Source organism: Lactobacillus sp. PSON, assembly GCF_052615405.1.
On sequence record NZ_JBQXFW010000002.1, the window covers coordinates 57,672 to 115,342 of the forward strand.

The window sequence follows — 57,671 nt, forward strand, 5'->3', positions numbered from 1 at the left end:
CTTGATGAATATACAAGTATGTTAACTAATTTAAGCCATGATGAAGATTATCCAACCTATGCTACCAACTTGGTATATATGGCTAAAGTTAAGTACAACAAATTTATCAAGCGAGAAATTCTTTATTCAATTTTAGATAAACGTCCAAAACGTGCTAAAGCATACTGGTTTGTAACTGTAAATGTTACTAATGAACCCTTCACTGCAGAATATGCAGTTAATACTTATGGCACTAAGAACGTAATTAACATTCAGCTTTATCTAGGATTCAAGAAACAAACTAGTGTGAATGTATATATTCGTCAAATTGTTCATGACTTAATTGCTGATGGAACAATTGAACCACAACCACAAGAATATACAACAACTCCTGGACGAGATGTTGGAGACTTCTCATTTGTTATTGTTAACGATGTAATTAGTCCTCAAACTCAACTAGTTGGTTATGAAAAATGGTTAGTCGAAGCACGTGTATGGCTTCAAAACTTATCCTCTAACCCTGCTTCATGGTTTGGTTTAGAGTATGCAGATACAGTTGTTGAGCGTGTACCACTTATTTTAGGACGACCAAATCCTTCCTACATTAAGCGAGTTGCACCTAAAGACTTTTCAAATATGAAGAAAAATAAGTAATATAAAAAAGCAGGCTATACAGTCTGCTTTTTTATATTACCCAGGAAATAATTTTCATAAAAGCAAAAAAGCAAGTCCACAAAGGACTTGCTTTTAACTCAAGGCACATATACATGTGAGGACAGTGTCTGTTCACATCAGGCTTATCCAACATCAGCACTTCCCGTGCTTGCCATTTAAGGTAGATGTCCTCTATCTCAAAAATTTTACGCATCTCGCGTTTGTTTTCTCGACTCGTCATAGATATTATAACTTATTACGACGTTTTCTGTAAAACATTTTACTCCGATAAAACATTTCAATAATCATTGATGAAAGTAGTATCCCAAGTGCAATTGCACAAGTAACAATTCCTACACGCAAAATTGCAGTTTCTGCTTCCATAGTTTCACCATTTACCAATGCCCTTACTGCTTGATAGGCTGGAACACCAGGTACCAAGGGAACTAAAGCTGGAATATTAAAAACTGTCACTGGACATTTTTTCATTCTGGCAAACATTAATCCTAAAATACCAATTACAAATGCCCCCATTAAATTTGATAGCATTCTACCCATTCCTGCCCGTGCCATAAACCAGTAGACCATCCAGCCTACGATTCCGCTTATTCCTGATAAATTTAAAGCACGATGTGGCACATTAATAGTTAAAGCAAATCCAACAGAAGCAATATAAGAAAAAGCAATATTTATAAAAACTTCTAACCAAAATTGCATACTTAAACTCCTAAAAACTTAATAACAATACCAACTCCGCCTCCAAGAGCGAGCGCTGTTAATGTCGCTTCAAGCATTCGTACCATTCCCGATAATAAATCACCCATAAATAAATCTCTTAAAGCATTTGTAAAAGCAAGCCCCGGCACTAATGTCATTAGCGCTCCAATTAAGATATTATCAACAACCATGTTCGGGAAGAAGTGCACAATTCCAATTGCAATTAAACTCATTACCATCGCTGCAACCAATTCTGATAAAAAACGTATTTTGGTAAATCGCTTAAAAAATACATATGCTAGATAGCCTAGCGCTCCAACGGCAGCTGCTGCTGGAAAATCAATCCAGTCATAATCATCCATAAATAATACAAGTAAAGTTGCGCTAAGTGCAGCTGCTCCAATAACTTGCATCCACAAGGGAAAAGTTGGCAAGTCGGTTTGCAAAGCTAGAACTCTGGCCTTTAATTTTTTTAAACTAATTTTTTTTGCAGCAAACTTTCTTGATAATTCATTTACTCTGTCTACAAGCTCTAAATTTATGTTGCGGTCGCGAATTTGCTTCATTTGAGATAATTTTCCACCATCTAAACTCATAAAAACACCTGTAGGTGTCGCAAATACCCTTGGATCCGTAACTCCAGCATTATGAGCAATTCGCAGCATTGTATCTTCAACTCGATACATTTCACTGCCGCCTTCAATCATTAATCTACCCGCTGTTAGACAAATATCAAGCACTTCTTGATAAAACTCTGCATTCTTTGTTTCAGCCATTATTTTACCTATGTGTTAATTCAACTTTTCTAAATCAATTGTCTTGTCAATCCAATCCCCACGGAAGAAATCACGCTCGTGACTTACAATAATTACTCCACCTGGGAAATTGACAATTGCCTTTCTAAGAGCATCTTTTGTGTCATTATCCAAGTGGTTAGTTGGTTCATCCAAGAATAAAAGATTAGCTGGTTCAAATTGCATTTTTGCAAGTTTGACCTTTTCTTGCTCTCCACCAGATAATTCCTTTAATGGACTCATTGCTTGTTGAGCAGTTAGACCCATTTTAGCTAAAGCTTGTCTTAATTCCTTTGGCTTTTTACGTTCAAATTCTTCTTGTAAATACTGCAAAGGCGTCATGTTTCCATTTGGCCAAGCAAGATCTTGCTTAAAATAAGCTAGCTTAGCAGTAACTGATAATTCATAATTACCATAAATTGGCTTCAATTTACCAAGCAAAGTTTTAAGCAAGGTAGTTTTTCCAATCCCATTAAAACCAGTTATCGCAACTTTTTCATTTCCACCTACTGAAAAATTAAACGCAGTCTTAACTAAAGCCTTATCATAACCAATAACTAAGTCTTGTGTTTGAAGTAATAAATTAGATGCTGTAGCTACATATGGAAAGTCAAACTTAGCACGACGATTATTCTTAGGTGGAGTCAAAACATCCATTCTATCTAATTGCTTTTGACGAGATTTAGCACTTTTTGCTCGAGTACCTGCTTTATTCTTACGAATATATGCTTCAGTTTTAGCTATTTTGCGCTGCTGATTAGCGTAAGCTTTAAGATAAGTTTCACGATTAGCAGCTTTTTGACGCATAGCTTGCTTTAATGTTCCGGTATAGCGAGTAATGGTTCCAAAATCAATATCAATAATACAGTTAGTAATTTGACCTAAGAAGTCATAATCGTGACTTACAACGATAAAAGCTCCTTCAAAATTATTTAAATATTCCACTAGCCAATCAATATGACTTACATCTAAATAATTAGTAGGCTCATCTAACACTAAGACATCTGGATTTTGTAATAAAAGTTTAGCTAAAATAATCTTTGATCTTTGACCTCCTGAAAGCTTTGAAACATCATGATCAAATCCTAATTCTGCTAAACCAAGACCTGAAGCAACACGTTCAATTTCAGTATCTAAATCATAGAAATTATTTTCTTCAAGATATGTTTGAACCTTGCCTGCTTTTTCTAATAATTGTTCATCACCTTGCTCAGCATAATCTGTATAAAGCTGATTCAATTCCTTTTCCTTTTGATATAATTTATCAAATGCAGTCCTTAAAAAGCCACGAATCGTTACACCTGGGGCAAGTTTTGCATATTGATCCAAATATCCAACACTAACTTTATTTTGCCACTTTACTTGTCCTTCATCAGGTAAAATTTCTCCAGTCAAAATCTTAATAAGAGTAGATTTACCTACTCCATTTTGACCAGTTACACCCATATGATCTTCTTTATTTAAAACAAAACTAGCATCTTCATATAAAGTCTTATCAATAAAACTCTGACTTAAATCCTTAACCGTTAATAAACTCATTTTTCTACTTACCTAATTACCTTCCTCATGCTTTTTTTCATAATTTTGCAACTCATTCAAAATCCTAGGCCAATACCGTTTCGGTAAAATTAATTGCAGTTTATCATGATAAATCGGAAAATCACTCGCCCTTAAGCCTGTAATTTTAGCTAAATCTTGATCACTTAATTTATATTTATAAACAATTCGTTTGATTTCCATACTTGCATGTCCACGAAACCAAGAAATTATAAAGAAAACTAATGCAAAAATTCCAGCCAACAAAATAGAAATTTGCAAGTTAAGATCAAAACTTCGCATACAAATAAAAAATACTGCAATATAAGCAATAATTGCAGAAATTATGCCATAAATCACTGGAAAGATTTGTTCTTTTTTCATGATTTTCCTCCTGGAACTAAAACACTTACTTATCATCTTAACTTGCATTTATAAAATATAAAAGTCAAAAATAGACAACAATAATCAAAAAATAAAATTGTTGTCTATTTTTTATATTTTTAAGTTAAATTTTACCGATAAAAGTCAAATCTTCCAACAGCTAAAGTTTCTTTAATGCCGCCTGTTTCCATCAAGGATTTATCAATGATAATTTTCTTTAATGCACTGGCCAAATATCCTTTATAAGACATTCCAAGTGCTTTTCCAACTGCTTGATCTTCACCAACAGTTGCTACTTCACCCAAAGACTTATAAGTATAAGCTGTTGGACGAGAATGACCTAAAACTCTAGCTGCAATATCTTTAGCTGTGTAATTAGCCATTGAAAGAGCCATCTGACCTGTATTTGGATATGGCCACTTTTTACCAGGAACCATTACGCTTGAAGAATCTCCTAAAACATAAATATCTTCATTTTCAGGAGCCGTTAAATGCTCTCCTACCATTACACGATTTCTTCGATTTTTAAAACCAGAAGCTTCAATAACTGGACTGCCACCAAAGCCCATTAACCAAATAATTGTTCCTGCTTTAAATTCTTTTGGATCATCCTCTTTTTTGTCATCAGCCATTTTATAGTAAACAGTATCAGTAGTAACTTTTTGAATATAAGCTGGATATAAAACATTAATATTACGCTTATTCATTACATTTAGTTCATATTTTACTAACTTATCACTAAACATTGGCAATAAACGAGGAGATCCATCAAACATCTGAATCTTGATTTGACTTGGATCAACACCAGCAAGTTTAGCGTAGCGTGGACGAGCTTCAGAAATAGCTCCAGAAACTTCAACAGCTTGAAAACCTGCTCCACAAATAATAATGTTTAAATCCTTTGGATCTTGTTTTTCTTTATAACGTTTCATTTGCATTTCAATATGCTTATCAATTGCTTGAGCAGTAGGAACATTATACATCGGTAGCCCATTTTCTTTGGCTCCCTCAATTCCAAGACTATCTTGAGTAAAGCCCAATCCAACAACACAGTAATCATAGTCAATTGGAGCAGAATTTTTCAATTCTACTTTTTTATTTTTAATGTCAATTTTAGTTACATCATCTACTACTAATTCAGTAACAGCTGGATCAAGTACATCACTTAATTCATAAGACATCCCTGTATATGGACCATTACCTGAAGCTACTTCATAAAGCCGCATAGCTTCATAGTGATATGGCACATCATTAACTAAAATAATCTTAGCCTCACCTTTAATTTTCTTTTGAAGAGCAATTACTGTCTTCAAGCCTGCATATCCAGCTCCTAAAACTACTATTTTTTTCATGATTATCCTCCCATCATTTTAGATTTATCAATAAACCAATAAAATACGTTAGTAAATAAGTCATTGAACCTATCAAAAGTATTTTTACTCCTGTAATAAAGGTCTCTGTCTTTACTTGTTTACCAATTAATATCTTGTTCTGACGCCAGACGAACGGTACAATAATAATTGTTAACCACACAAACTTTGGTGCTAGTCCAAGAAATGGCAATAATATAATAATTAAAAAGGCTAGAATATTTTTAAGACTAAAAAATACTAAACCAGCTTTTTTACCAATGAAATGAATAATCGTTTTTCGATGATTATCCTCATCTTCTTGGGCATCGCATAAGTTATTAGCGAGCATCAAATTTGAAATCCATAATTCATCAGCTAATGCCACCAAGAATATTTTGCCTATTGTATCAAAATTCCAAATAAAAATTTGATATGTATTTAGATACACACTAAGCAAAACAATCATAAAGCCCATTGTAAAACCTGAAAATAGTTCTCCCAGTGGCAAGTTAGATATTGGATAAGGACCTGATGAATATAAAAAACCTATGGCAAAACAGAAAATTCCCATCCATAATACTGGCAATCCTGCTTTTACAACAAGCCATAATCCCATCAAGGCTGATAAAGCACTGAATCCAATCATCAGCCATAAAACAAGATTAGGTGAAATATTTTCACGACCAATAATATTAGTATTTTCTTGATAATCTTTACTATCTGCATGGTAGTAATCGTTATAGTTATCAAGCATGTCAACAACCATATTGAATAAAAACATCGCAACAAAAAATACTAAAGAGATGGTCCAGTTTAAATGATTAAAATAATATGCGCTAAAACACATCCCTAATAAAAAAGGTGCAACACTAGCAGTTTTAGCTTTGATTTCAACTAATTCTAAAAATACACTTAGTGACAATCACTCCACATCCTTCCAAAGTAAATTAATTAAAATTAATTATTTTCAATTTAATTATGTATCATAAGGAAATTTTTTTAAATGAATAATACAAAACAACACCGTAAATATCCCTTAATTGCTAAAGAACTTGACTTAGTTAATAATTGCATTGATAAAACCATTCAAACAAAACATACAGCTTTACAAAGCGCTCTAATCACAATGGCAAATAATGGCGGTAAATACCTACGACCTAGTCTATTAATCTTATCTGCTAAAGCTACAAAAGGAGAAGTAACTGACAAAGTTATCAAATTAGCTTCCGCAATTGAAGTTTTGCACATGGCAACTTTAATTCATGATGATATTATTGACGATTCAAATAAGCGACGTGGAGAAATTAGTATTCAATCTAAGTTTGGTAAAGATACCGCAGTTTATGCAGGAGACTTACTTTTTACTAATTTCTTTGACTTAATGCTTCAAACCACCGACGAACATGAATACCTAGTCGAAAATGCCAAAACCATGCGTGCTGTTTTAAATGGTGAATTAGGGCAAATGAAAGAACGTTTTAACATACATCAAAGCTTAAATGACTATATTGAAGATGTTAAAGGCAAAACCGCAGCCCTTTTTAGGTTAGCTGCCAAAGAAGGTGCATATTTTGGTGGACAAACGCAATATGCTCAAACTATGGCAGACTTTGGTGAAAATTTAGGAATTGCTTTTCAAATAATTGATGACATTTTGGATTACACTGGCAGTAAAAAGCTAAACAAACCAATGCTAGAAGATTTAACTACGGGGGTATACTCTCTACCATTATTACTTGCTTTAAAAAATGAAAATTGTTACCAAAAACTTGCACCAATTTTAAATAAGAAATATCAGATGTCCAAAAAAGACATCGAACAAATTCAAGAAATAATTCTAAATTCTTCAGCAATTCAACAAAGCCGTCAGTTAGCTTTGCAATATTCACAAAATGCCTTAAACTCATTAGAACAATTACCTAAAAATCCTGCTACCAAGTTATTAACTAAAATAACTAAAGAATTGCTCAATCGTAATATGTAGTCGATCAAATACCTTGATCGGCTTTTTTTAATTGACGATATCGACTACTTGTCTGCCATAATTCTTTAGGGCTGCCTTGCATTTCAATTTTTCCATCTTCTAGAAAAATCACCTGATTCATCCTATCAATTCCTTGCAAATGGTGCGTTATCCAAATCAAAGTTTTTCCTTTAAGTTCTTTCATAAAGGTATTGATAACTTCTTGTTCCGTAATTGGATCAAGTCCAACAGTTGGCTCATCTAGTAGGACAATTGGATTATCTTTAAGTAAAATCCTTGCCAAGGCCAATCTATGCCGTTCTCCCCCTGAAAAACGCAGCCCTGCTTCATCTACTTCTGTATCAAGTCCATCTGGTAAGTTATCAACCATCTTATCTAGTCCAACTCGACGCAAAACTTGCCAAAGTTCTGTATCTGTAGCTTCTTCATTTCCTAAACGCAAATTATTAGCAATTGTAGTGTTAAAAAGGTAAGGGGTTTGATTAATAACACTAAAGTAATTTGAAATTTGATCACCAAATTCATTAACTTTAATTCCGTTTAATTTAATTGAACCTTCTTGAGGAACAAAATCACCCCGCAAAAGTGATGCAAGTGTTGACTTTCCAGCACCACTTCTACCTAAAATTGCGATTTTTTCTTGATACTTTATCTTTAAGCTAATTCCATTTAATACAGATTGACTAGTTTTAGGATAAGTATAGTGAACATTTTGTAAAGTGATTTCGTATGGAGCTGAGATATTTATTTCTGCTGCTTTTTGATGTTTAGGCATAGGTAAATTATTTAATCTATCTAATGAATCTTTATAAATGTTTGTCTCTTGAGCAGCTACAGGAAGTTGAGCAAAAGCATCTACCATTGGAAATACTGCTAAAACAAACGCTGCAATCCAATTAGTGGCTGGGGTTTTTGCTCCGCCAAATTTTTGCCAGCCCCAAAGAATTAAACTTAAAACAATCAATAAAAACAAAATTTGAAAGCAAAAATCACGCAAACGACCAAATTTATTCATTTTTTGACGAACTTCACGCAATTTCTGAGCATTAGTTTTATGTAAGCTTAAATATTCTTGTCCACGTCCTGAAAGCACCCAGTCAGTAACTCCCATTACATCATCAGTTAAATCAGTATAAAGCTTATCTTGCAGATTCTTTTCATAAGCTTGACGGGCTCCATTTACTACAACTGTCCAAATTGGAATAGCAAAAATCATCAGTCCAAATACCAGTAACATCCAGAGCCCCATCAAGGGAGACAAGATTCCTAAAGCAATTACAATAATTGCATATAGTCCCCATGCAACCATCATTGGAAAAATTGATCGCAAATAAAGATTTTGAATATGACTAATATCATCTGATAATAAACCTAAAATATCACCAAGTTGATATTTACTATTAAAAATAACTGCATCTTGTTCTAGTGAATCATAGAGTTTTTGCCGCAGTTTTGAAGTCATTTTAAAAACCCAATTATGACTAACTAAACGTTCAAAATATCTTACAGTTGGTCTGGCAATTCCAAAGGCCCTAGTTAAAACAATAGGAACATATACCAATAAAATATTTTCTGGCATCGTAGCACTTTTACTTATTAAAAAGCCAGCACAAAACATTAGCCCTGCTCCACAAACATAAGTTACGATTCCTAATAAAATTGCCCAAAACAGTGTTACCCGATAACGTTTTAGAAATGGCTTAATCCAGCGATCTTGTTTTAAAGCTCTAAAAATCGGAAGTTTATTCAACATCTTCATCGCCTCGCATTTCCTTGGTTAATTGAGCAAAATAACCTTTTTCTTTAACTAAATCATCAAACTTGCCCTGTTCTACTAACTCGCCATGATTCATTACAAGGATATAATCCATTTGCTTAAGCCAGTGCAAGCGGTGTGTAGCAAACAAAACTAACCGATTTTCCATCAATGGCAGCATCTGCTTCTTTAAATCAACTTCAGTTTCAATATCTAAGTGAGCAGTTGGTTCATCAAAAATCAAAACTTTACGTTTTTGATCTAAGAAAGCACGCGCTAAAGCAATTCTTTGCGCTTGTCCACCAGAAAGGACTCTTTTTCCTTGTCCAATAACAGTATCTAAGCCATCTGGCAATTCTTTAAGTAAGTTTTCAAGTCCTACAGCCTTAATTGCCTGTTTAATTTCATCATCAGTTGCCTTTGGTGTGTAAAAGGCAATATTTTGACGTAGTGTTTGAGTAAAAACGTATGGATTCTGCGGAATATAAAGCAATTGTTTATGCCAATCAGGAATGTTCATGGTTTTTGATGAATGTCCTTGAATTGTGACTTCTCCACTAGTTGGCGTTAAAAATCCGCTGAGCAAATTTATTAAAGTACTCTTACCTGAGCCACTCATTCCAACAATTCCAATTTTTTCATAACCATGTATTTTCAAAGAAATAGGGCCAATTTCTGAACCTTTTGGATAATTAAAAAGTAAGTTATCTACTTCTAAATTATCATTATCTTGCCATTCATGAATTTCTATTCTTTCTTCTAACTCTGGCTTCTCTTCAAGTAATTCACAAATTTTATGATAAGCATTCTTACCATTCAAAGTAGCATGAAAGTCTCCAGCAAAATTTCTAATTGGTAAAAAGTATTCTGGAGCCAAAATTAAAATTCCTAAAGCTGGAAATAAACTTACTTTTCCATTCAAAAGATCAAACCCTAAATAAACTGCAACTACTGCAATTGAAAGAGTTGTAAAAAAATCAAGTGCAAACGTTGAAAGCATTGCAACACGTAAAACTGCCATGGTTTTTTTACGAAAGTTTTCACTTAAGGTAAAGATACTCTTAGAATATCGTCTACTTAAACCGAGATATTTCAAAGTATCTATTCCACGCAAAGAATCAATAAAATTATTTGATAAAACTTGAAAATTACCAAACTGCTTGATTGCTTTTTCTTGAGCTGCATATCCTAAAATGATCATAAACAAAACAATTAAGGGATACATCACAAGTAAAATAAGCGCAGACTGCCAATTTAAAAACAACATTGCAATAAAAGTTAAAACAGGCACGATCATCATCGTTAAAACTTTACTGAAAGTAAGTTTTATATATTGTCTAACTTCATCAATTCCATCTAAAGCCATAGTAATAAGACTACCTGTACCTTGTTTTTGCACAAGTAAGCGTCCTTCTTGAAAAATTTTATTGAGAAGTTTTTCTCTTAACTTTTCTACTACTACGCTAGAGTAATGGTCTAAGATCTTATCTCTTAACCAATTAATTAACTGTCTCATTATAAAACAGCCTGCAAAAGCTATTAATAAGACTATGTTTAAACTTTTACCAGCCCAAAGAAGTGTCAAAACTGCACTAAGTGAATACGCCTGTCCTATTATGAAAAAGGCTTGCAGAACTTCAAGCACTGCAAGTCTTTTTACAATCGAACTAGCACCAGCAAGCTTAAAAAGCTGTCGATCAATCATTTACTAACCTCGCCAATTCTTGGCATTTCAATACGCTTACGGAAAATCCAATAAGCCCAAATTGTATAAGCCAAAATACATGGTACTAATATTACTGTCGCAATCGTCATTACAACTAATGTATAGTTAGATGAAGATGCTGTTTGAATCATCAAGTCAAAATTACTGCTAATTGATGAAATCATTACTCTTGGGAATAATCCACAGAAGATAAGTGCTACTAATGATACTAAAGTTAATCCACTAAAGGTAAATGCAGCCCCTTGAGCATTTCTGAAAGTTGAAACATGTGCTGCAACTGAAAATCCAACAATTAACGCTAAGCAAATCCAAGTAAGAATTGGATGAACTTGCAAAAAATCAGTTTGGAAAATTAAAAGTAGTGCAAAAATAACTTCACCAACATAAAGTGCCCAATATAAAGCATGAGCATAATTTTGAGCACGTGCACTCATCACACCCTTAGTCTTTAAAGTAATGTAATTAAGACCATGAAGATATGTTAATAACGTTAATGCAATTCCACCAATAATTGAGAACCAATTAAAGTAGTCAAAGAATTGTGCTGACATATTACCTGCAGCATCAATTGGCATCCCCTTAATCATTGAAATAAACATTACACCAAGGAAAAACGGAGCCATAAAGCTACCAAGTGCAAGCATGTTATCCCAAAATGGTTTTTTATAGTTTGGACTTTGTTTACGAAATTCAAATGAAACTCCACGAATAATAAGTCCTACTAAAATTAAAAGTAAAATTAAATAATATCCTGAAAATAAAGTCGCATACCAAAATGGAAACGATGCAAACATTGCTCCACCTGCAGTAATTAACCAAACTTCGTTTCCGTCCCAGACAGGACCAATTGTCTCAATAATTTGAGTACGTTCTTTTTCATTATGAGCAAGTGTAACAACTGCCATTCCTACTCCATAATCAAAGCCATCTAAGAAAAAGAAACCAGAGAATAAAACGCCGATTAAAATAAACCATAGAATTTGAAGAAACGACACTTAAAAGGCCTCCTTTGCAAATGGATCAGTATTCTTGCTATCTTCTGCCATCCATAATTCTTCTGGATCATTATGCAAGTAGCGTACGATTAACGCAATTAAGATAATTGCTAGACTTAAGAATAAGCAGAAGTAAACAATGTTTGATGTAAGAAGGGATGCCACAGAGACATTTGGTGATACACTTTGTGCTGTTGTGAAAATTCCATAAACAGTCCATGGCTGACGACCTAGTTCTGTAATAAGCCATCCACAGGTATTCATAATAAATGGTGCAAAAGTCAAAATTGCAATAATCCATAAACACCAACGATGTTTATATAAACTTTCATGGCCCTTTCTAGTCATAATAAGCCCAACAATTGAAACTAAAGCAAGCAATGTACCGAAGCCAGCCATAAATCTAAATGACCAAAATAATGTATTCACTGGAACATAATAGTCCATTTTTTGACCATCAACTTTAGTACCATATTGTTTCTTCATTTCTTTGTTAAGTTCTTCCATTCCTTTAACTGATCCAGTAGTCTTATGGTAAGAAAGAATACTCAACATATCAGGAATATCAATATTGCCTTTAACTTCATGAGTCTTAGGATCAACAAACGCTATCACGCTCCATGGGGCACGTTTTCCTGTTGTCTTCATTACAGCTTCAGTAGCTGCAAACTTCATTGGTTGTTCATGAACTAAATATCTCATTTGAAGATCACCCATTGTAATGGCACCAAGTGAGAAAATAAGCATTAAAAGCAGACCAAGTCGCATTGTCTTTTTATAAATTGCTCTATTAACTTCTGACAACTTACGTTTTTTAAGTAATTGAAATGCTGCAAGTCCACTAAAAATAGTTGCCCCTGTTAAAAGAGCCCCCATAATTACGTGACCATATTCAAACATTAATTGCTTATTTGCAAGGAGCGCTCCAAAGTTAACCATTACAGCACGACCATTCTTAATAGTGAAACCTACCGGGTGCTGCATAAATGAATTAGCAGTTAAAATCCAGAGAGCTGAAGTCATAGTACCAAATACTACCATCCAGATAAAGAAGAGGTGTAATCCTTTACCAACTTTATTCCAAGTAAAGACCCAAAGGCCAATAAAGGTTGATTCAATAAAGAATGATAATAGAGCTTCAAAGGCAAGCGGAGCTCCAAAAATATCTCCCATAAATCTCGAATAGTCTGACCAATTCATCCCAAATTGAAATTCTTGAATAAGTCCAGTAACAACTCCCACTGCAAAGCTAAGAAGAAAGATATTTCCCCAGAACTTTGTCATTTTTTTATACAGGCTATTACCTGTACTTACATACATCGACTCCATGATAGCAACTATAAACACTGTACCAATAGAAAAAGGTACAAAAAAGAAGTGAAAAATAGTTGTCATCGCAAACTGGAATCGCGCTAAACTAACAATATTCATGTTCACGCCTCCATCAAAACTAACAGGATATTGCTCCTTTCATAGATAACATTTATTATTTATCTTAAGTGTATATCTATATAATAAATCTTTCAAGCATTCAGTAATGCGCTTACATAGCTGTTATTTTTGAGTTATGTTATCACTTACACCCTTTATTGTAACATTCTTGTTAAAATAAAATATTTTTTTATGAATTTATTTTTTATGTAATTTTATTAAAGCAAAAAAGCATTCTATAATGAATGCTTTTTTAACTATTTAAAATCTTTAAATATATTCCACTTTGAATTTTTATTATTTGATGATGAAGAAGTTGATGAAGATGAAGTCGATGATTGTCTTTCACCAGTAAATGATGAAGATGAGGTAGTAGACTTATCAGTTTCAGGCGTATCAGAATCTTCGTTAAAAATCTGATAATTAGTAAAGGCGTTTGGATTAGTCCAATCAATCTTATTACGCTCTTCATTTAATTCATTTTGACGAGTTTCTTCGTTACTCAAAGTTTCTTTTTCTAAGTTTAAATTAGTTCGAATTTTATCAGATGTTTTCTGAAGTTCTTTTGTAGACGCAACTTGAATAGAAGAACCATTGATCCATGCATCATGCCCCTGAATGTATCCACTATCTAAGTTTTTCATACAATTACGATAATTCATTGCTAAGGCAAACATATCATTAAAAGTCAGATTAGTTTTTACATATTTATTGAAAATAGTTACAAGCTCGCGATAATTAGAAATTGTATTAACACTCATAGCTTTTTGTGCAACAGCTTCAATTACTTGTCTTTGACGCAATTGTCTACCGTAATCACCACGTGGGTCTTCTTTTCTCATACGGACATAAGCAACTGCATGGCGTCCATTTAAGTGTTGTTTACCCTTATGAAAATCACACCAATCATAACTAAATGAAAATGGTACTTGAACGTCCACGCCACCTACAGCATTTACTAAGCTCTTTAAAGCTTTCATATTAACTTCTAAATAATAATTGATTGGAACATTCAGCATCGTTGAAACAGTCTTCATAGCAGCTTTACTGCCACCTACTTCGTAAGCTGAATTAACTCGGAACATAAAATATTTATTTCCTGGCTCTCCCAATACATCTACTAAAGTATCACGTGGGATAGAAGTCATTGTCGCTTTATTTTTAGCAGGGTTTGCAGTTGCTAAAATCATGGTATCTGAATTTCCTTGCTCGTGGCGTCCTTCAAGTCCTTGATCAACTCCAAGGACCAATACTGAAATAGGCTGCTTAGCAGCAATTTTTCCACTAGTAGCACTATTGCTACCACTAGCGCTATCAATTGCATTATGCACAGTAAAATACATATGTGCGCCCCATGCAATCCCACAAGACACCATAAATAAAGCAATTACACCAACTAAGCGAGCAAATGTATTTCCATTTTTGTAAGAACTTTCTTTAGCTGCAAAAGCTCGATTGCGGTGCAAATTTAACGATGAATGATTTTTGCGATAATTTTCTCTTTGGCTCGAATTAGGATCCATTCTTTACATCTTTTCCCTTCAAAAGTTGTTTAAGTTCATTTGTATCACTTTTTAATTGACAAAAAAATATTATTGTCAATATTTAATAATAACTTATTTTTTGCTATTTGACTTATACAGATTTAAGATAATAGATATTCAAAAAAGAAAGGAACCATATTATCATGGCATTACCAACTAGAAATGAAGTCCCTGAAGAACTCAAATGGGATTTAAGCCGCATTTTCAAAACTGACGCAGATTGGGAAAAAGCTTATCAATCTGCTAAAACTGACGTTCAAAAGTTAACTAACCTAAAAAGTAAATTTACAGATTCTGCTAAAAATCTTTATGAAGGTATTAAAATAATTCTTACAGTTAAACAAAATATTGAAAAAATTTATGTTTATGCAACGATGTCTAGTGACGTTGACACAGCTAATTCACATTATTTAGCTTATGTTAGCCGTGCCCAAACTTTAGCTAATAACTTTGAAACAACTACTTCATTTATTAATCCAGCAATTTTAGCAGTTTCTGATGAAAAACTTACCTCATATTTCAAAACTGAACCTAAATTACATGAATTTGATCATTTTTTTGACCAAATCTTAAAAAATCGTCCCCATACTTTACCTGCTGAACAAGAAAAGTTAGTCTCAAATGCAGCCGATGCAATGAGTTCTTCTGAAAACACTTTTAATGTTCTTACTAATTCTGATATGGAATATGGATATGTTCAAGATGAAGACGGGGAAATGGTAAAGCTTTCTGACGGACTTTATTCTTTATTAATTCAATCTCAAAATAGACAAGTTCGGAAAATAGCTTTTGATGTACTTTATGCAAGTTATGGACAATTTGAAAACTCTTTGGCATCAACTCTTTCAGGAGTTGTAAAAAAACATAATTATGATGCCTTAGTTCATAACTATGATAGTGCACGAGATGCTTCACTTAGTAAAAATGGTGTCCCTAGTGTTGTATATGACACTTTATTAAAAGAAGTGAATAAAAACCTAAATCTTCTCCATCGCTATGTTGCTTTACGTAAAAAGATATTAGGACTTAAAGACTTACAAATGTGGGACATGTATGTTCCCTTAACTGGTCAGCCACTACTTGAAGTTAAGTTTGAAGATGCCAAAAAAATGGCTAAAGAGGCTTTAGCACCTCTTGGACAGGATTATCTCAGTCACGTTGACTATATATTTAACAATCGAATAATAGATAGCGTAGAAAGCCAAAATAAAGTCACTGGAGCTTATTCAGGTGGATCTTATGATACAGACCCATATGAACTTTTAAATTGGGAAAATACTCTTGATTCACTCTACACTCTAGTTCATGAAACTGGGCACTCTGTTCACTCCTGGTACACTCGAAATTCACAGCCATATGTTTATGGTGATTATCCAATTTTTGTAGCAGAAATTGCTTCAACAACCAATGAAAACATTCTAACTGAATATTTTTTAGATAATATTCAGGAACCACAAGCTAGAGCCTTTATATTAAATCATTATCTAGATTCATTTAAAGGAACACTTTTTAGACAGACACAATTTGCGGAATTTGAACAATTTATTCATGAAGCTGATGCAAAGGGTGAACCTTTAACTAGTGATATTCTTGACAAGTTCTACGGAGAATTAAATCAGCGTTATTATGGAGACAGCGTAACTGCTGGTGGCGATATTGCCAAAGAATGGTCACGAATTCCACATTTTTATTACAACTTTTATGTTTATCAATATGCAACTGGCTTTGCGGCAGCAACAGCTCTTAGTAATAAAATTGTGCATGGCAGTCAACAAGATCTCGACAACTACATCAACTTCCTAAAGGCTGGATCTAGTGACTATCCTGTTGAAATCATGAAAAAAGCTGGCGTGGATATGACTAAAGCTGATTATTTAAAAGATGCATTTAAGACTTTTGAAAAACGTCTTGATGAATTTGAAGATTTAGTTGAAAAGATATAAATTTATGCCCCGGGAAATATTTCTCGAGGCATTTTTTATACTTCATTAATTAAATAGGTTTACAGTTAAGGTGATAGATTCTTAAAAGAAGGGGGGATCTTTATAATGGCTGAAGCTATTAATAAAGCTTTGTTAAGAACAGGGTATAATCTTCACATTGAATTTGAAAAGATAATTGCAGAAATTGAAAAAAATCAACAGCAATGGGCAGAAATAATTGAGCAGCATTTTGATAAATGTCAATATTTGATAAAAGAATATCATAAAGTTGCTTTTGAAATAACTACTCATACTAAACAAAACGGTATTCCCGACTATCTTAAAAATTCAAGCAGCGAAATGTTAGAGATTATGGATAACTTTAATGATGAAATCCTCGATTATGATAATTTTTTAGATAATATTCATCATCCTAAAAATCTTATTATTTTGATACATCAAGTTAATAAAACTAACAATCTGCTAAGAAAACTTAAAAATAAAATCCATTAAGTCATATTTTTTAAACTTTTTTGAAAATTATGCAAATTTTATTTGACTACTTAGCCAACTACAGATATAACATATTAAGGAAAGTAATTTCTCACATCAAAAAACCGTTCCTGCGTTAGGAACGGTTTATTTTTTAGCTAAATTAGTGTTCAGATGCACCACTAGTTGCATCGGCTTGAGAACCTGTTTTGATTTGATTTTCACTAGTTTTTGGATAAGGCTTCATTCTATTAAAAGAAGTATTTGAATCTAAATTATCAGCTGAATAACGGAAATGATCAATTTTAGCATGTTTTATATCTTCAATAGTTTTACAGCCGGTTAATTGCATGTCAATCTTGAGTTCCTTATTAAGCTGCTCAATTGCACTTTCAACACCTTTTGCACCACCTAAAGCTAATGCATAAAGATATGGTCTACCGAAGCCAACCATATCGGCACCAAGTGCTAAAGCCTTAAAAACATGTGAACCCCGTCGTACTCCGCCGTCAAACACAATTGGAACTCGATGATCAACTGCTTTAGCAATACTTGGCAAAACATCAATAGTAGCAGGAGCACCATCAACTTCACGACCACCATGATTTGTTACATAAATACCATCTGCACCTGCACCAATTGCTTTAAAAGCATCTTCAGCACATTCAACACCCTTTACAATAACTGGTAAGCCAGTTGCTTCCTTAATTCTTCTTACATCTTCTGGGCCAATTTTTTGAGCACTAGCAGCATACATTTGAGCTACACTTTGTCCTTTTCCTTTTGCTCCCATATATTCTTGGAAAAATGCTAATGGAACTGGATAAGTAAAATGAGTTCTAATATTTGCTTCACGATAACCTGATACTAATGCATCAACTGTTAAAAATATGCCCTTATAACCAGCCTTTTTAATTTCATCAAAAACCATTTCATTAAATTTCCAATCCTTACTTAAATATAATTGGAAAAATCTAGGAGCATTTGGAGCTGCTTTTGCAATATCAGCTACACTCTTATTTGCATATGTACTTGATGAAAAAAGTGCTCCTGCAGCAGCTGCACCTTTTTGAGTAGCAACTTCTGCGTCCATATGAGCAATTCCATGACAAGCAATAGGTGAAATCATAACTGGGGTCTTTAATTTCATCCCCATAAATTCCGTATCTAAAACAGGATCTTGCATATCAGTTAATGCCCGTGGAACAATTTGATAATGATTAAATGCAGTGGTGTTATTGCGCCAAGTCCATTCATTTTCTGCACCTGATGCAATATAATAATATGCTCCTTCTGGCATTACTTTTTTAACATCTTGTTCTAACTGATCCAAATTAACCATATGTAAGTATTGATCTTTATCGCTTTGCGGAAAACCTTCATAATAGTGTGTCATACAAGTTCCTCCCATTTTTTATAAACCTATGTATCACTTCTATTATACTAGTAACCGTTTACATTTGTTAATATAAAAACTTATAGAAAAAACCAGGTCAATTGACCTGGTTAAAATTATAATTTATGTCTAATAATATGAACAAAGTAAGTAGTGAGATAGATAACTACTTCAATCAATGAAATGAAGAATGTTACTGGCCAATTAGTTATAAAGCCTAAATATAACCCCAGCCACACACCAAACAAAGCAATTCCTACTGACCATGCAATCATTGCAGGGATAGTTTTACCAATATAGCGTGCAGTAGAAGATGGTAAAGTTAATAAAATAAACACTAACAATGATCCAACAATTTGAGAACCAATTGAAACTGACATAGCAAGTGCTACTAAGAATACTACTCCAATAATACCAGTTTTAATTCCATGAGCTAAAGCACCCACATGGTCAAAAGAATCAAAGTTAAGTTGATTTTGAACAATAAATATCAATAATAAAACAATAATTGATAAAATTACCAACTGAATTACACCATGTTTATCTACACCAATAATACTACCAAATAAAATACTAGTGGCGTAACGACTATTAGAATTAGAAATCGCTAAAAATAATACCCCTAATCCAATAAATAAAGCTGAAATAGCACTAATTGAACTTTCTTTTTGATCACTATGCATAGAAAGTTCACCTACTCCAATTGAGCCAAGTAAAGTAAAAAATAGCATTCCCCATAAAGGTGCCATATTTAAAAATACCGCAAAAGCTGCCCCAGCAAATCCTATTTCAGATAACGTATGAGCTAAAAAACTAAAGTTTCTAGCAACAACATATACTCCTACTACCCCACATGTGATAGCGATAAAGGTGCTGGCCAAGAAGGCATAACGCATAAATTCAAATTGAAACATTATTCGTAATCCCCCTCAAACTGACTCATTTTTCCTTGTTTTATACTACCATGATTTAAATAAAGATATTCCTTCATATATTTTCGTGCAAGTGGTACATCATGTGTTACAAATAATACCGTAATATTATGTTCCTCATTCAGGTGTTGAATTAAGCTCATTAACTCTTCTTTAGCAGCTGGATCCAAACTAGCCGTAGCTTCATCCAAGATAATCATATTAGGTTCATCAAACAAAGCTTGTGCTAAGTATGCGCGTTGTTTTTGACCACCAGAAGCTTCACCCATTCGAGTATTTTGAATACTTAATAAGTTAGTTTCTTCTAATTCTTGATTAATTCTTGCTCTAATTTTTCTTGTTTTAAAAAGAGGTGCATTTAAACCTACAAAAGCCTTTATCGACAATGGATATTCTGCATCAATATTTCTAAATTGCGGTACATAGCCCAGCTTAATTCCATTTTCAAATTTAAAACTTCCGCTAGTTGGAACCAACAACTTCATCAAAATATTAATTAAAGTAGTCTTCCCTGTTCCATTAGGACCCAGAAGAGCTGTCATTGACCCTTCTTTTAAGTTAAAACTTAAATCTTTAAAAATAGTCTTAGTATCGAATCTCATCGTGAGGTCTTTAACCTCTAAGACATTTTTCACTTCAAATCACCCTTTTTTCTTTACATATCATTTTTTAGAAATATTCGCTAAATTATTATAATTTTGTCTCATCCAATCAAGATAAGTAGTATTATCTGGAATAGTTTCTCGAACGTTTAATACAGGAATATCATTTTTCTTCGCAAGCTTTACAAAAGTATTAACCGTAGAACTACTTGCTTGAGTATTATTTACAAAGAAAGCAATTTTCTTATTATTAATTTCATTAGTCATTTGGTTAATAGTCTTCGGACTTGGATCAGTACCATTTTCAACTGCTTCTTCAAATGACTTATCTCCTATTCTATATCCAGCTTCCTTAAGAGCATAATCAAAAACCGGCTCACTTACAAAGACTGGCTTACTATCTTTACCATCAATTGATTTAGCGGTTTTCTTAATTTGATTAATTTTTGCTAGATACTTATCACCATTTTTCTTAAAGTAAGAAGCATGTTTTTTATCTAACTTTGATAAACGTTTAACTAAATAATCTACATACTTAGTTGGCATAGATAGATTATACCAAATATGTGGATTGTCACCCTTTTTCAAGTTCATTAAATCTTCACCAACAGAAACTGGCTTCTTAGATACGGAACTAGCAAGTTTGTTCATCCAATCGTCATAACCTAAGCCATTTTCTACAATAATATTAGCATTGGCTACTTTTTTTGCATCAGCTGTAGTTGGTTCAAAGTCATGAGGGTCAACACTAGACTTAGTAATAATAGCTTGTGCAGTACCATATTTTCCGACAACATTCTTTGCAATATCTGAATAAACATTAGTAGTTGTCACGATATTAATTTTTCCATTATTTGCTTTCTGATTTTGACCACAAGCTGAAAGTACTATGGTAGCAAAACCAGCCACAGTTATAAAAGACAATAATTTTTTAAATTTCATTTTTAATTCTCCATATTTCTTTTCCAATTTAGAATCGTTTTAATTTAGAAAAAGCCTTTATTTTTCTAAATTAACTTTAGAATATCGTTCTAATTTAGAATTGTCAACTCATTTTCTAAATTACTTGCAATTCTCTTTTTAACTTAGATTCATTCAAAAATGAATACAAAAAAACGTCACCCTAAGGTGACGCAAAACATAACAGAGTATCTTGATTTAAGTAGAGATCATCAAGATATGTATATTATAATACGTTTTCTTCTAAAATTATAGTCATTTGAAGCATAACGTACATTATTTTATTATTATTTAGCTTTTCTTAAATTCTATTCGTTTGGATCTTCACTAACTGGTTTCTTCCAGAAACTCATAATAAGACCAGCAACGATTGAACCCACAATTGTAGCTACAAAGTAAAGTAAAATGTGGTTAGCAAGTGGTGATACCCAAAGACCGCCGTGAGGAGCTGGAACTTGAATGTGCCAAAGACCTACTAAAAGTCCACCAACAGCTGAACCAATTACACATGATGGAATAACACGACCAGGGTCAGCAGCAGCAAATGGAATTGCACCTTCAGTAATAAATGAGAATCCTAAAATCCAGTTTGATACACCAGCACGTCTTTCTTCTTTAGTGTAACGATTCTTAAAGAAAGTAGTACCAATAGCAGTAGCAAATGGAGGAACCATACCACCAACCATAACAGCAGCCATCATAACAGCAGCAGTTGCTGAATGAGGATCATTAGCAAAAGCACCAGAAGCAAAGACATAAGCAGCTTTGTTGAAAGGACCACCCATATCAATTGCCATCATTCCAGCTAAAATCATTGTCAAGATTACAAGATTACCTGTACCCATGTGGTTTAAGAAGTTAGTAATTGCTAAGTTAATACCACTAAAGATTGGGTTAATGATGTAATACATGATTGCTGCAATAATAAGCAATCCTAAAATTGGGTAAAGAAGCATTGGCTTCATACCTTCTAAGTTCTTTGGAAGTTTACTAAAGAGCTTCTTAAGACCTACCATCAAGTAACCAGCAATGAAACCTGAAGCAAGACCACCTAAAAATCCTGCTGGAGATTTCGCATTTGCCATTACATTAGCAGTATATGCACCACCATAAGCACCAGTATAAACAGTAGCCATAAATCCACCAACAAAACCTGGCATCAAGGCTGGCAAATCACCAATTGATTCTGCGATATATGCTGAAAGAACAGGTACCATGAAGGCAAAAGCCATATTACCGGCATTGTTCAAGAAGATAAAGGCAGGAGATTTGGCACCCCCAGCGTAGTTTTCTACGATGAAGGAGATAGCCATCAAAATACCACCACCAATAACGAATGGAAGCATGTGGCTAATACCGCTCATTAAATTCTTATAAATACTTGCCCATACACCAGGCTTAGCTTCAGTGCTAGTTGATGAGTCTGAATTTGAACCACCTTCAGCATGATAAATTGGAGCTTTATCATCCATAATTATATCAATTAATTCATCAGGTTTATTAATACCATCAACAACTGGGTGGTTAGTTAATTCCTTACCATCAAAACGTGGCATATCGACCTTTTTATCAGAAGCAATAATAACACCTTTAGCACGTTTGATTTCTTCAGGGGTAAGTTTATCCTTAACACCTTCGGAACCATTAGTTTCAATGCGAACATCAATTCCGCGCTTTTCACCAGCTTTAATTAAAGCTTCTTGAGCCATATAAGTGTGGGCAATACCGTTGATACATGCAGTAACACCAACAATTAAAGGCTTTTCATCTTCTTTTGAAGAGTTAGCAGCCTTCTTAGCTTCTTCGGCCTTTTTCTTTTCAGCAGCTGCTTTATCTTCAGCATCCTTTTTAGCTTCAGCATCTTCAAAAAGTTTAATAACTTCTTCTGGAGTTTGAGCTTTCTTTAATGCTTCAACAAGTTCTGGATGAACTAAAAGTCCTGAAAGCTTAGCTAAAGCTTGTAAGTGAGTGTTATCAGCCCCATCTGGAGCAGTAATCATAAAGAACAAATGAACTGGTTGACCATCTAAGGAGTCATAGTCAATTCCTTCTTTACTTTTTGCAAATAATACACGTGCTTTGTTGATATATTTGTTACGTGCGTGAGGCATAGCGATTCCGCCACCGATACCCGTAGTTGATTCATTTTCACGAGCCCAAATAGACTTGATAAATTCTTCTTCGTTATTAACTACATCGGTAGCAACTTCAAGGTCAGCCATTTCTTTAATAGCATCTTCTTTATTAGTAGCCTTGAGGTCCATAATCATGGAATCGGTGCTTAGTATGTCCTTGATTCTCATTTATCTAAACCTTTCTTCTCTTTTATATTGATTATTTCCTAGGAAATTTGTTCTACTTTAATTTGTGGAAGAACTGCTTCAATTTGGCTCTTAACAGCAATATCTTTAGTAAATGCAGTTGCTGCACCACAAGCCATACCCATTCTGAAACTTTCTTCTGGGTTTTGTGTCTTAAAGTAAGTACCAACAAAACCAGCAATCATTGAATCTCCTGCACCAACTGAGTTAATTGCAGTTCCTACAGCAGCTTTTGCATGATATACATGATCTTGAGTTAACAAGTAACCACCGTCACCAGCCATAGAAATCATAACGTTTTGAGCACCCATCTTGAGAAGCTTTTGTGCATATTCAAGCATTACATCACTTGAATCAAATGTAGTATTGAACAAATCAGCTAATTCATGGTGATTTGGCTTAATTACTAATGGCTTGTATTCCAAAGTATCAAGTAAAGCTTGACCAGTAGTATCAACAACAAATTCTGCACCTGCTTCTTTAATAGTAGGCAAAAGTTGTTGATAAAAATCTGTTGGCAAACCAGGAGTAAGAGAACCACTCATTACAACAATATCACCTTTTTTAAGATCACTTAAACGTGACTTAAATGCAGTAATTTCTTGATCAGTAATTTGTGGACCAGCTGCGTTAATTTCAGTTTCTTTTTGAGCATGAATCTTTACATTAACGCGAGTTACATCTGAAATAGTAACAAAATCGCTAACAATTCTCTTTTGGTTTAATTGACGAATCAATTCTTTTCCAGTAAAGCCACCAACAAATCCCCATGCAGTATTATCAATATCTAATTGATTAAGGATTTGAGAAACGTTGATTCCCTTACCTCCTGCTAAAAATGAATAATTATTAGTTCTGTTAACTTCCCCAGCATTAACTTTTTCAAGTTGCATAACATAGTCAAGTGCCGGATTAACAGTGACAGTATAAATCATCTTATGCCTCCTCTATTTTTATATCGGCTGGTAACGCCGCTTTTTCACTTTGATTAAGTTTATTCGTAATGAGCACCGCATCTTTTACATTGCCAAAAACAGCAAAGTTCTGTTCACCTATCTTTGACTTATCTGCCAAAACATAGGCGTGTTCAGCTTGAGCAATTTCACTGCGCTTTACTGCTGCCTCTTCCGGATCTGGTGTAGATAATTTGCCATCTGCATCTATTCCATTGGTTCCAATAAAGCTCGCCGTAAAATTCATACTCTTGATCTGGTCTTGAGCGCTATGTCCCACACTGGCATGCGTATCATCCTTAATCTTACCGCCAACTAAAATTGTATTAATACCATGATTTAAACTACACAAGGCTGTCTCAACGCCGTTAGTTACAATTGTTAAATCAGCTACATCTGCTAAGAATGGTACCATTTCATAAGTAGTTGTACCGGCATCAATAAAGATGTCATCACCACTATGAACAAAGTGCTTTGCCGCAAATCGTGCTACTTTTAGCTTATCTTCATGATTCAAACTAAAGCGTACATGTTGTGACACATCACGAGAGAATGACTTAACTGATCGAGCACCGCCATGAACTCGCTTGAGCATGCCTTGCTTTTCCATTTGAATCAAGTCACGTCTAATGGTTGATTCAGATGTATCAGTTAATTTGCAAAGCTCCGAAACTTTACACAGACCGTTTTGATTAATGTAATCTTCAATACGGGCTTGACGTTCTTCGGTCAGCATATTTTTCACCTCGACTATCATTGTAGACGGTTTCACTTTTAAAATCAATCATTTTTCTTCAAATATCTTCATTTTTGTTCAAAATAATTCACTTTACTTCAAAAAAGCGCAAAAAAATTCGCTAGAGCAAAACTACTCAAGCGAATTTTTAAAACATATTTACAGAATTATTTTCTTAATAATTCTTCCATTTCGGCATCAGTGAACTTATCACCAAATTCTTTCTTCATCTTAGCAACTAATTCGTCCCTTTTAAGATTAAGCTTTTCAAGTTCTTTCATTTTAGTAATAAATTCTTGCCGCTTTTCATTACTTCTATCTCTTCTTTTTTCAATGTAGTCTTTAACTTCAGACATAACAATCCTTCTTTCTACTCACGACTCTACATTAAGTATCACGCGTTTAGTAAAGAAGAACAAATATTTAGCCTTAAAAATTAAATAAATCTGACATCTTTGTAGGTAAGTTATTATTCTTTGCAAAGTATTTCTTAAAGCCGTCGCTAAAAGCTAAATGATCAACATTTCTGTATTTATAAGTATCATGAATAGCCCAAAAAGCAGTAACTGCAATATTTACACCAAGAACAATCAAAACACCAATGATAATGTATAAAATATAAAGCATTTTTACTCCTCCATGACCTGTTATGTTTTTTTACTCTATCAGCTGTATTATCTATATAATACAGTAATATAGAGCTAGTATTTTGTCAACTGTTTTTCATTGTAACAAACAATTTCTACTTACAGTCAAAACGCTCATATTTTGCCATTTTTGCTTCTTATTTGGTAAGTTTATCCCAAATTGCGCCTAAAACTTCTGCGCCACACTCAATCACTACTTGCAAAATAATACCAATCCATTCATCCATTGTTACATTTTCCTTCCAATCCAAAATAGTCCCAATATAAAAATTAATTGTAGTCCAAAAACTATAATTATGTTTTTTATATCTTGATCTGTGATTTTCCAAGATGAAAAATCGAAATCAACTTTTTCAAATCCTCTTCTAAGCATCATGAATCCACTTAGTACGCAATTTAACATTTTATCCTCTCCTTTTTTCATTATTTTACTTAAAAAATGGCCAAAAAAGTAAAAGTGGACTGAAGTTGCTTACTTTTGGACTGATTTTGCATATTTCCTAGGAAATAATTATTCACGACTTTTTCTGTATTCTAAAATTGCCGCATTAATTAAGCAGACTATTGCTAAGAAAGTTGCAATAGCACTGATTGCTAAATACAATTTCTTTTGCTTTGCCATAATTTATCCTTAAAAAACTAATGTCATTCCTAACGATCCTAAAATAGCTATAACTATACTTCTCCAAGTTATAGGTTCTCCACCTAAAAAACGCGACCATAAGAAATTCAGCATTAATATTACTAAAAATGCAACTAAAAATTCTATGAATTTACCTTTGATTGAAAAATTGTCGCTTTTCTTCCAATTAGAAATACTAAATACTATCAATGGTACGAAGAACAAACTAAATCCAAACGACATTCCCAGATTAATTAATACTTTCTTAGTATCTGAAAAATACGCCAGTTCTGCACCACCAACTAGCCATAAAAACAAACTCAACACAACTATAGAAATTACCATTGTAATTAGATAAATCTTGATACTAAACTTTTTATTTTCCATATTTTTCCCTTTAAGCTCGCTATTACAAAAAAATCTTGGGGCAATCTCACCTCAAGATCATTAATCTAAAAGATTCCTACACACACAAGAATAATGCCTGCTAGAATCATTATTCCTCCACTAATGTAGCCTGCCCATAAAGCAAAACCCCAGAACTGATTATCAGTTGTCTTGCCTCGAGTAGTATTTAACTTCAAATAACTTTGAGTTCGCTTAAAAGCATAAACTCCTCCAACTGCAATAATAATACCAATAATTAAATAAATAATATGTTCCATGATGAATACCTCGTTTATTTCATTCAAAAAATATAGGAACTTATTTAGTTTTTCACAATTATTATACTAAATATTTGATCAGAATTATCAAAGTGGACTGATTTTGCTTACTTTTGGACTGATTTTGCATCTTTTAAAGAATGGAACAACAGTATTTCTAAAATCACAGCAATTACTGTAATAACTATGTTAATTAATCTAAAATCATGCCTATAATTTAAGCAAATAATTACAACATAAAACCAATATAAAGTCCACATTTCTTTAGATGTATTATTAGCTACATATTTTCTTATTTTTGAATTGATTGTTATCATTATTGATAAAGAAATTGGCAATACCATTAGAATTAATAAATATATTCCAATCGCACTATTTAATTTTTGTAATCTTTGACTTGTGCAATATACAATTATCCAAATTAATATTCCTAAACTATTTATCCAAGAATATTCTTTAATTTCTTGTTGTTTAAGCTTCATTTTTATACCTAACAGAATATTTAACAAAGACCTCAAAACCAAATTAATTAGTTTTGAGGTCCTTAATTAAAAGTCACTATTAAAGAGGAATGACCTAAATATAAATTATCCAAAAATTTATTTTTCTAATATTATAACAATATTTTACTTTCTTTTGAAATTAAACATAAATAATCCAATTTCTACTATTAAAAATATTATTGTTACAATAATATTTTTAATATCAAACTTTTGACCATAATCAAATGAAATATAAATTACATAAGCGAAATATACTAATATAGACCAATTAGTCATATATTTAGCTAATTTATTTCTTAATTTTAAATTGCTCATCCCTAAGGCAACTAAGATAAATGGTACAACTGTAAGAATTATCAAGTATATACCAATCTCACTATTTAGTTTTTGTAATCCATCTAACGAAATGCAAGAAAGCGTCCATATCAAAATTGAAATACTATCTATCCATAACCATTTTATGATATTTCGTTTTGTTGAAGTCATTTTGTTTAAACCTTTCTTTTGAGCATTTTTCTCTAATCAAATTCCTTATTTATTTTTTTGATTTCAATAATTACAGAAATTATCATTCCTACACTTAATAAAGCAATAGCACCTAACCGAAACTGTGAGATGTTATCCATACCAATTAATGGGATTAAAATTATTCCATATACTGCAACCAATGTTCCAACTATTTTAGTAATCTTTTTTTCATTATTAAGCATAACCCTAAAACTTCCTTTTATAATAAATAAAAAATATGTAAGTAATATAAAAAATATCTACTCTACATATTTTTTACTCAACATAATATTTTTATCCAAAAGCTCTTGCTAAACCATAGCCAGCCGCAAAGCCACCACCTAAACCACCAACTATTCCTACTCCAATCAGTATGGGAGCAATTCCACCGTGTATACCTAATAATTCGTTTTCCGATAATTTTACAAATTTAGTTGTATTAACTGTTTCCATATTAATCTCCTTATTTAATGATTGACATAATTTAATCCTACAGCTATTCCACTAAGAAAGCCTATAATAAATAATACTGTAAACAAGATCCAGTACCTATATTTATAAAATGAATCCATTTTACTTTCCTTTCTTTTTACTGTCATTTATACGATTCACTTTATTCAAACCTACAGCTATTCCACCTGAAAATCCAGCTGCTGCAGCTCCGCCCCAAATTGCCCAAACAGCCACAGGAATAAAACCACCAGTGACTCTTTTTAAGTCATTTTCTGATAATTCTGCAACATCAACTGTTTCAAACTTATTCATAATTTGAATCCTCCTATTTTTACATCTCTTATTTACAAGATTAATAATACCAACTTACTTACCTTAATAGTAAAAGTGGACCAAAGTTGCTCATTTTTGTACTGATTTTACATTGAAGTGCAGAATCAGTATATTTACAAAAAAACTAATACAATCAAAAATGACTGTATTAGCTTAAAGTTCATCTTTTATTTATTAATTTATCTTTTAAATATTCAAAATAAGTTACTTTACTTGTAATAATAGTTGCTTCACCCTGCATCCCATATCGCAAATTTTCTACATTTTTAGTTCTTACACTACCTACAACTTTATACATATTATGCTTCTTCACTACAGTAGGATAAACAGCCACCGTTTCAATCTTTCCACTTAATCTTGTAGTGCCACCTTGTGCTGCAATATTTACTTGTACATCCTGTCCTTTTTTAATTAAAGGAACAGTACTTTCTGGAAAATACATAACAACTTGCAAATTTTTGTTTACCTTAATTTTTGGAATTAAATACCTTCCATTACTATCTAAATGTGCAATATTATCTTCTTGAAGTTTAATTATATTGCCAGAAGTTAACTTAACTTTACTATTCTTTTTAACAATTTGTCCTTCATAATATTGAGATTTAGTTTTTATTACCTTTCTAGGTTCAATCGAGCCTATAGCTGTTACAGTATTTTGCTTAATTGCAAAAAAAGACCCAATGAATACGATGAAAACCAAAATAGCCACTGGCAAAATAATAATCGTTGATAAACTTTTGAACTTAGTAGAATAAAATTTATTACTTTCATACTCTTGTCTTTTCATTTTTACTCCTAGTTCTTAACCAACTCATAATAAAAGCCATGTTTTTCTATCAACTCATCATGGGTTCCTTTTTCAACAATTTCACCATGATTAATTACAATAATATTATTAGTCTTTTCTGCAATTGCTAATCTATGAGCAATAAAAATTATTGTCTTATCAAGTTTCATTAAATTATCAACTACTTTTTTCTCAGTAATTGTGTCTAATCCACTAGTTACTTCATCAAAGATTAATACTTGTGCTGGAGACAACAATGCACGAGCAATCGTTAGTCGCTGCTTTTGACCACCTGAAAGAATCTTGGCATTTTCATCCATCTTAGTATCAAAATTAAGCGGTAGATTCATAATTTCTTGTTCAATTTCTGCTAATTGACAAGCTCTAAATATATCTTCATCTGTAATATTTTCTCTGCTACCTAATAATAAATTCTCTTTAATAGTTCCAGAAAAAATGTATGGACTTTGCGGTACATAATTCACATATGAACGCAAAGTGTGCTTATCAATATCTGTAGTCTTGATATTATTTAATGTCACTTCTCCAGCAGTCGGAGAAAAGAAATCTACTAATAACTTAACCATTGTAGATTTTCCAGAACCACTCATACCAACAATTGCTAATTTATCATTTGATTTAATGGTTAAGTTGATATTAGTAAGGATGTTTTGTCCATATCCATAACAATAATTAACATGGTTATATTTAATTAAGCCATCTAACTTCTTAATATCAGTAATACCTGACTTTTTAAACTCACTCTCAACTAAATAAACTTCATTAAGACGATTTTGGGCAACATTCGCTGATTGAAGCTTAGGCTGTAAGTTAATAATATTTTGTAAGGGATCAATAAAGTAAGCTAGTAATGCATTAAAAGTCATTAGTTGTCCGATACTTAACTGATCATTCATTACAATCTTTGCACCAAGCCAAAGAATTACTACATTAAGAGAAAGTTGAATAAATGTTTTAAGAGCTGTCTGTAAGCTTTCAGTTTTACTATATTTAAACGATTTTTTTAAATAATCAACAAATTGACTATCAATCCTGCGATAACGGACTTCTTCGCTATTAAGCGCCTTAATAGTCTCAATACCTTGGATATCTTCAATTACAGATGAACTAACTACACTGTTACTCTCCATCTGCTCATTATTTAATTTATCGAATTTCTTAGTGAAACCTAAAATTACAATTGCATAAAAAGGTAATGCAATAAGTGTAATAACAAATAAAGTAACGTTTTGAATTGCAAGCACTATTCCCATTACAATCACAATTGAAAGATCAAGAAACAAAGAAATAACGGTGCTAGCCAATGCATCAATAATTCTACTTGCATCAGAAAATCTAGAAGTAATTTCACCAGTCTTACGCGTTACAAAAAATTCCATTGGCAATTCAAAAATATGTTGAATATAACGCAAGTTAAGATCAATACTTAATCTTTGACCTAAAATATTTAAAAGCAAATCTTGTCCATAAGAGAAAATCGAATTAAAAATATATGCAATTAATAAACCAATCGCCAAAATAGATAGAGTTTGATAAGTTCCACTAGGAATATAAGTATCGATTATTCCCTGTAAAAAATATGAACTAGAAATACTAATAATGGTCATTAAAATAGCGGCTAAGATGATATTCATCATTAGTCGCTTTTGTTTGAACATATAAGGAAATAAGGACAGTAGATTATTTTTCTTTTCTTTAATCGGCTTAAAATCTTCATTAGGTTGCATTAATAGTGCAATGCCAGTCCATTCTTGCTCAAAAGTAGCTCGTGTCATTTTTACTACTCTTCTATCAGGATCTGGATCAGCAATTGTAATATAATTCTTATCGCTTTTAAGAACTACGTAATAGTGCAGCAACTCACCTTGCTTTAACACATGAGCAATAAAAGGATAGTGAATATTATCAAGGTCAAACAGCGACATATCTGCCTTAATAGCATCCGTTTTAAGATTAAAGTGCTCTGCAGTCTTCACAAGTCCAAGAGCAGTTGTTCCATCTAAATTGGTCTGAGCAAAATATCGCAGATGTGCAAGAGACATCCGAGAATGATACTGCTTAAGAATCATTGCTAAGCACGCTACTCCACAATCAGCTTCATCTACTTGAGGGATATAGATTGATTTATATTTGAACAGCATAAATATTTCCTATTTTTCTAACTTCTTCTTCAAACTCTTAACAACCTTAGAATATGTTCTAGTGTAATTAATCGTTTCTTCATCTGAAACTATGATTGTTCTTTTAAGAGTATTTATTTCTTTGATGTTTTCAGGATTAATTAAACAAGATTGAGATACTTTAACTAAGAATGGATTTTCAGCTTCAATTTTGCTAACATTTCCACGAAATTCAGCTTCACCATGTTTATGAACCATTACAACTTTGTGCTGAATTCCACTATTCATAACATAGATAACCTCTGATTGAGGAAGTCGTTGGGTTCTGCGTCTAATTTGATAAATAAAATATTTACCCTCATTCTTTTTAGCTATTTCTAAATTTTTAAGTGCATTAATAATGGTTTCATTTAAACGAGGTAAGACATTCTCAGAATCTGCTTTATTAATATAATCAATTGCCCCAATTCGCTTACGATAAGTTAATGGAGCATACTTATCATATGCAGTTACGAATATAATTTGTGCATCGGGATTATTTTTGCGAATTTTTTCAGCAATATCTACACCATTTTGATTTTGATTAAGTTCAATATCTAAGAAAAAAATAGCACGAGATACATCCACAACTTCGGTATAACCAATAAGCCTCAAAGAATCAGTAAAGACTTCAATTTCAGTATCTAGTTGTTCATATTTTTGATTATCATCTTTAATATTTTGAAGAGTGATATTTACTTGGTCTGCTAATTGATTAGCTAAGTGTTCATTATCATCACAAATAATTATCTTCGTCATAATTCTCATCCTCTTCTATTACCATATAAAAATCAAAATACCCATCTTCAATACTGTATGAAATATCCATTGCAGGATATTTTTGTTTTATCTGTTCAATATTGGCTAAGCCCACACCTTCATGATCTTTCTTAGTTGTATATCCGCGCTTCTTCATTTGGGCTAAACTTACATCATCAGTTAAAATTTTATTTCTAATTTCAAATTCTAACTTAACATCTTCTGATGTATTCATCATTATCTGAATATCCGTATCATTTTTATTAGAAGTAACTAAAATCTTCTCGTTTTCTTCAATTGCATTGTCAATCGCTATTCCTAATATACGAATTAAGTCTAGTCTTTCAATATCTTCTGATAAAGATGGAATATCTTTTCGACATTCGAAATTATATTTAATACCATCGTTTGCCATTTTAGATATTTTTGCAATTAAAAGACTCTTAACATATTCATCTTTTACATGATTAACATCTTTATATTTTAACAAGGCATTCTCATCTAGATTTTTTTCTGAATATCTATCTAATTCAGCAATTGCTTCATCGTAATTGCCCATCTTAACACTGTAATTCACAGCTGTTAGCATATTTTTGTAATCATGTCGAAATCTACGCAAACTATCTTCTTCTTTTTCTAAAGCTTCAGCATATTCCTTTTGTTGAAGTAGTTCCTCTTGTAATTTTTCTTGTTGCTGTTTGTTTAGAATATTTTTTTGTAACCTTATTAATAAATAAAAAAAACCTATTCCAAATATAGTTTGAATTATTAACATAATTGATAAAAATACAGATACGGGTAAATAATTTTGGTTAGTACTGTAAATTATTCCTATTCCTACACCTGTAAAGTACAAATATGTCATTAACCAAATGAAAATATTAGAGCTCTGATTTTGAAGTTGTTTTCTAAAAAAAATATTATATTTATTTATTAAAAAAAACTCTATAAAATATGTAATAACTAGTAATAAAATATCTACTTGTAATTGCTTATCGAAAGATAATTCTGAAAATAATCCAAATATAATTGAAGAAGTTATATCAGATATTAAATTTATGTTATATATAATTATCAAAGATCCTAATAGCATTTTAATATTCATGTATTTATAAAACATTATATAGAATACTGCTAAAGTAAAAATATTAGATATTATAATAGAGAAATAACCGTTCATAATACCATTTAGGTAAATGCTAATTAGTAATACTAATCCCAAAAAGAAATATTCTGTTTTCTTTTTTAAATTTATTTTAGTAATTTTAAAGAAATAAATATAATTTAATATAACTGAACATACTGTAGAAATCAAAAACAACAATTTCATACGATTTATTTAAAAAAATCTTTCCATGTCATTTTTCTCCTATTAGTATAACGCCAATTTGCTTTTAGAATTCCTCTACCACCTACAACTTTAGTAAGTTCTTTTTCAGTTAACTTAACAACTTGCTTTTTCACAGTTTTCTTTTTCATAATAATTTCCTTTCTGAAATCCTTAACATTTTTCAACAAAAATAATATCATGTTTTGTTCTATTTTTGTGAAAGTGGACTGATTTTGCTCATTTTTGGACTGATTTTGCATTAAAAGATAAAAAAGAGGTAAGCTAACACTTATCTCTTACTTTTATGTGAATTCCAAAAGCTTTTTATACTTATAGAATTTCTTTTAAGCCATTCAACAAAACTTTCAATCCAACCACCGGAAATTAAGTATATTGCTACAAAAGCTAATATTAATTCAAAAATAATTTTCAACATCTTAAAAGTCACTTTTCTCTTTCACTATCTACAATTCATTTGTTGTTTTTATCCCTAATAAAAATATAATCATATTTTAGCATTATAAATATTAATATTATACTAACGCACAATTTAATTGCATAAGGGACCGAAGATAATCCATTTGAAAATCCAATAAACTTAGCAAAATTATTTATAAATGAGTGTCCACTTAATAGATAAATTAAGTCATTCAATCCAAAAGTTAAAGTTATCAGTGGAGCAATTACAGACATGATTTTTTTATACATTTTTATCCTTTTCGTTTCTACTACTGTTAATGCTAACAAATAAACTATTCTTTTTATAAAAATGGATTAATCTTGCTTATTTTTGGACTGATTTTGCTTTTAAGTACCAAATCGGTCCATTATTTTCATAAAGGAATTGTCATATTAACAAATCCAGCTAAAACTTTCACCCAACATCTCCAATAAACTTGCCAAAATGATTCAAATTTCATTTCGTACTTTTTGCGTTTACCATTTTTCACTTTATAATAGACATAAGTATAATTAGACCCCTGTTTTGCTTTTAATGTTTTAGGAAATGCAAGGATTGCTGCAAGCATTAAGATTATAATTACAAAGCCAATAACAGCTAAGATGAAATCTCTCATTATTTTCTCCAATCAGTTTTGCAATAATTATAACGATAGAAAAAAATCCTTACAACAAAAAAAGCGCCTGCTACAACACTTCTATTCATTGATTATTCTATTCAAGTTATCATGATCTCCTGTATTAACCAATAACAAAATCATTTTATTATTTATTATTTGGTATATTAGTAACCAGTCATCATTATATTGTCTATCAATATGTAATTCTCGAACTTTTCCAATTTTATGATCTTTATGTTTCTTCAAAAACTCTACATCATTATTAATAATTGCTTCAACACAATCCCCAATTTTTTCTATTGGATAATGCTTCTTACGATATTTCTTTTCTGATCTATCATATTGCCTAGTAGTTTTTACTTCCATGCTACTTAGATAAATGTTTTTTAAAATCTTCTACTGAATTATATGTATGACCATAAATACCATTTTCAGCATCTTCAATTGCTTGCTCTAGCTCTGTTTTACCAGTAGTGGGAGTAAAGGGTAAATAACCATGTTTATTCACAAACGTATAAAACATCTTAGTTGCAGCTGACATGCTTAATCCCATTTTTTTAAAATTATCTTGAGTTTCTTTCTTAAAATTTGGATCCATTCTCATTGAAAATTGACTCATTATATTTTCTCCTTATAAATTTGTATATACATATTATAACATTTGCAACACGATTTTTATAATATTATTACTCAATTACCTTTACAACAAAAAAAGTGCCTGCTACAGCACTTCTTTCACTATAAAACTTCAGTATATTTCTTAAGCTCTGCCTGCAATTTCTTAACTCCTGCTGGCGCCTTAAAATCAGTCTTAACTAAATAGTCTGACAACTCTTCATCAAGTTCTTTAGCAATTTCATCTCTAGGTTCATTTTTACTTGCTTTGAAAATAGCAAGCTCAACAAACTTCATTATATCTTTATTTCCTAATAAGTCTGGATCACGGTTAACCATCCATCTTAATTTAGTTATAAATTCATTGTTTTCTGGAGTGAGGTCTTGGTGCATCCCCACACCCTCATCAGGTTTTCTCATAATTCTACCTCCTAATATCTAACTCAATTCTACTACCAACTAAGTTAATTAACCAAAATTAATTATTATCTTGATTACTTATTATTTAATGATATTATTAATTTAATTTTAATATATAGAGGTGAAAAATTATGAATTCTAATAAGCATACATTATCTAGAAAACTAGAATTGATTGCTCTTCTCATCGAATTAATTTATGTAATTATTCTAGCTTATTCTTTAACCTTTAACTTCTCTCTTTTTGCTCATCTTATCGTAGGTCAGTTCTTCCTTATCATTGCCTACTTTTTAGCTGGGTGGATTTATGTTCTTCACCTTAAAGTTTCCGGTCAATATGTTTCTCAACATTATAGAAAGCGCGATTCTTTAGCTGATAGATTTGCGAATGTTCTTCCGCATTATACTTTTAAGAAAAGCTTTTACCGTTTTTTAGGATTAATCGTAGTTTTATCCTCTGCAACATATTTCATCACAAGCTTTGTAATTATTTTTCAAGATTTAGCTTCTCCTACTAACAACTTTGATCTTTTTGATAGCTTCGCTCTATACTGCAATATGGCAAATCAAATATTTCTTTTTGGGCTTTTAACAGGCTTGCTGATGGGCTATAAAAGAATGGTTCGCAATTCCAGTATTGGCATCATGATTTTTTCAATTATTTTGGCAATTTGTTGGCCACATCTTTGGTTAACTTATATAATTATGCTTTTTACAGGATTTTTAGGATTAATTTTATTTATTCGCAATCAAATTTAATTATACAAAAACCCTCCAGCTTCAAACTGGAGGGTTTTATTAATTATACATATATTTGGCGCAAGCCTCTTTTGGATCCATGCCATTACGAATCTTCAATGCCACTTCGATTGACACATCTGCAATAATTGATTGCGGATCAATTACGTTATATGGATGGTCTGGTGCTTTTTCTTGAGCTAATGACAATTCGGTGCATCCAAGCAAAATAACATTGCACCCATATTTGTCATGCATAGTCTTCAAGATTTTATGATACAAATCGTGATCAACGATTCCCTTTTCTTTAATGTCAGAGTATATTAATTCATTTACCATTGGTTGGATTTCTGGGCCACCAAGCTCGACCTTACGTCCAACTTTCTTGATTTCATCAGCATACAAATGATCATAAATTGATCCTTCAGTTGCTATCAAGCCAATTTTTTCTTCATTTGGATAATTCTCAACAAAGTTATGAACAGCAATTCTCATCATATGTAAGAATGGAATATCATTTAACTTATTTAAATCATCATAAAAATAATGTGCAGTGTTACATGGCATAACATAAAAATCAGTTCCAATTTTCGCCTGATTTTCGACATCATCTTTTAAATCGTAAAAGAAATTTGGCTTTGAATGATCCTTAATATAAGCAGTTCTATCAGGGACTTGAGCATCATTAACTAAATAATAGTTAAGATAATCTTGATCGCGATTAATTTTTACACGGTGGTTAATGAGACGAACATAACTTTCAGTAGCTATTGTTCCCATTCCACCGATAATACTAAAAAAATGCTTCATATTATCACACTCTAATTAAAATGTTCTTGCTTGCCTTCAAGTTCATTAATTACTCGTTGAGCAACTACAATATCTGATGGATATGGATTGTCCACCCCGCGAATCTTTTGGAAAGCGTCTGCACCCTTACCACAGATAAGAACTACATCATCTTTGCCAGCCATACTAATTGCATCATGGATAGCTTTTTCACGATCTAATTCAATTGTTACATCACATTTAGAATGATCAATTCCTGAATCAATTTCTTCTGCAATTGATTGTGGATCTTCAAATCCAGGATCATCAGTTGTAAGAAATGCCTTATCAGCATAGGCACTAAGACTTTCACTAAAGCCAGGACGACGAGATACTCCCTTATCTCCAGGAGCTCCTACAACAACAATAATTTTTGGATTATCAAATTCTTTTTGCATGAAACGCATCAAAGCCATCATTGAAGCTTTATTGTGAGCGTAATCTACTACAACCATACCATGATCTTTAGTCATTTCATTTTGCATTCTACCCGGAATTGTCACGTGACGAATTCCAGCAGCACATTCATCATGACTCATTCCAGCAAGACCTGCTCCAATAATTGCGGCAGTACCATTTGATTCATTAAAATCACCAATCATTTGGAGAGTGTAGTCACCATTAATTGGTAATTCCTTTGCCTTATCTGTTGCACAGAAAAGCTTAAACTTAGTTTCACGCATATCAGTTTCTTGTGAAGCATATCTGAAATCAATTGGAGCTTTTAAGTTAGGATTTTCAAAATCTTCACTTGCAAATAAGTAAATGCTATCTGGATTTGTAGTAGTGGTTGCTGCAGCATAGACTTCATCAAAGTGATCAGTTTCTGCATTAATAATACATTTACGAGAGTTTACAAGTAATTGCAATTTACAATGCAAGTAATCAGCAAAGTTAGGGTGTTCATTAGGACCAATATGATCTGGGGTAATATTTAAGAAAAAGCCTAAATCATAAGTTAATCCAAAGACACGGTTTTTCTTATAAGCTTGACTTGAAACTTCCATTACTAAGTGAGTCATTCCATTATCAACTGCAGTACGCATATCACGGAATAAGTCTAAACTTTCTGGAGTAGTCAAACTTGACTTAAATGTATCTTCAGGCTTTGGTCCTACCACATCATTTACTGAAGAAATAAGGGCAGTTCGTCCTCCATTCATCTTGTCTAGCATTCCTTTTAAAAAGTATGCTGAAGTAGTCTTACCCTTAGTTCCAGTAAAAGCTACAACAAACAAGTCATCTTGTGGAAAGCCAAAAAATGCCGCTGAAAGAAGGGACATTGCCTTAGAAACATCACGCACAATTAAAGCGTGCATTCCTTTACCTTCTGGATATGGCTGTTCTGCAACGTAGCAAATTGCTCCATTATCTTTAGCCATTGATAAATAAGTTGGTCTAAAACCAGCACCTTTACAGAAAAATAAAGTGTTAGTTTCAATGTCGCGAGAATCATATGATACATATTCCATCTTAGTTGCGACAGTATCTTGAACTGCACTTGACTTAAGCAAGTGGTGTTCTTTTAAAATTAAAATACAGGTATTTAGAGAAATACTCATAAGCCTTATCTCCTCAAATTTGTTATTGCTGAATGAATAAGTAAATTATAGCACAGCTATTTAGACTACGCTGATTTGCTTGGATCTAGTGGCAATCGAATTATAAAACTAGTCCAATTGTCATCTGATTCACATCTAATAGTTCCATGATGAAGATCAACAACTCCTTTAGAAATCGAAAGTCCTAATCCTGTACCACCAGTCTTGGTATTTCGAGAAGTTTCTACACGATAGAAACGTTCAAAAATTTTATCAAGAGATTTTTTTGGAATCTTTTCACCGTTATTTTCAATTCTTAATTCAACTTGTTCATTATTCACTAAGTTAGCAACTAATTTGATTTTTGTTGCTCCGGTACCATATTTTAAGGCATTAGTAATTAAATTATTATAAACTCGAACAAGCTTTTCAGGATCAGCTTTAATTGTTAAATCTTTTGGTCTAGCCTCTATTTCAAAAGTAATTCCTTTTTTCTCAGCTTCAAGCTCAAATCCCGCTTCAACTTGTTCAAGCATTGAATAAATATGAAGCGGAGCTAAATTTAAAGTTGTATTAGTTGATTTTAAGGTTGTATATTCTAATAAATCATTTGCCAAAGACTTCATCTGTTCTGCTTTGGTATAAGCAATATTAATATACTTCATCTGATCTTCAGGACTTGCTGCTCCAGACTTTAACAAGCCAAGATATCCAATAATTGATGTTAAAGGGGTTCTAATATCATGAGAAACGTTAGTAATTAGCTCATCTTTACTTTTTTCAATTGCTCGTTCTTCATTAATTGAACTTACTGTACTATCAACTAATGAATTAATGGAATCAATAACTCTTTGTAAATCAGTCCTAACTACAAAAGAGATTCGATGATCAAAATGTCCATTTGCAATATAATGCAGCTCAGAAATGACATGCCGAAGTTGCATTTGATGATATCTTCGAATAAGACGCCAATACAAAACAATTACGTCTCCAAGTGCCATAACTAAAATAAAGGTATTCTGCCAAGACCACAGATGAGTTCCTCCAACAAAAGTCATAGTACTTTTTAAAAAGAATATACCGTTTACTAAATTTTCATCTTGCAAAATTGCCAAGTGAATCAAAATAATAATTGATAAATTAAGCAAAAGCAAAAGAACGATAGTAACTACAGCTTCCGCAAATAATTCGCTTTTTTCAGCGCCAGTTAATTTTACACGCTCTTTTTTCACAAATTATGCCTCAATCTTGTAACCAACGCCCCAAACAGTCTGAATCACATCTTCACCACTAGTAGCTTTTTGAATTTTATCTCGAAGGTGAGACACATGAACCATAACAGTTTTTGCGGAAACAATTGATTCTTGTTGCCAAACTCTCTCAAAAATTTCATCTGCAGAAAATACTCGATTAGGATGACTTGCTAATAAATACAAAATTCCAAACTCTAAAGCAGTTAATTGAATAGTCTTGCCATCAATTGTTTTTACTTCATGAGAGTCACGATTAATTACAAGTGGTCCAACTTCTAAAACATCTGGTTCATCATCTTTGACTTGTTTTTGACTGCGGCGAAGAAGTGATCTAACACGAGCCATTACTTCAAGCGGATTAAATGGCTTAGAAACATAATCATCAGCTCCAGTAATTAGTCCTTGAATTTTATCCATATCACCTGTTTTTGCGGAAACAATGATAATAGGAATATCTGAATCTTTTCTTACTTCTTTAATTACATCAATTCCTGTCATATTCGGCATCATTACATCCAAAATCATTAATGCAATATCAGGAGTTGTAGATAATTTTGTAATAGCTTCTTTACCACTATAGGCAGTTATTGGCTCATAGCCTTCATTTTTTAAATAAATGCTTAATAATTCAACGATTTCTTTATCGTCATCAACAACTAAGATTTTCACGAGGAATTGTCCTCCTTCTTTACTTAAAAATATTAATTCATCATAGTATAGTTTACCAGAGTCTATGCTTACTATTTTAACTATTTTTAGATAAAGGCACAAAATTCTGCTCAAATTTTTAACAAAAATAAAAAAGCTGAGAAAAATCTCAACCTTTTCTCGAAGCTAACTATCTTCCAATTCTTTTATCATCATAAAGCTTCGTTTCTACATAAATGCAAACAATCATAAGAAGTGCAAAACAACAAATCTTGGCTGCTGAAGCATAATCAAGCATACTAGCAAACCCGAATAAAATACCATCTGGAACGACCCACCAGGCACCTATCCAAGAATTGAAAGTACTGCTGAATGTGCCAAATATTGCAATCAAAATAGTTACTATAATTAAAATTGTAGTTACAATCATTGCTGGCTTACCAAAATCTTTAAATCCATGATCCCAATAAACCATTAAGCCAAGAAGAACTAATAATACGGATACAAGCCATAAGCTCCCTTTTTTCATAGTACGGCCTTCTTTCTTATGACCATCGTAACACTATTCACACATTAAGTCCTAATAGTTGCACTTAAATTATTGAATTTCCTTTTTACCTGTATAAAGCTCATAATAATAGCCTTTTTTAGCAAGTAATTCATCGTGATTTCCTGATTCAATAATGTGACCATGATCCAAAACTAAAATAAGATCTGAATTAACAATAGTAGAAAGTCTGTGAGCAATGACAAAACTAGTTCTACCAGCAAGAAGATTATCCATACCAGCTTGAACCATTTTTTCAGTACGAGTATCAATGCTTGAAGTAGCTTCATCTAAAATCATAACTGGTTCGTCTGCAATCATAGCTCTTGCAATACTGAGTAGTTGCATCTGTCCTTGAGAAAGGTCCCCACCATCTCCATCAATAACAGTTTCATATCCATCTTCAAGTTCATGAATAAACTCATCAGCATGTGATAAGCGAGCTGCTTGATAAACTTCATCATCACTAGCTTCAGGATTACCAAAGCGAATATTATCCATAATAGTTCCTGTAAACAAGTGAGTTTCTTGCAAAACAATAGAAAGTGATTGTCTTAAATCATCTTTTTTAATATTATCAATTTCAATGCCATCATAAGTAATAGTCCCTGAATCAATTTCATAAAAACGATTAAGCATATTAGAAATTGTTGTTTTACCGGCTCCAGTTTCACCAACTAAGGCAACTTTCATGCCAGGTTTTGCATTAATTGAAATATCATACAAAATTTGATGATCAGGTACATATGAAAAGTTAACATGGTCAAAAATAATATGTCCTCGTACAGGAACTTCTTTAATAGAACCATCTTTTTGAGGAACATTCCAATTCCATGCTCCTTCTACTTGTTTATTCTTAGAAATAGTAACATCGCCTGTATCAGCTTCGGAAGCTTCATCTTCTAATTGGAAGATTCTACGTGCACCAGCTAGCGCCATAACAATTGAATTCAATTGCTGAGAAATTTGCGCAATTGGCATACTGAATTGCTTAGAAAGTTGCAAGAATGATGCAATTGCTCCAAGTGTTAAAGGAGCCCAATTATTAATTGCAACTGCTCCACCAACAAAAGCAATCAAAACATATAGTAAGTTCCCTAAATTTCCCATAATTGGGAAAAGAATAGTTGCAAATGTATTAGCATTACCTGAAGCAATCCTCAACTGTTCATTATATTTTTCAAAACCGGCTTTACTTTCTGGTTCATGAGAAAAGACTTTAATAACTTTCAATCCATTAAGCATTTCTTCGTTGTAACCATTAATTTCACCTAGTTTTTTCTGTTGAACACTGAAATAATAGCTAGATTTTTTGGTTAAGTAACGCACAATTCCAAATGATAAAGCAAAGACAATAAATGAAAAGATCGTCAACTGCCAACTTAAAATAAACATAGCACTAATTACAAAAACTAAACTTAAAAGTGAATTTGTAAATTGCGGAATTGATTGTGAAATCATCTGCATTAAAGTATCAATATCGTTAGTATAACGTGACATGATATCGCCATAGTCATTTTGGTCAAAATAAGCAATTGGCAGACTTTCCATATGCGTAAACATATTGTTACGAACACGATATTGAACTTTTTGTGCCAATACTCCCATTAGCATATTAAACAAGTAGTTTGCAATAAAACCAATTGCATAAATACCAAACATTACTGCAATCGCATATGCAAGTGGCCCGTAGTTTGGTGTTTGATGGTGCTGAACTTGCTTAACTAGAGGAGTAATATAGTTATTAATCAATTTTTCAATAAACAGAGTTCCAATAACATTGGAGCCAGCTGCCAAAATAATTGAAATAATCGAAATAATAAACATCCATGGACTAGTCGTAAGAACGAGCTTTAAAAGACGCTTAAGGGTTTGAGAACGATGTCCTTTAATTTGATTAGTATTATCCAAAAAATCCCCCCTTACTTTGAATTTTCTTCTTGGAACTTAGCAATTGAACTATATAGTTCATTAGTCTTCATAAGTTCTTCATGTGTACCAATGTCTTGAATATGACCGTGATCCATCACAATGATTCGATCAGCATCTTTAATTGAAACAATTCGTTGAGAAATAATAATCTTAGTTGTTTCTGGCATATCGTTAGCAAGAGATTCACGAATTTGTCTTTCAGTACTTGTATCAACTGCAGAAGTTGAATCATCTAAAATTAAAATTTTTGGTTTTTTAAGAAGTGCTCGAGCAATTGTTAAACGTTGCTTTTGTCCTCCAGAAACGTTAGAACCTCCTTGCTCAACCATTGTGTCATAGCCATCAGGCATTTCTCGAACAAAACTATCAGCATGGGCAATTTTTGCAGCAGCAACTACTTCTTCATCGGTTGCATTTTCATTTCCCCATTTAAGATTCTCTTTAATTGTTCCAGAAAATAAAATATTTTTTTGTAATACCATAGCTACATTATCACGAAGCGTTTTTAAATCATAAGATTTAACATTGTGTCCCGCTACGCGCACAGCTCCAGTTGTAACGTCATATAAACGTGGAATCATTGAAACAAGTGTTGATTTAGAAGATCCTGTTTCACCAATAATCCCAATTGTTTCACCAGGTTTAATATGTAAATCAATATCAGTTAAAGCAGCAGTCTTATCGCCTGCTTCATATTTAAAACCTACATGATCAAAAACAATTTCTCCATTAGTAATATTCTTTAAAGGCTTGCGTGGATTTTCAATGGCAGGCTTTTCATTGATCACATCCGCAATACGACGACCACTAGCACTAGCCATAATAAGCTGAGTTGCAATCATTGCTAAAATATTTAAACTAAATAAAATTGAATTTGAATATGAAAACATTGAAATTAATTGACCAGTTTGAAGAGTGCCACCCACAATTTCTTTAGCACCAAACCAGCAAATAGCCAAAGTTGCAATATTTAAAACTGCAGCTACAACTAAGGCATTAAGAGATAAGATTTTTTGAGCAGTTGAAAAAAGTTTATAAATAAATCCTGATGATTTTTCAAATTTTTCAATTTGTGGTTTTTCTTGAACGTAAGTTTTAACTTCGCGAATACCACGAACATTTTCACGAACAACTTGGTTCATCTTGTCATATCCCTTAAAAATTTTAGGGAAATATGGATAAACTGATTTAATAATAATTCCCAAAAGAATTACAAAAATTGGTGCAATTACTAAAAAGATAAGTGATAAACGCGGACTAATGATAACTGACATTACAATACCCACAATCAGCATCATTGGTGCTCTTACCGCAATTCTAATCAACATTTGATAAGCATTTTGAACATTAGTTACATCAGTGGTAAGACGTGTAACCAAACTTGAACTAGAAAATTTATCAATATTTTCAAATGCATAATCTTGCATATGATCGAACATATTTTTACGTAAGTTTGCAGCAAAACCAGCTCCAGCATGTGCTGAAACGTAACTTGCACTTGCACCTAAAAATAATGAAATAATTGTCAATATAAATAAAATTAGCCCCATTTTTTGAATATAAGGCATATTCCCCTTCATAATTCCTTTATCAATTAAAATACCTACCAAATAAGGTATCAGCATTTCAATAATTACTTCTCCAATAACAAATAATGGAGAAAGAATTGATAATTTTTTATACTGACGAATTGATTTACTCAATGTTTTTATCAAATAGATGCCCCTTTCTATTATTTAATTAAATATTGCATAAAAAAGAGACAAATAGACTATTAAAGTCTATTCATCCCTTTCAAAGACTTATATTTAAGAGTATACCTCTTTTAAAAAATTAGCAAGTTATTTTCTACGAGGTGTTGGCGCAAAAATTGAGCCAGTAATATTGTATTGCTTTCTAAATAAGTAACGAATACCAAAGATTACTGCTGCAATTACTAAATCAATTCCGCCTGGCAATACTACATTTATCGTGCGAAGTCCTGGTAAATTAAATAGCCAAATCCACACCATCAATATCGCAAGTAAGCCAATAATTCCTAAAATCATTCTTCCAAATGGTAATTTTTTACGTTTTCCTGCAACTGGCATAATCCAATCATTGTATTTAGTCATGAATATTCCCATCAATGCACCAGTTGAAGCTAAAGTAACAATTCCCATTTGACCATTGTCTTTAGTATTTGGAGTAAATAATGCAATCACACCAAAGATACCAATGAAGAAGACCATGTATAAAAGTGCCCCATCAACTGCACGTTGCCAAAATGGATGATCAATTTCTGCTTCTTGTTTTGGATGAAGCATTTCTTGCGCCTTAATTTTAGGTGAAGCCATATATAAACCATTTGCTGGTTGACCATGACGTTGAGCAACCACGATTTCTGGTAATAACTTATTGACTTCTTCGGCTGCTTTATCAGAACTAATTTTGCCTTGGATAATTAATTCTTTTTGAAGACGAAAAACATAATCAGAATTCTTATTTGAAAGCATGGAACGCAATTTTTCTGGAGATTCAGTTTTAATTTCGCTATCTTTTTCCTCTGCTTCAGTTTTTGCTTTTAATTTTTCTTGTTTGTTTTGATCAATATTTGCAGTCTTATCTTGTTTTTCTTCTGCCATTTTTTCTCCTAGACATTGAATCTAAATTCGATAATATCGCCATCTTCAACCACATAATCCTTACCTTCGAGACGAAGACGACCAGCTTCTTTAACTTTTTGCATGGTTTCATATTTATTCAAATCATCATATGAAACAACTTCAGCACGAATAAATCCACGTTCAAAGTCTGAGTGAATAACACCAGCTACTTGTGGTGCTTTCATTCCTTCATGGAAAGTCCAAGCACGAGTTTCTGGACCACCTGCAGTAAAGAATGTTCTAAGTCCTAAAATGTGGTAAGCTGCTTTAATCAAACGATCAAGTCCTGATTCTTCAACACCTTCCATTTCAAGGAATTCTTTTCTTTCTTCTTCATCCATTGCGGCAATTTCTTCTTCTGTTGCTGCACTGATTCCTAATGCTTCCGCATTTTCACTTTCAGCATGTTTTTTAACGATTTGGAAGTACTTATCACTTTCAGGATCAGCCATTGAGCTTTCAGCAATATTAGCTACATAAATAACTGGCTTAGAAGTTAAAAGGAATAAGCCTTTTACGATTTTTTGTTCATCTTCATTAAAGTCAATTGAACGAGCTGCATTTCCTTCTTCTAAAACTGGTTGCAACTTTTCAAGAACAGCCATTTCAGCTTTAGCATCCTTATCGCCTTGTTGAGCAATTTTCTTAACTTTATTGATACGGCGGTTAACTGCATCAAGGTCAGCAATTGCTAATTCCAGGTTAATAGTATTAATATCTTCTTCTGGATCTACTTTACCAGTAACTGAAGTAATATTGTCATCATCAAAAGCACGAACTACGTGAACAATTGCATCAGTTTGACGAATATTTTCAAGGAACTTGTTACCAAGACCTTCACCTTTAGAAGCACCTTTTACAAGACCAGCAATATCAGTAAATTCAAAAGTAGTATGAACAATCTTTTTAGCAGGAATTAATTCTTGGATTCTTGCTAAACGACTATCTGGGACTTCAACCATACCAACATTTGGTTCAATGGTTGCAAATGGATAATTGGCCATTTCAGCACCAGCTTTAGTAATTGCATTAAATAAAGTTGACTTACCAACGTTTGGTAAGCCGACGATTCCGGCAGTTAGTGACATATTTTTCCTCTTTTTCTTTAATAATTTTTACTGTAATAAGTTTGGTTTAGCAATACGATCTTTTGGAACATAATATTTCTTTTTCAAGTTTACAGGATCTGATGCTTTAGTTAAAACTTTCTTTAACTTTTTAGAAAATTCTGCCCTCGGCATCATTATCATTCTTCCGCATCCCATACACTTGATTTTAATATCTGCTCCCATGCGCATGATTTCCCAATCATTAGTTTTACAAGCATGCGGCTTTTTCATTAATACCGTATCAGCCAAATTATAGTCTTGTTTAATCATCTAAATCAACGCCTAAAATATCAAGAATTCTGTTAAGTTCTTCTTCTGAAGCAAAATCAATAGATAAATGTCCTTTACCTTTTTTAGATTCAGAAATATTTACACTTGAACCAAATTTTTCACTTAAACGACTTTCACTTGCACGAATAAAGGCAGATTTTTGAGTTGCTTTTTTGCGTGTTTTTTTAGCATTCAAAGAAGCAACAAGTGCCTCAACTTTTCTAACAGGCATTCCTTCTTTGACTACACGCTTTGCTAAAGAATCAATCTTGTCTTTATTTTTGAGCCCTAATAAAGTTCTAGCCTGTCCCATAGAAAGTTCTCCATGTTGAAGCAGACGCTTAGTTTTATTAGGCAAAGTAAGCAATCTTAAATAGTTTGCAATATAGGGGCGAGATTTGCCCATTCGTTTTGAAACTTCTTCTTGAGTAAGACCAAGATTCTTTTGAAGCATTTCATAAGCTTGCGCTTCTTCAAGTGGAGTTAAATCTTCTCGTTGCAAGTTTTCTAAAACTGCTACTTCCATCATTTCGCTTTCATCAAATTTTCTAATAATAGCTGGAACAGTTTTCTGACCAGCTAACTTTGATGCACGAAAACGACGCTCACCTGCAATGATTTCATAACCATTAATTGATTTTCGAATAATAATTGGCTGAAAGACACCATTTTCTTTAATTGAAGCAGATAGTTCTTCTAAAGACTTATCATCAAAAGTCTTTCTTGGTTGATAAGGATTAGGGCGAATTTCATCCAATAAAATTTCATGAACTTCCTCTGCTTCCGGCTTAGGAGATGTATCTTCAAATAAAGCTTCAATACCTCGTCCTAAACCACCTTTTTTTCTTGGTTCACTACTTTTTGAGTCTCTTGCCATGTGCTTTTAACACCTCTTTTGCTAAATCATCATAAACCTTAGCACCACGAGATTTTGGTGCATATTCAGTAATTGGCTGCCCATAACTTGGAGCTTCCGCAAGTTTAGTAATTCGAGGAATAATTGTTTTATAAACTTTTTTATTAAAATATCCTTGAACTTCTTTTACTACTTCAGCTCCTAAGTTAGTTCTAGCATCCAACATTGTAAGTAAAACTCCTTCAACACCTAAATCTTTATTGAAGTGTTTTTGCACAAGTCTAATCGTATTAAGAAGCTGGCTTAATCCTTCCAAAGCATAGTACTCACTTTGAACTGGAATCAAGATTGAATTTGATGCTGTGAAAGCATTTATTGATAATTGGCCAAGTGAGGGCGGACAATCAATAAAAATAAAATCATAATCATGACTTACTGCATCAAGAGCTGATTTTAAACGAGTTTCACGAGCCATCATGCTAATAAGTTCAGTTTCAGCACCTGATAAGTTAATAGTAGCAGGAACTATATCCAGCTTTGGTGTAGAAGTATGATGAATAGTATCTTGTAAAGGGATTTCATCAATTAAAACGTTGTAAATGTCCTGGTCAATTTCTGATTTTTCAATTCCTAAACCAGAAGTCGCATTTCCTTGTGGATCAATATCCACAATTAAAACACGATAACCACGGTCGGCAATTGAGGCTGCTAAATCAATAGTGGTTGTGGTTTTACCAACGCCACCTTTTTGATTGGCAACCGAAATTACATTTACCATATTTTTCATGCTGCCCTCCTATTTTCTCTTCAGTTCAATAGTTATCTTGTAATTATTAGGGTCGTTATTTTCAGTAACTTTAACATCAATTCCTGATTCTTCAGCAAGCTTAACAGCACGTTTAATCGTATTGATTTGAACTTTAAGATCCTTAGGCATCTTAGTCATTGCACGAGTGTTAGATTCTTTTTTAGTTGGAGCAGCCTTTGTCTTAGAAGCAGTAGTCTTTTTAGCTTTTTCATCTTTAACTTTAGCTTTCTTAACTTCTGGCTTTGGATTGAAATATCCTTCTACATCAGCAGTAATAGCTTCTGTTTCGGTAACATTCAACTTTTTATTGATTATCTCATCTAAAACTCTTGCTTGATCTTTTTCATCAAGACTTACTAAAGCACGACCATGACGAGCAGAAATCTTACCAGCAACTAAAGCATCTTTAACTTTTTGACTTAATTTTAAAAGACGCAATTTATTAGCAACATAAGATTGTGATTTACCCATATCTTTTGCAAGGGAAGTTTGAGTTAAGTCATTAAGTTCCATTAAACTCTTATATGCTTCAGCTTCATCAATTGGATTCAAGTTTTCTCTTTGTAAGTTTTCAATTACTGCAAGAGAAGCTGCCTTGTCATCATCCATATTATTAACAATTGCAGGAATTTTATCCCAACCTAAACTCTTAACAGCACGAAAACGACGCTCTCCAGCAATAATTTCATAACCATCACCATCTTCACGTACAATGATTGGTTGAAGTAATCCTTCTTCATTAATAGTTTGAGCTAATTCTTGAATAGACTCATCACTGAAAGTGTGACGAGGCTGATAACGATTAGGGGTAATTTTATCTAATTCTAAATCTTTAATTTGCTTGTTCTTTGGAACTTCATCACGATGTCCAAATGAAAATAATGCCATTTATAACTCCTCCTAGTTTATACTATTGGTTTACGGCGGGGGGTCCCTGCTTGTCTTGGATACTTTTTAGGTGTAGCTTTGATCTTTTCAACTAAAACTAAAGTACGCTCTTCTTCACTTTCAGGTAAAGTAAACTCTACATCTTTAATAAGCTTTCCACCTAAAACATTCAAAGCTTTTTGACTATCTTCAAGTTCACCTGTTGCCTTAGGTCCTTTAAGAGCTATGAAATAGCCGCCCTTTTTTACAAGAGGTATACAATATTCACTTAAAACAGTCATATTAGCAACTGCACGTGCTGTTACTAAATCAAATGCTTCGCGGTATTTTGGATTTTGTCCAACATCTTCTGCTCGACCATGAACTAACTCCACATTTGTTAAATTCAGCTTTTGGATTAAACTTTCTAAAAACTTCAATCTCTTAGCAAGTGAATCGACAATGGTGACCTTAAGGCTTGGCATCAATATCTTAAGTGGAATTGAAGGAAAGCCAGCCCCTGCACCAACATCGCAAAGAGTTAGTCCATCTTTGAAAACTTCACCAAAAGTAAAAAGTGGCGTTACACTATCAAAGAAATGTTTAAGATATACTTCATGTTCTTCTGTAATTCTAGTTAGATTGACAACCTTATTAGTTTCAATTAATTCTTTAAAATATATCTTAAATTGTTCTTCTTGCTCTTTAGTTATTTTTAAATTATGTTTTGATAATTCTTGTACAAATTGTTGAGGATCCATTTTTCACCTGTGAAACGGTGTTTCACACTCCTTAAATTTAACGCTATTATTGGCTTTCTGTAAAGCCAAACTCAACATTTATTATCTATTATTTTTATTCACTCGTCAAAATTAAAATGAGGTATAATCTTTCAAAAGGAGAAAAAATCTATGATTGTTACACTTATTGTTTTGCTATATCTTGCCTGGGAAACCTACAATGGGTATAAGACAGGCTTTACTCGTTACATCATCAACCTAATATTTGCGGCACTTGTATTTATGATTGCAATTTTCTTCCAAAATCCACTAGGAAACTGGATGTACTCACAATTTACAGGACATCAAATTCAAACAAATCTAACTTTAGAAACTAATTTAATGCTTTTTAGATTTGCGGCATTTTTTATTATCTTGTTCCTTGGAAGACAAGTTGTACAAATTTTTAAATCATGGATTCCTAGCAAAAATCCAAATGCTACAAATGTAGGAAGTGTCTTAGATAGTGTACTTGGGGCTTTTGCTTCATTTATTGCAACTTATTTCTTTATCTATGTTTTGCTTTCGATGCTTAATGCAATTCAAAATCCATGGTTCATGCAACAAACAGTTGATTCACCGATTTTAAAATTTATCATTTATAATACTCCCGGTCTTTCCAATGGAATGTTTAATAGTATCTTTAGTATTGGTAAGACTGTGGGATAAAAAAAGATTGGCTTTTTTTGAACCAATCTTTTTTTATTATTTCAATCTTCATTAAAATTCAAAAAGTAAAATATTTTTTGAACGATTTTCTAAATTACCATCTTTTTTAATTTGATTAAGAGATAGCATTACTAGTTTTCTTTGATTAGCTGGTAATTTCTTAGCAGCTTTAAGAGCTAAATTGAAATCCTTTTTATTTTTAGCATTCTTTAAACTACTGGAATCTCTATCAATAATTCTTTTAAGTGGCTTCATTACATTTTTCATGGCTTTAGTATTAGCAAAATAATAACTTAAACCACTGCGAGTAGTCCAGCCACTATATTTTTTATCTTTAGAAGCTACAAAATACTGAGGTGCACCAAAAATCGCTGCCTTTTTAGCTGTAGCCATCTTTTCAATTCTGAATTTAATATTTTTTATCTTTTTCCAGTTAATTGTCTTGGCCTTAAATGGTTCAGATGTCTTTAATCCATGCTTATAATTTGCTTTACCAACATAAATCTTGCCAGATGGATCTTTCACATTTAAAACATAGCCTTGTTTGGTAAGATTTTTATTTGATGTGATTTTTTCAACTGTTGAGTCTTTTATAGTTGTTGCTTCAGCTTGTTTAGGAGTTGTTGACAAAAAAGCTACTGAACCAGCCGTTAAAACTGTTATGAGTAATAATTTCTTAAACTTCATTTTGCTTCCCTTAAATCATTAAACTATAAACCTTACAACTTACACATATGTATTACCAAATATAAGATAAAGTTTCAATTAATATATGAAATAAATAAAAATAGTGTATAGTTTTTTTACTACACACTATTTTTTACTTACCAAAATTATCATACACAACTCTTTCATCATTATAGACAAAAATTGCGCCAATTCTATCTGGATCATCACTCCAGCCTTTGATAGGCTTGCCTGCAAAAAACAGACGTTTACATTCAATTTCTGCTTCTACTGAAGTTTTTGTAAAAGTAGTAACTCCTGCTAAGTCAGTCTGAACAGGATAGCCAGTTCTTGGATCAATCAAGTGGTGATATTTTTTACCATCAACAACTAAATATCTCTCATAAGTACCACTAGTTACTGCAGAACACTCTGGAACCATCACAGAAGTAATATTGTCGCCACGTGGTTCTTTGGGATCTTGAATACCAATTGCCCATTGACCACCTACACGTTTAGGACTGTCTCCTACAAGCAAAATATTGCCACCTAAATTAATGATTCCAGAATTAATTCCGTAAGCATGCCAGAGGTCTTTTACGCGGTCTGCAATCCAACCTTTAGCAATTCCGCCAAGATCTAATTCCATCCCTTTTTGAAGCAAAAATACGCTTTGATTTACATCATCAAGTTTTACATTGTATGGATCTGTCAAAAGCATTTTTTGTTCAATTTCGCTCTTAGCAGGAACATGCGCCCCTTTAAAGCCAATATGCCATAACTTCACTACTGGTCCGATGAGTGCATTAAAACCAAAGCGTTCTCGACTTTTTTCAATTGCTAATTTAACCAAATCATAAGCACCTTTGGAGATTTGCACTGCATGGTCTCCTGCAGCATGATTAATATCCATAATTTCTGATTGATCACGATTAACTGTTAAAACATCTTCATAGTGATCAATTAATTCAAAGGACTTTTGAATTGCATAATCATCAGTTGTGCCAAAAGTTTGTAAAGTAATTGAAGTACCTAATGCATGATGATGCCCGATAGTTTGCTCTAAGGCTAAATCTTTAATAAATTTTTCTTCCATTTTTTATTGCTTTTCTAAATAAATATCACATAGTGCTTCTTTTAATTCAGGAGTTACACCTAGTTGATTTTTCATAAACTTGTCCATTCCACCAAATTCTTTTTCGATAGTAATAAGCGAAGTATCTAAAAATGCATCACTCACTGATCCCAAAGTTCGCATATTAGAACGGAAAGTTAAATTTTCACCGTTTTCTTTAAATTTTGCATCCCTTTTAGCTCGATAATTATTAAGCATTACATTTGAATACAAATAATCTTGCCGAATGACTTCCATATCAACTCCTAAAAGATAAAGAATCATAACAGTTACAAGACCTGTCCTATCTTTTCCTTCAGAACAATGATAAAGCACAGCTCCATTAGGAGTATTTGCCAAAGTTTCTAAAATTTTCTTCATCGCATTTTGAGCATGTTCTTTATAAATGTGACCATGGTATCTTTCACACATCATCTTAAAGCCAGCATATTGATCTTGACGATATTTTGCAAAAGTTTTTTCAATATTTCCTTTGCCACCCTTAGTGTTATCAATTTCAGACAAAGGAATAGATAAATGTTCTACACCTTCAATTTTATCATCGGGGCAGTTTTCTCGTTCTTGTTTAGAACGCAAGTCAATTATCTTCTTTAAGCCATATTCTTGTAAAAACTTTTTATCATGTTCAGATAAATTATTTACCTTACCAGTTCTCAAAAGTTTGTGCATTTTTATTTTTCTTCCGTTATTCCCCACATATCCTCCTAAATCACGTGGATTTCTAACGGTTTTAAGCGGTAAAATATTAACTTCCATCCACTTCACTTCCCTTCTTTAAAACTTTCAAAAAATGAAAAAGTCTGAGACATAATTCTCAGACTTTATTTTACAACCTTTGCCAAAAATGTAGCAAAATTTTTATTTATTGGCTTGTTCAACAAACTTAAAGAAGTTACTCATTACTCCATCTAATTGTTCAATATAGTTTGGATTTACTAAATCGCCAGTTTCTTTATCAAAGTTATTTGCGGCGCCACCAATTAAAATTTCATTGCCTGGCAAAACATTAGCACTCATATCTGGTGAAAGTAAAATTTCACGAGCATCTTCTTGTGCACGACTTGCACCTTGAATACCATAAGAAGTACCAACAACAGCTGCTGGCTTCATTTTCATAACATTAGGACCAGCATGTGAACCAAGCCACTCTAAAGCACTCTTAAGTGAAGCTGGAATAGCATGATCATATTCTGGAGTAGTTAAGATAATACCATCTGCCATTTTAATATCTTCAATCCATGCCTTAGTAGCTTCATCGGGTTCATCAGTACGGCAAAATGGCTTTATATCATCAATTTCTCTAACAATGATTTCTGCTTTATCGCCATAACGCTTAGCAATATATTTTGCCAAAAAGCGATTATATGAAAATGGTGCATTTGTACCAACAATAGCTAATAATTTCATATTCTATCCCTTTCTACTTAGTAAGCTGGGTATACCAAGCATCAACTTCATCAAAGAAATGACCCAAGAACTTAATAGTACCTTCATCTACTAAGTTACCTTCTTCATCGAATTGCTTAGGCGCATTGCCCATCATAAATTCATCGCCATTGAATACATGAGCACTGAAGCCAGGAGCTGCTAAAATATTCTTCAAACGAGTTTGTGAACGACTACCACCTTGAGGCATTGGTGAAGTTGAAACAATTACTACTGGTTTATCATGGAATGGATGAATTGAGCTAGATAACCATTCAAGTGCACTCTTCAAACTACTTGTCACTGAGTGTTGTTGTTCTGGAGATGCTACTAAAATAAGATCTGCATCTTCAACTTGCTTTCCAAGAGATAATACTTCATCAGGTGCATCTACACCTTCTTTATACATTGGCAAGCCCTTTACAGTAGCTAATTCAAATTCATATCTGCCAGCAAAATGCTTAATAATATACTTAAGAAGTGCTTCATTATATGAGCCTTCAGCATTTGAACCTGATAATGCGAGGATTTTCACTAAAAAAACCACCTTTCGAAAACTAATTCCTAATCTTTATTATAACTTAACTAAACAAAAAAGCACTCCTTAAATAGGAAGCGCTTTTTATTAAATTGAAAGCATAATGATTCAAATTGCTCAGAAAGATTGATTTCTAGAGAAGATTATACTTCATAAATGAATATATCCCTGAACAATAAAAATCATTGCAATACTTCCAATTGCTACAATACCACTGGCTACAAATTTTTCTTTATTTGTTAATTTTCCAGGAGATGCTAAATATAATGGAATACCTAAGCCAAATAGTATTGTACTTGCAAATACATACTCAATCCCTGCAGCAATTAGCATATAAATTGTATATATTACAGCTAAACTCGCAAACAATTTAAACCAATAATCTTTCTTTTGATGATAGGCAACTTTTGCTCCATACATTGCAGATAATAAATATGATACTAATGTCATTGAAGCTGCTAAAGTATAGGCAACTGTATAAGCACTTTGAAGTTGGGGGAGTAATAAAAGCAATAAAAAGAATTGCATAATCAAAGTGTAAACGAGTAAAGCATAACTTGGTACTTTATGTTTATTTAGTTTTTTGAATTTTTTAGGCAAATTATTGTCGATACTTGTAACATAAGCTATTTCTGGTCCAATTATAAACCAACTTAATAAGGCCCCTAATAAAGAAATTAACAAACCTATTTTTATAATTAAGCTACCTAAATATGCAAACCGATTTTGTTTAAACACAGTTACTAAAGGCACAAGAGAGTGTGATAATTCTTTAGGTGTTGCAATTCCCATAGGAAAAATAGATACAAGCATATATAAGATTAAAACTATTAAGAAACTTACAACTGTAGCAATCCCTACATCATTAGGTTTTTTTGCCCTGCGAGACATTGTCACAGCTGCTTCAATTCCTACAAAGCACCAAACAATTGTACTCATAGCATCATTAATTTGAGTTCCTAGAGAAGAAAAATGATGATTTACTATTAATACACTTGTCCAGTTTGGCACATTAAGTTTATTAAAATCAAAAGTGAATATTCCGATTATAATTACTAAAAATAAAGGAATTATTTTCAAAATAGTCACTACAGCATTTAAAATACTTGCTTCTTGAGTACCAAGCCATGCTATTAGTGTATATATCCATAAAATTGCTGAGCCTCCGATAAAACACCATAAAGATGATAATGCATGGGGACCAAGCATACTATTTAAAGCTTTGAAAAATAAAGTAATGAAGGCGATATTTCCAAAAATGGAACCCAACCAATAACCCCAAAATGAGTTAAAACCCATATAATTCCCAAAACCAGCTTTGGAATAAGTATATATTCCTCCTGTTAGCTCTGGTTTAAGAACTGATAATTTATAAAAAACTAGTACTAACATTAAAATTCCAAATCCACCAATTACCCAAGCAATTAGTGAGGCTAGTGGATTAGCCTTCATAATTAAATCAGTCGGACTATTAAATATGCCACCACCAATTATCGTACCTACAATTAGAGCAATTAAGAGGAATATATTTAGTTTCTTCTCCTTCACTATTTTCCACTCTCTTTTCAACTTCAAATTGTTTTTTGCAGATTAATTAATTACAATAACTCCGCTAATCAACAAACTAATTGCCACTACACTTAAAAGTAAAATTAAAACAATAGTCCATTTTTCGCCTGCTGATAATTTCCTATTGTTTTCTTTGCAAGCTAAGTAATAAATGTAAAAGCCTGGAATAAAACTAATTGATACTAATAGTACTTCTTGCCAACCAGCTAATACCATACATGCCAACATGAAGCCTGCAGAAAGTAACCCTATAGTAAATTGCCACCATTCTTTAGAGCGAGCACTATATTTCATTTGATATAAACCAACAAATAAGTAAGAAAATAGAATGGCTGCACTACATAGGCTATAAGCAAATTCATATGCTTCTTGAGTAAACAAAAGTGAGAAAAGAAAAATAGTTTGCAAAACGGCAGTAATCATCAAGGAAGCAGTAGGTGCCTTCTTTGAATTTAGTTTTCCCCATAGCTTTGGCATTGACTTATCATTAGCAATCAACATAGTAGTTTCTGCTGGAAGCATTGTCCAAGAAAGCCATGAAACTAATGTTGAGATAATCAATCCAACATTAATTAAGACAGCTCCCCAAGTTCCTACAGTTGCCTGAAGAACTTGTCCAATAGCTGGTTGACCCATGCTTGCTAATTGTGCTCGAGTTAAAGTACCGTATGGTAATATTGAAATTAACACGTAAATAATAACTAAAATAGCAAATCCAATTAAAGATGCTTGGCGTGCATCTCTTTGAGATTTTGCTCTGCTAGCCATAACTGAAGCACCTTC

At 32.5% G+C, this 57,671-nt stretch carries 63 protein-coding genes (2 of these 63 cut by a window edge); 6 read left to right on the forward strand and 57 right to left on the reverse strand.

The window, feature by feature from the left end:
• On the forward strand, window positions 1-633 hold the end of the coding sequence (locus tag ACTHPI_RS00725; protein ID WP_445352267.1) for a KUP/HAK/KT family potassium transporter. The gene continues 1,392 nt to the left of window position 1, outside the view; only the last 633 of its 2,025 coding nucleotides appear in the window; the start codon falls outside the window, past its left edge; it ends in the stop codon at window positions 631-633.
• A gap of 246 nt (window positions 634-879) precedes the next feature.
• Here the strand turns inward: ACTHPI_RS00725 and ACTHPI_RS00730 are convergent, their stop codons facing one another.
• The 6 genes from ACTHPI_RS00730 to ACTHPI_RS00755 all read right to left on the reverse strand — a co-directional run bounded on the left by ACTHPI_RS00730 (window position 880) and on the right by ACTHPI_RS00755 (window position 6,338).
• On the reverse strand, window positions 880-1,350 hold the full coding sequence (locus ACTHPI_RS00730; protein ID WP_445352268.1) for a threonine/serine exporter family protein: 471 nt from the start codon (window positions 1,348-1,350) through the stop codon (window positions 880-882).
• 2 nt (window positions 1,351-1,352) lie between these two features.
• Window positions 1,353-2,126, reverse strand: a complete 774-nt coding sequence (locus tag ACTHPI_RS00735; RefSeq protein WP_445352269.1) for a threonine/serine exporter family protein — start codon at window positions 2,124-2,126, stop codon at window positions 1,353-1,355.
• A 15-nt stretch (window positions 2,127-2,141) separates the two neighbouring features.
• Window positions 2,142-3,683: an ABC-F family ATP-binding cassette domain-containing protein gene (locus ACTHPI_RS00740; RefSeq protein ID WP_445352270.1), complete on the reverse strand. Its 1,542-nt coding sequence runs from the start codon at window positions 3,681-3,683 to the stop codon at window positions 2,142-2,144.
• A 12-nt stretch (window positions 3,684-3,695) separates the two neighbouring features.
• The gene (locus tag ACTHPI_RS00745) at window positions 3,696-4,064 is read right to left on the reverse strand and encodes a hypothetical protein (RefSeq protein WP_445352271.1); all 369 of its coding nucleotides are present in this window, start codon (window positions 4,062-4,064) and stop codon (window positions 3,696-3,698) included.
• A gap of 131 nt (window positions 4,065-4,195) precedes the next feature.
• Window positions 4,196-5,416, reverse strand: a complete 1,221-nt coding sequence (locus tag ACTHPI_RS00750; RefSeq protein ID WP_445352272.1) for an NAD(P)/FAD-dependent oxidoreductase — start codon at window positions 5,414-5,416, stop codon at window positions 4,196-4,198.
• A gap of 13 nt (window positions 5,417-5,429) precedes the next feature.
• Window positions 5,430-6,338, reverse strand: coding sequence for a prenyltransferase (locus ACTHPI_RS00755; protein WP_445352273.1), 909 nt, complete (start codon window positions 6,336-6,338; stop codon window positions 5,430-5,432).
• Between the two features lie 81 nt (window positions 6,339-6,419).
• Between ACTHPI_RS00755 and ACTHPI_RS00760 the strand changes: the two genes are divergently transcribed.
• Window positions 6,420-7,400 (forward strand): polyprenyl synthetase family protein, encoded by a 981-nt coding sequence (locus tag ACTHPI_RS00760; protein ID WP_445352274.1) that lies wholly within the window; start codon window positions 6,420-6,422, stop codon window positions 7,398-7,400.
• A gap of 4 nt (window positions 7,401-7,404) precedes the next feature.
• On the opposite strand, the gene cydC is transcribed toward ACTHPI_RS00760, so the two are convergent.
• The 5 genes from cydC to ACTHPI_RS00785 form a co-directional block, all read right to left on the reverse strand.
• Window positions 7,405-9,153, reverse strand: coding sequence for a thiol reductant ABC exporter subunit CydC (cydC, locus tag ACTHPI_RS00765; RefSeq protein WP_445352275.1), 1,749 nt, complete (start codon window positions 9,151-9,153; stop codon window positions 7,405-7,407).
• Window positions 9,143-10,861: a thiol reductant ABC exporter subunit CydD gene (gene cydD, locus ACTHPI_RS00770; protein WP_445352276.1), complete on the reverse strand. Its 1,719-nt coding sequence runs from the start codon at window positions 10,859-10,861 to the stop codon at window positions 9,143-9,145. Before cydD ends, cydC begins: the two co-directional genes overlap by 11 nt.
• The gene (cydB, locus tag ACTHPI_RS00775) at window positions 10,858-11,877 is read right to left on the reverse strand and encodes a cytochrome d ubiquinol oxidase subunit II (protein ID WP_445352277.1); all 1,020 of its coding nucleotides are present in this window, start codon (window positions 11,875-11,877) and stop codon (window positions 10,858-10,860) included. The genes cydD and cydB overlap by 4 nt, the downstream gene beginning before the upstream one ends.
• Window positions 11,878-13,308 carry a cytochrome ubiquinol oxidase subunit I gene (locus ACTHPI_RS00780; RefSeq protein ID WP_445352278.1) on the reverse strand — a complete coding sequence of 477 codons (1,431 nt, stop codon included), beginning with the start codon at window positions 13,306-13,308 and terminating at the stop codon, window positions 11,878-11,880.
• A 257-nt stretch (window positions 13,309-13,565) separates the two neighbouring features.
• The gene (locus ACTHPI_RS00785) at window positions 13,566-14,831 is read right to left on the reverse strand and encodes an LCP family glycopolymer transferase (RefSeq protein ID WP_445352279.1); all 1,266 of its coding nucleotides are present in this window, start codon (window positions 14,829-14,831) and stop codon (window positions 13,566-13,568) included.
• 164 nt (window positions 14,832-14,995) lie between these two features.
• Here ACTHPI_RS00785 and pepF point away from each other — a divergent pair, with 164 nt between their 5' ends.
• Window positions 14,996-16,795, forward strand: a complete 1,800-nt coding sequence (gene pepF, locus ACTHPI_RS00790) for an oligoendopeptidase F (RefSeq protein ID WP_445352280.1) — start codon at window positions 14,996-14,998, stop codon at window positions 16,793-16,795.
• A gap of 105 nt (window positions 16,796-16,900) precedes the next feature.
• A complete protein-coding gene (locus ACTHPI_RS00795; RefSeq protein WP_445352281.1) occupies window positions 16,901-17,287 on the forward strand; it encodes a hypothetical protein in 387 nt (128 codons plus the stop codon).
• A 142-nt stretch (window positions 17,288-17,429) separates the two neighbouring features.
• On the opposite strand, the gene ACTHPI_RS00800 is transcribed toward ACTHPI_RS00795, so the two are convergent.
• The 25 genes from ACTHPI_RS00800 to ACTHPI_RS00920 all read right to left on the reverse strand — a co-directional run bounded on the left by ACTHPI_RS00800 (window position 17,430) and on the right by ACTHPI_RS00920 (window position 36,066).
• Complete coding sequence (locus ACTHPI_RS00800; RefSeq protein WP_445352282.1) at window positions 17,430-18,662, reverse strand: lactate oxidase; 1,233 nt, start codon at window positions 18,660-18,662, stop codon at window positions 17,430-17,432.
• 116 nt (window positions 18,663-18,778) lie between these two features.
• Window positions 18,779-19,576 carry a metal ABC transporter permease gene (locus tag ACTHPI_RS00805; RefSeq protein WP_445352283.1) on the reverse strand — a complete coding sequence of 266 codons (798 nt, stop codon included), beginning with the start codon at window positions 19,574-19,576 and terminating at the stop codon, window positions 18,779-18,781.
• Window positions 19,576-20,196 (reverse strand): metal ABC transporter ATP-binding protein, encoded by a 621-nt coding sequence (locus tag ACTHPI_RS00810; protein ID WP_445352494.1) that lies wholly within the window; start codon window positions 20,194-20,196, stop codon window positions 19,576-19,578. Before ACTHPI_RS00810 ends, ACTHPI_RS00805 begins: the two co-directional genes overlap by 1 nt.
• 60 nt (window positions 20,197-20,256) lie before the next feature.
• Window positions 20,257-21,138: a metal ABC transporter solute-binding protein, Zn/Mn family gene (locus ACTHPI_RS00815; RefSeq protein WP_445352284.1), complete on the reverse strand. Its 882-nt coding sequence runs from the start codon at window positions 21,136-21,138 to the stop codon at window positions 20,257-20,259.
• Between the two features lie 326 nt (window positions 21,139-21,464).
• A complete protein-coding gene (locus ACTHPI_RS00820; RefSeq protein WP_445352285.1) occupies window positions 21,465-23,459 on the reverse strand; it encodes a PTS fructose transporter subunit IIABC in 1,995 nt (664 codons plus the stop codon).
• A 38-nt stretch (window positions 23,460-23,497) separates the two neighbouring features.
• The gene (gene pfkB / locus ACTHPI_RS00825) at window positions 23,498-24,412 is read right to left on the reverse strand and encodes a 1-phosphofructokinase (RefSeq protein WP_445352286.1); all 915 of its coding nucleotides are present in this window, start codon (window positions 24,410-24,412) and stop codon (window positions 23,498-23,500) included.
• Window position 24,413: 1 nt separating this feature from the next.
• Entirely contained in the window at window positions 24,414-25,166 is a 753-nt protein-coding gene (locus tag ACTHPI_RS00830) for a DeoR/GlpR family DNA-binding transcription regulator (RefSeq protein ID WP_445352287.1), read from the reverse strand.
• A 167-nt stretch (window positions 25,167-25,333) separates the two neighbouring features.
• On the reverse strand, window positions 25,334-25,522 hold the full coding sequence (locus tag ACTHPI_RS00835) for a hypothetical protein (RefSeq protein ID WP_445352288.1): 189 nt from the start codon (window positions 25,520-25,522) through the stop codon (window positions 25,334-25,336).
• Window positions 25,523-25,595: 73 nt separating this feature from the next.
• Window positions 25,596-25,793 carry a hypothetical protein gene (locus ACTHPI_RS00840; RefSeq protein ID WP_445352289.1) on the reverse strand — a complete coding sequence of 66 codons (198 nt, stop codon included), beginning with the start codon at window positions 25,791-25,793 and terminating at the stop codon, window positions 25,596-25,598.
• 651 nt (window positions 25,794-26,444) lie between these two features.
• Window positions 26,445-26,822 carry a hypothetical protein gene (locus ACTHPI_RS00845; protein ID WP_445352290.1) on the reverse strand — a complete coding sequence of 126 codons (378 nt, stop codon included), beginning with the start codon at window positions 26,820-26,822 and terminating at the stop codon, window positions 26,445-26,447.
• Between the two features lie 65 nt (window positions 26,823-26,887).
• Window positions 26,888-27,100 (reverse strand): hypothetical protein, encoded by a 213-nt coding sequence (locus tag ACTHPI_RS00850; protein ID WP_445352291.1) that lies wholly within the window; start codon window positions 27,098-27,100, stop codon window positions 26,888-26,890.
• A 107-nt stretch (window positions 27,101-27,207) separates the two neighbouring features.
• On the reverse strand, window positions 27,208-27,582 hold the full coding sequence (locus ACTHPI_RS00855) for a hypothetical protein (RefSeq protein ID WP_445352292.1): 375 nt from the start codon (window positions 27,580-27,582) through the stop codon (window positions 27,208-27,210).
• A 144-nt stretch (window positions 27,583-27,726) separates the two neighbouring features.
• Entirely contained in the window at window positions 27,727-28,089 is a 363-nt protein-coding gene (locus tag ACTHPI_RS00860) for a hypothetical protein (RefSeq protein WP_445352293.1), read from the reverse strand.
• 32 nt (window positions 28,090-28,121) lie between these two features.
• The gene (locus ACTHPI_RS00865) at window positions 28,122-28,313 is read right to left on the reverse strand and encodes a hypothetical protein (protein ID WP_144355841.1); all 192 of its coding nucleotides are present in this window, start codon (window positions 28,311-28,313) and stop codon (window positions 28,122-28,124) included.
• Window positions 28,314-28,404: 91 nt separating this feature from the next.
• Window positions 28,405-28,563 (reverse strand): class IIb bacteriocin, lactobin A/cerein 7B family, encoded by a 159-nt coding sequence (locus ACTHPI_RS00870; RefSeq protein ID WP_144355842.1) that lies wholly within the window; start codon window positions 28,561-28,563, stop codon window positions 28,405-28,407.
• Window positions 28,564-28,683: 120 nt separating this feature from the next.
• Window positions 28,684-28,875 (reverse strand): class IIb bacteriocin, lactobin A/cerein 7B family, encoded by a 192-nt coding sequence (locus tag ACTHPI_RS00875; RefSeq protein WP_144355843.1) that lies wholly within the window; start codon window positions 28,873-28,875, stop codon window positions 28,684-28,686.
• 181 nt (window positions 28,876-29,056) lie between these two features.
• On the reverse strand, window positions 29,057-29,683 hold the full coding sequence (locus ACTHPI_RS00880; protein ID WP_445352294.1) for a hypothetical protein: 627 nt from the start codon (window positions 29,681-29,683) through the stop codon (window positions 29,057-29,059).
• Window positions 29,684-29,691: 8 nt separating this feature from the next.
• Window positions 29,692-31,845, reverse strand: coding sequence for a peptide cleavage/export ABC transporter (locus ACTHPI_RS00885; RefSeq protein WP_445352295.1), 2,154 nt, complete (start codon window positions 31,843-31,845; stop codon window positions 29,692-29,694).
• 9 nt (window positions 31,846-31,854) lie between these two features.
• Window positions 31,855-32,622 carry a LytR/AlgR family response regulator transcription factor gene (locus ACTHPI_RS00890; RefSeq protein ID WP_445352296.1) on the reverse strand — a complete coding sequence of 256 codons (768 nt, stop codon included), beginning with the start codon at window positions 32,620-32,622 and terminating at the stop codon, window positions 31,855-31,857.
• Window positions 32,600-33,487, reverse strand: a complete 888-nt coding sequence (locus tag ACTHPI_RS00895; RefSeq protein ID WP_445352297.1) for a sensor histidine kinase — start codon at window positions 33,485-33,487, stop codon at window positions 32,600-32,602. Before ACTHPI_RS00895 ends, ACTHPI_RS00890 begins: the two co-directional genes overlap by 23 nt.
• A gap of 470 nt (window positions 33,488-33,957) precedes the next feature.
• Window positions 33,958-34,101 (reverse strand): hypothetical protein, encoded by a 144-nt coding sequence (locus tag ACTHPI_RS00900; RefSeq protein WP_445352298.1) that lies wholly within the window; start codon window positions 34,099-34,101, stop codon window positions 33,958-33,960.
• 684 nt (window positions 34,102-34,785) lie between these two features.
• Window positions 34,786-35,028 (reverse strand): hypothetical protein, encoded by a 243-nt coding sequence (locus ACTHPI_RS00905; protein ID WP_445352299.1) that lies wholly within the window; start codon window positions 35,026-35,028, stop codon window positions 34,786-34,788.
• Window positions 35,029-35,109: 81 nt separating this feature from the next.
• Window positions 35,110-35,397 (reverse strand): type II toxin-antitoxin system RelE/ParE family toxin, encoded by a 288-nt coding sequence (locus tag ACTHPI_RS00910; RefSeq protein WP_445352300.1) that lies wholly within the window; start codon window positions 35,395-35,397, stop codon window positions 35,110-35,112.
• Window position 35,398: 1 nt separating this feature from the next.
• Entirely contained in the window at window positions 35,399-35,650 is a 252-nt protein-coding gene (locus ACTHPI_RS00915; protein WP_445352301.1) for a type II toxin-antitoxin system RelB/DinJ family antitoxin, read from the reverse strand.
• Between the two features lie 119 nt (window positions 35,651-35,769).
• Entirely contained in the window at window positions 35,770-36,066 is a 297-nt protein-coding gene (locus ACTHPI_RS00920; RefSeq protein WP_445352302.1) for a bacteriocin immunity protein, read from the reverse strand.
• A 131-nt stretch (window positions 36,067-36,197) separates the two neighbouring features.
• Here ACTHPI_RS00920 and ACTHPI_RS00925 point away from each other — a divergent pair, with 131 nt between their 5' ends.
• A complete protein-coding gene (locus ACTHPI_RS00925; protein ID WP_445352303.1) occupies window positions 36,198-36,824 on the forward strand; it encodes a hypothetical protein in 627 nt (208 codons plus the stop codon).
• 39 nt (window positions 36,825-36,863) lie between these two features.
• On the opposite strand, the gene ACTHPI_RS00930 is transcribed toward ACTHPI_RS00925, so the two are convergent.
• From ACTHPI_RS00930 to rsmG, 14 genes are all read right to left on the reverse strand, one after another.
• Window positions 36,864-37,613, reverse strand: coding sequence for an amino acid racemase (locus tag ACTHPI_RS00930; protein ID WP_445352304.1), 750 nt, complete (start codon window positions 37,611-37,613; stop codon window positions 36,864-36,866).
• Between the two features lie 11 nt (window positions 37,614-37,624).
• Window positions 37,625-39,193: a UDP-N-acetylmuramoyl-L-alanyl-D-glutamate--2,6-diaminopimelate ligase gene (locus ACTHPI_RS00935; RefSeq protein WP_445352305.1), complete on the reverse strand. Its 1,569-nt coding sequence runs from the start codon at window positions 39,191-39,193 to the stop codon at window positions 37,625-37,627.
• Window positions 39,194-39,258: 65 nt separating this feature from the next.
• A complete protein-coding gene (locus ACTHPI_RS00940; protein ID WP_445352306.1) occupies window positions 39,259-40,404 on the reverse strand; it encodes a sensor histidine kinase in 1,146 nt (381 codons plus the stop codon).
• Window positions 40,405-40,407: 3 nt separating this feature from the next.
• On the reverse strand, window positions 40,408-41,094 hold the full coding sequence (locus ACTHPI_RS00945) for a response regulator transcription factor (protein ID WP_445352307.1): 687 nt from the start codon (window positions 41,092-41,094) through the stop codon (window positions 40,408-40,410).
• Between the two features lie 169 nt (window positions 41,095-41,263).
• On the reverse strand, window positions 41,264-41,602 hold the full coding sequence (locus ACTHPI_RS00950; protein WP_445352308.1) for a hypothetical protein: 339 nt from the start codon (window positions 41,600-41,602) through the stop codon (window positions 41,264-41,266).
• Window positions 41,603-41,671: 69 nt separating this feature from the next.
• Window positions 41,672-43,531, reverse strand: coding sequence for an ABC transporter ATP-binding protein (locus ACTHPI_RS00955; protein WP_445352309.1), 1,860 nt, complete (start codon window positions 43,529-43,531; stop codon window positions 41,672-41,674).
• Between the two features lie 11 nt (window positions 43,532-43,542).
• Complete coding sequence (locus ACTHPI_RS00960; protein ID WP_445352310.1) at window positions 43,543-45,267, reverse strand: ABC transporter ATP-binding protein; 1,725 nt, start codon at window positions 45,265-45,267, stop codon at window positions 43,543-43,545.
• Between the two features lie 126 nt (window positions 45,268-45,393).
• The gene (locus tag ACTHPI_RS00965) at window positions 45,394-46,176 is read right to left on the reverse strand and encodes a DUF1129 family protein (protein ID WP_445352311.1); all 783 of its coding nucleotides are present in this window, start codon (window positions 46,174-46,176) and stop codon (window positions 45,394-45,396) included.
• An 8-nt stretch (window positions 46,177-46,184) separates the two neighbouring features.
• Window positions 46,185-47,285 carry a redox-regulated ATPase YchF gene (gene ychF, locus ACTHPI_RS00970; protein ID WP_445352312.1) on the reverse strand — a complete coding sequence of 367 codons (1,101 nt, stop codon included), beginning with the start codon at window positions 47,283-47,285 and terminating at the stop codon, window positions 46,185-46,187.
• A gap of 27 nt (window positions 47,286-47,312) precedes the next feature.
• Window positions 47,313-47,576: a DUF951 domain-containing protein gene (locus ACTHPI_RS00975; RefSeq protein ID WP_445352313.1), complete on the reverse strand. Its 264-nt coding sequence runs from the start codon at window positions 47,574-47,576 to the stop codon at window positions 47,313-47,315.
• The gene (locus ACTHPI_RS00980) at window positions 47,569-48,453 is read right to left on the reverse strand and encodes a ParB/RepB/Spo0J family partition protein (protein ID WP_445352314.1); all 885 of its coding nucleotides are present in this window, start codon (window positions 48,451-48,453) and stop codon (window positions 47,569-47,571) included. The genes ACTHPI_RS00975 and ACTHPI_RS00980 overlap by 8 nt, the downstream gene beginning before the upstream one ends.
• On the reverse strand, window positions 48,431-49,210 hold the full coding sequence (locus ACTHPI_RS00985) for a ParA family protein (protein ID WP_445352495.1): 780 nt from the start codon (window positions 49,208-49,210) through the stop codon (window positions 48,431-48,433). The genes ACTHPI_RS00980 and ACTHPI_RS00985 overlap by 23 nt, the downstream gene beginning before the upstream one ends.
• Before the next feature lie 18 nt (window positions 49,211-49,228).
• Window positions 49,229-50,128 carry a nucleoid occlusion protein gene (noc, locus tag ACTHPI_RS00990; RefSeq protein WP_445352315.1) on the reverse strand — a complete coding sequence of 300 codons (900 nt, stop codon included), beginning with the start codon at window positions 50,126-50,128 and terminating at the stop codon, window positions 49,229-49,231.
• 17 nt (window positions 50,129-50,145) lie between these two features.
• A complete protein-coding gene (rsmG, locus tag ACTHPI_RS00995; protein ID WP_445352316.1) occupies window positions 50,146-50,868 on the reverse strand; it encodes a 16S rRNA (guanine(527)-N(7))-methyltransferase RsmG in 723 nt (240 codons plus the stop codon).
• Window positions 50,869-51,018: 150 nt separating this feature from the next.
• Between rsmG and ACTHPI_RS01000 the strand changes: the two genes are divergently transcribed.
• The gene (locus ACTHPI_RS01000; protein WP_445352317.1) at window positions 51,019-51,555 is read left to right on the forward strand and encodes a CvpA family protein; all 537 of its coding nucleotides are present in this window, start codon (window positions 51,019-51,021) and stop codon (window positions 51,553-51,555) included.
• 51 nt (window positions 51,556-51,606) lie between these two features.
• On the opposite strand, the gene ACTHPI_RS01005 is transcribed toward ACTHPI_RS01000, so the two are convergent.
• The 7 genes from ACTHPI_RS01005 to ACTHPI_RS01035 all read right to left on the reverse strand — a co-directional run.
• The gene (locus ACTHPI_RS01005; RefSeq protein WP_445352318.1) at window positions 51,607-52,242 is read right to left on the reverse strand and encodes a hypothetical protein; all 636 of its coding nucleotides are present in this window, start codon (window positions 52,240-52,242) and stop codon (window positions 51,607-51,609) included.
• 133 nt (window positions 52,243-52,375) lie between these two features.
• Window positions 52,376-53,317, reverse strand: a complete 942-nt coding sequence (locus ACTHPI_RS01010; protein WP_445352319.1) for an FAD:protein FMN transferase — start codon at window positions 53,315-53,317, stop codon at window positions 52,376-52,378.
• A 3-nt stretch (window positions 53,318-53,320) separates the two neighbouring features.
• On the reverse strand, window positions 53,321-54,112 hold the full coding sequence (locus ACTHPI_RS01015; protein WP_445352320.1) for a tyrosine-protein phosphatase: 792 nt from the start codon (window positions 54,110-54,112) through the stop codon (window positions 53,321-53,323).
• A 102-nt stretch (window positions 54,113-54,214) separates the two neighbouring features.
• Complete coding sequence (locus tag ACTHPI_RS01020; RefSeq protein ID WP_445352321.1) at window positions 54,215-54,763, reverse strand: NADPH-dependent FMN reductase; 549 nt, start codon at window positions 54,761-54,763, stop codon at window positions 54,215-54,217.
• 13 nt (window positions 54,764-54,776) lie between these two features.
• Window positions 54,777-55,316 carry an NADPH-dependent FMN reductase gene (locus ACTHPI_RS01025; protein ID WP_445352322.1) on the reverse strand — a complete coding sequence of 180 codons (540 nt, stop codon included), beginning with the start codon at window positions 55,314-55,316 and terminating at the stop codon, window positions 54,777-54,779.
• Between the two features lie 153 nt (window positions 55,317-55,469).
• Window positions 55,470-56,867: an amino acid permease gene (locus tag ACTHPI_RS01030; RefSeq protein ID WP_445352323.1), complete on the reverse strand. Its 1,398-nt coding sequence runs from the start codon at window positions 56,865-56,867 to the stop codon at window positions 55,470-55,472.
• Between the two features lie 42 nt (window positions 56,868-56,909).
• On the reverse strand, window positions 56,910-57,671 hold the 3' portion of the coding sequence (locus ACTHPI_RS01035) for a basic amino acid/polyamine antiporter (protein ID WP_445352324.1). 699 nt of this gene lie beyond the right edge of the window; 762 of the gene's 1,461 nt are visible here — the last part of the coding sequence; its start codon lies beyond the right edge, outside the window — the gene reads right to left on this strand; it ends in the stop codon at window positions 56,910-56,912.

Coding starts and splice junctions, on each gene's coding strand:
- ACTHPI_RS00730 (WP_445352268.1), bottom strand. CDS start 1,350: ATGCAATTTTGGTTAGAAGTTTTTATAAATATTGCTTTTTCTTATATT.
- ACTHPI_RS00735 (WP_445352269.1), bottom strand. CDS start 2,126: ATGGCTGAAACAAAGAATGCAGAGTTTTATCAAGAAGTGCTTGATATT.
- ACTHPI_RS00740 (WP_445352270.1), bottom strand. CDS start 3,683: ATGAGTTTATTAACGGTTAAGGATTTAAGTCAGAGTTTTATTGATAAG.
- ACTHPI_RS00745 (WP_445352271.1), bottom strand. CDS start 4,064: ATGAAAAAAGAACAAATCTTTCCAGTGATTTATGGCATAATTTCTGCA.
- ACTHPI_RS00750 (WP_445352272.1), bottom strand. CDS start 5,416: ATGAAAAAAATAGTAGTTTTAGGAGCTGGATATGCAGGCTTGAAGACA.
- ACTHPI_RS00760 (WP_445352274.1), top strand. CDS start 6,420: ATGAATAATACAAAACAACACCGTAAATATCCCTTAATTGCTAAAGAA.
- cydC (WP_445352275.1), bottom strand. CDS start 9,153: ATGTTGAATAAACTTCCGATTTTTAGAGCTTTAAAACAAGATCGCTGG.
- cydD (WP_445352276.1), bottom strand. CDS start 10,861: ATGATTGATCGACAGCTTTTTAAGCTTGCTGGTGCTAGTTCGATTGTA.
- ACTHPI_RS00780 (WP_445352278.1), bottom strand. CDS start 13,308: ATGAATATTGTTAGTTTAGCGCGATTCCAGTTTGCGATGACAACTATT.
- ACTHPI_RS00785 (WP_445352279.1), bottom strand. CDS start 14,831: ATGGATCCTAATTCGAGCCAAAGAGAAAATTATCGCAAAAATCATTCA.
- pepF (WP_445352280.1), top strand. CDS start 14,996: ATGGCATTACCAACTAGAAATGAAGTCCCTGAAGAACTCAAATGGGAT.
- ACTHPI_RS00795 (WP_445352281.1), top strand. CDS start 16,901: ATGGCTGAAGCTATTAATAAAGCTTTGTTAAGAACAGGGTATAATCTT.
- ACTHPI_RS00800 (WP_445352282.1), bottom strand. CDS start 18,662: ATGACACACTATTATGAAGGTTTTCCGCAAAGCGATAAAGATCAATAC.
- ACTHPI_RS00805 (WP_445352283.1), bottom strand. CDS start 19,576: ATGTTTCAATTTGAATTTATGCGTTATGCCTTCTTGGCCAGCACCTTT.
- ACTHPI_RS00810 (WP_445352494.1), bottom strand. CDS start 20,196: ATGAGATTCGATACTAAGACTATTTTTAAAGATTTAAGTTTTAACTTA.
- ACTHPI_RS00815 (WP_445352284.1), bottom strand. CDS start 21,138: ATGAAATTTAAAAAATTATTGTCTTTTATAACTGTGGCTGGTTTTGCT.
- ACTHPI_RS00820 (WP_445352285.1), bottom strand. CDS start 23,459: ATGAGAATCAAGGACATACTAAGCACCGATTCCATGATTATGGACCTC.
- pfkB (WP_445352286.1), bottom strand. CDS start 24,412: ATGATTTATACTGTCACTGTTAATCCGGCACTTGACTATGTTATGCAA.
- ACTHPI_RS00830 (WP_445352287.1), bottom strand. CDS start 25,166: ATGCTGACCGAAGAACGTCAAGCCCGTATTGAAGATTACATTAATCAA.
- ACTHPI_RS00835 (WP_445352288.1), bottom strand. CDS start 25,522: ATGTCTGAAGTTAAAGACTACATTGAAAAAAGAAGAGATAGAAGTAAT.
- ACTHPI_RS00840 (WP_445352289.1), bottom strand. CDS start 25,793: ATGCTTTATATTTTATACATTATCATTGGTGTTTTGATTGTTCTTGGT.
- ACTHPI_RS00845 (WP_445352290.1), bottom strand. CDS start 26,822: ATGGAAAATAAAAAGTTTAGTATCAAGATTTATCTAATTACAATGGTA.
- ACTHPI_RS00850 (WP_445352291.1), bottom strand. CDS start 27,100: ATGGAACATATTATTTATTTAATTATTGGTATTATTATTGCAGTTGGA.
- ACTHPI_RS00855 (WP_445352292.1), bottom strand. CDS start 27,582: ATGAAGCTTAAACAACAAGAAATTAAAGAATATTCTTGGATAAATAGT.
- ACTHPI_RS00860 (WP_445352293.1), bottom strand. CDS start 28,089: ATGACTTCAACAAAACGAAATATCATAAAATGGTTATGGATAGATAGT.
- ACTHPI_RS00865 (WP_144355841.1), bottom strand. CDS start 28,313: ATGCTTAATAATGAAAAAAAGATTACTAAAATAGTTGGAACATTGGTT.
- ACTHPI_RS00870 (WP_144355842.1), bottom strand. CDS start 28,563: ATGGAAACAGTTAATACAACTAAATTTGTAAAATTATCGGAAAACGAA.
- ACTHPI_RS00875 (WP_144355843.1), bottom strand. CDS start 28,875: ATGAATAAGTTTGAAACAGTTGATGTTGCAGAATTATCAGAAAATGAC.
- ACTHPI_RS00880 (WP_445352294.1), bottom strand. CDS start 29,683: ATGAAAAGACAAGAGTATGAAAGTAATAAATTTTATTCTACTAAGTTC.
- ACTHPI_RS00885 (WP_445352295.1), bottom strand. CDS start 31,845: ATGCTGTTCAAATATAAATCAATCTATATCCCTCAAGTAGATGAAGCT.
- ACTHPI_RS00890 (WP_445352296.1), bottom strand. CDS start 32,622: ATGACGAAGATAATTATTTGTGATGATAATGAACACTTAGCTAATCAA.
- ACTHPI_RS00895 (WP_445352297.1), bottom strand. CDS start 33,487: ATGACATATTTGTACTTTACAGGTGTAGGAATAGGAATAATTTACAGT.
- ACTHPI_RS00900 (WP_445352298.1), bottom strand. CDS start 34,101: ATGAAAAAGAAAACTGTGAAAAAGCAAGTTGTTAAGTTAACTGAAAAA.
- ACTHPI_RS00905 (WP_445352299.1), bottom strand. CDS start 35,028: ATGAGAGATTTCATCTTAGCTGTTATTGGCTTTGTAATTATAATCTTA.
- ACTHPI_RS00910 (WP_445352300.1), bottom strand. CDS start 35,397: ATGGAAGTAAAAACTACTAGGCAATATGATAGATCAGAAAAGAAATAT.
- ACTHPI_RS00915 (WP_445352301.1), bottom strand. CDS start 35,650: ATGAGTCAATTTTCAATGAGAATGGATCCAAATTTTAAGAAAGAAACT.
- ACTHPI_RS00920 (WP_445352302.1), bottom strand. CDS start 36,066: ATGAGAAAACCTGATGAGGGTGTGGGGATGCACCAAGACCTCACTCCA.
- ACTHPI_RS00925 (WP_445352303.1), top strand. CDS start 36,198: ATGAATTCTAATAAGCATACATTATCTAGAAAACTAGAATTGATTGCT.
- ACTHPI_RS00930 (WP_445352304.1), bottom strand. CDS start 37,613: ATGAAGCATTTTTTTAGTATTATCGGTGGAATGGGAACAATAGCTACT.
- ACTHPI_RS00935 (WP_445352305.1), bottom strand. CDS start 39,193: ATGAGTATTTCTCTAAATACCTGTATTTTAATTTTAAAAGAACACCAC.
- ACTHPI_RS00950 (WP_445352308.1), bottom strand. CDS start 41,602: ATGAAAAAAGGGAGCTTATGGCTTGTATCCGTATTATTAGTTCTTCTT.
- ACTHPI_RS00965 (WP_445352311.1), bottom strand. CDS start 46,176: ATGGCAGAAGAAAAACAAGATAAGACTGCAAATATTGATCAAAACAAA.
- ychF (WP_445352312.1), bottom strand. CDS start 47,285: ATGTCACTAACTGCCGGAATCGTCGGCTTACCAAACGTTGGTAAGTCA.
- ACTHPI_RS00975 (WP_445352313.1), bottom strand. CDS start 47,576: ATGATTAAACAAGACTATAATTTGGCTGATACGGTATTAATGAAAAAG.
- ACTHPI_RS00980 (WP_445352314.1), bottom strand. CDS start 48,453: ATGGCAAGAGACTCAAAAAGTAGTGAACCAAGAAAAAAAGGTGGTTTA.
- ACTHPI_RS00985 (WP_445352495.1), bottom strand. CDS start 49,210: ATGGTAAATGTAATTTCGGTTGCCAATCAAAAAGGTGGCGTTGGTAAA.
- noc (WP_445352315.1), bottom strand. CDS start 50,128: ATGGCATTATTTTCATTTGGACATCGTGATGAAGTTCCAAAGAACAAG.
- rsmG (WP_445352316.1), bottom strand. CDS start 50,868: ATGGATCCTCAACAATTTGTACAAGAATTATCAAAACATAATTTAAAA.
- ACTHPI_RS01000 (WP_445352317.1), top strand. CDS start 51,019: ATGATTGTTACACTTATTGTTTTGCTATATCTTGCCTGGGAAACCTAC.
- ACTHPI_RS01005 (WP_445352318.1), bottom strand. CDS start 52,242: ATGAAGTTTAAGAAATTATTACTCATAACAGTTTTAACGGCTGGTTCA.
- ACTHPI_RS01010 (WP_445352319.1), bottom strand. CDS start 53,317: ATGGAAGAAAAATTTATTAAAGATTTAGCCTTAGAGCAAACTATCGGG.
- ACTHPI_RS01015 (WP_445352320.1), bottom strand. CDS start 54,112: ATGGAAGTTAATATTTTACCGCTTAAAACCGTTAGAAATCCACGTGAT.
- ACTHPI_RS01020 (WP_445352321.1), bottom strand. CDS start 54,763: ATGAAATTATTAGCTATTGTTGGTACAAATGCACCATTTTCATATAAT.